At 62.8% G+C, this 45,517-nt stretch carries 39 protein-coding genes and 2 tRNA genes (1 of these 41 running past the window's edge); 8 read left to right on the top strand and 33 right to left on the bottom strand.

Translation table 11 applies throughout. The annotated features are described in order from the left end of the window. Window positions 1-509: 509 nt before the first annotated feature. The 14 genes from recD to P3C50_RS22555 form a co-directional block, all read right to left on the bottom strand. A complete protein-coding gene (gene recD / locus P3C50_RS22620) occupies window positions 510-2,540 on the bottom strand; it encodes an exodeoxyribonuclease V subunit alpha (RefSeq protein WP_275547680.1) in 2,031 nt (676 codons plus the stop codon). Further along, window positions 2,537-6,166 carry an exodeoxyribonuclease V subunit beta gene (gene recB, locus P3C50_RS22615; RefSeq protein WP_275547679.1) on the bottom strand — a complete coding sequence of 1,210 codons (3,630 nt, stop codon included), beginning with the start codon at window positions 6,164-6,166 and terminating at the stop codon, window positions 2,537-2,539. Before recB ends, recD begins: the two co-directional genes overlap by 4 nt. Next, window positions 6,163-9,576 carry an exodeoxyribonuclease V subunit gamma gene (gene recC, locus P3C50_RS22610; protein ID WP_275547678.1) on the bottom strand — a complete coding sequence of 1,138 codons (3,414 nt, stop codon included), beginning with the start codon at window positions 9,574-9,576 and terminating at the stop codon, window positions 6,163-6,165. The genes recB and recC overlap by 4 nt, the downstream gene beginning before the upstream one ends. A 157-nt stretch (window positions 9,577-9,733) precedes the next feature. Continuing rightward, on the bottom strand, window positions 9,734-10,057 hold the full coding sequence (locus tag P3C50_RS22605) for a helix-hairpin-helix domain-containing protein (protein WP_275547677.1): 324 nt from the start codon (window positions 10,055-10,057) through the stop codon (window positions 9,734-9,736). A gap of 387 nt (window positions 10,058-10,444) precedes the next feature. Further along, window positions 10,445-10,521: transfer RNA gene (locus P3C50_RS22600), tRNA-Pro, on the bottom strand. Window positions 10,522-10,596: 75 nt separating this feature from the next. Beyond that, window positions 10,597-10,953, bottom strand: coding sequence for a MerR family transcriptional regulator (locus P3C50_RS22595; protein WP_013716019.1), 357 nt, complete (start codon window positions 10,951-10,953; stop codon window positions 10,597-10,599). Beyond that, window positions 10,934-11,236: an integration host factor subunit alpha gene (gene ihfA, locus P3C50_RS22590; RefSeq protein ID WP_003243414.1), complete on the bottom strand. Its 303-nt coding sequence runs from the start codon at window positions 11,234-11,236 to the stop codon at window positions 10,934-10,936. Before ihfA ends, P3C50_RS22595 begins: the two co-directional genes overlap by 20 nt. Before the next feature lie 3 nt (window positions 11,237-11,239). Then, window positions 11,240-13,618 carry a phenylalanine--tRNA ligase subunit beta gene (pheT, locus tag P3C50_RS22585; RefSeq protein WP_275547676.1) on the bottom strand — a complete coding sequence of 793 codons (2,379 nt, stop codon included), beginning with the start codon at window positions 13,616-13,618 and terminating at the stop codon, window positions 11,240-11,242. A gap of 44 nt (window positions 13,619-13,662) precedes the next feature. After that, window positions 13,663-14,679 (bottom strand): phenylalanine--tRNA ligase subunit alpha, encoded by a 1,017-nt coding sequence (pheS, locus tag P3C50_RS22580; RefSeq protein WP_197858937.1) that lies wholly within the window; start codon window positions 14,677-14,679, stop codon window positions 13,663-13,665. A 96-nt stretch (window positions 14,680-14,775) separates the two neighbouring features. Next, a complete protein-coding gene (gene rplT, locus P3C50_RS22575) occupies window positions 14,776-15,132 on the bottom strand; it encodes a 50S ribosomal protein L20 (protein ID WP_003243409.1) in 357 nt (118 codons plus the stop codon). Window positions 15,133-15,161: 29 nt separating this feature from the next. Next, window positions 15,162-15,356, bottom strand: a complete 195-nt coding sequence (rpmI, locus tag P3C50_RS22570; protein WP_003461222.1) for a 50S ribosomal protein L35 — start codon at window positions 15,354-15,356, stop codon at window positions 15,162-15,164. 60 nt (window positions 15,357-15,416) lie between these two features. Next, complete coding sequence (infC, locus tag P3C50_RS22565) at window positions 15,417-15,950, bottom strand: translation initiation factor IF-3 (protein WP_197858938.1); 534 nt, start codon at window positions 15,948-15,950, stop codon at window positions 15,417-15,419. A gap of 17 nt (window positions 15,951-15,967) precedes the next feature. Continuing rightward, on the bottom strand, window positions 15,968-17,890 hold the full coding sequence (gene thrS / locus P3C50_RS22560) for a threonine--tRNA ligase (RefSeq protein WP_275547675.1): 1,923 nt from the start codon (window positions 17,888-17,890) through the stop codon (window positions 15,968-15,970). A 265-nt stretch (window positions 17,891-18,155) separates the two neighbouring features. Beyond that, window positions 18,156-18,232 (bottom strand) — tRNA-Val (locus P3C50_RS22555). 184 nt (window positions 18,233-18,416) lie between these two features. On the opposite strand from P3C50_RS22555, the gene P3C50_RS22550 reads away from it, so the two are divergent. Next, window positions 18,417-19,700, top strand: a complete 1,284-nt coding sequence (locus tag P3C50_RS22550; protein ID WP_275547674.1) for an NAD(P)/FAD-dependent oxidoreductase — start codon at window positions 18,417-18,419, stop codon at window positions 19,698-19,700. A gap of 112 nt (window positions 19,701-19,812) precedes the next feature. On the opposite strand, the gene P3C50_RS22545 is transcribed toward P3C50_RS22550, so the two are convergent. The 10 genes from P3C50_RS22545 to pqqA form a co-directional block, all read right to left on the bottom strand. Then, the gene (locus P3C50_RS22545; protein WP_275547673.1) at window positions 19,813-20,694 is read right to left on the bottom strand and encodes a PA2778 family cysteine peptidase; all 882 of its coding nucleotides are present in this window, start codon (window positions 20,692-20,694) and stop codon (window positions 19,813-19,815) included. Window positions 20,695-20,750: 56 nt separating this feature from the next. Continuing rightward, window positions 20,751-21,158, bottom strand: coding sequence for a PA2779 family protein (locus P3C50_RS22540; protein WP_021490532.1), 408 nt, complete (start codon window positions 21,156-21,158; stop codon window positions 20,751-20,753). Window positions 21,159-21,237: 79 nt separating this feature from the next. Beyond that, window positions 21,238-22,962: a NahK/ErcS family hybrid sensor histidine kinase/response regulator gene (locus P3C50_RS22535; RefSeq protein WP_275547672.1), complete on the bottom strand. Its 1,725-nt coding sequence runs from the start codon at window positions 22,960-22,962 to the stop codon at window positions 21,238-21,240. Next, window positions 22,946-24,109 (bottom strand): alcohol dehydrogenase-like regulatory protein ErcA, encoded by a 1,164-nt coding sequence (gene ercA, locus P3C50_RS22530; protein WP_275547671.1) that lies wholly within the window; start codon window positions 24,107-24,109, stop codon window positions 22,946-22,948. Before ercA ends, P3C50_RS22535 begins: the two co-directional genes overlap by 17 nt. Before the next feature lie 77 nt (window positions 24,110-24,186). Continuing rightward, complete coding sequence (locus P3C50_RS22525; protein ID WP_275547670.1) at window positions 24,187-26,127, bottom strand: alpha/beta hydrolase family protein; 1,941 nt, start codon at window positions 26,125-26,127, stop codon at window positions 24,187-24,189. Further along, window positions 26,115-27,269 (bottom strand): pyrroloquinoline quinone biosynthesis protein PqqE, encoded by a 1,155-nt coding sequence (gene pqqE, locus P3C50_RS22520; RefSeq protein WP_275547669.1) that lies wholly within the window; start codon window positions 27,267-27,269, stop codon window positions 26,115-26,117. The genes P3C50_RS22525 and pqqE overlap by 13 nt, the downstream gene beginning before the upstream one ends. Continuing rightward, complete coding sequence (gene pqqD, locus P3C50_RS22515) at window positions 27,241-27,519, bottom strand: pyrroloquinoline quinone biosynthesis peptide chaperone PqqD (RefSeq protein WP_197858946.1); 279 nt, start codon at window positions 27,517-27,519, stop codon at window positions 27,241-27,243. Before pqqD ends, pqqE begins: the two co-directional genes overlap by 29 nt. 23 nt (window positions 27,520-27,542) lie before the next feature. Beyond that, entirely contained in the window at window positions 27,543-28,295 is a 753-nt protein-coding gene (gene pqqC / locus P3C50_RS22510) for a pyrroloquinoline-quinone synthase PqqC (protein WP_275547668.1), read from the bottom strand. Between the two features lie 23 nt (window positions 28,296-28,318). Then, window positions 28,319-29,233: a pyrroloquinoline quinone biosynthesis protein PqqB gene (pqqB, locus tag P3C50_RS22505; protein ID WP_275547667.1), complete on the bottom strand. Its 915-nt coding sequence runs from the start codon at window positions 29,231-29,233 to the stop codon at window positions 28,319-28,321. A gap of 48 nt (window positions 29,234-29,281) precedes the next feature. Beyond that, window positions 29,282-29,353, bottom strand: a complete 72-nt coding sequence (pqqA, locus tag P3C50_RS22500; protein WP_003243383.1) for a pyrroloquinoline quinone precursor peptide PqqA — start codon at window positions 29,351-29,353, stop codon at window positions 29,282-29,284. 72 nt (window positions 29,354-29,425) lie between these two features. Here pqqA and P3C50_RS22495 point away from each other — a divergent pair, with 72 nt between their 5' ends. Then, window positions 29,426-29,749 carry a hypothetical protein gene (locus tag P3C50_RS22495; protein ID WP_275547666.1) on the top strand — a complete coding sequence of 108 codons (324 nt, stop codon included), beginning with the start codon at window positions 29,426-29,428 and terminating at the stop codon, window positions 29,747-29,749. A gap of 115 nt (window positions 29,750-29,864) precedes the next feature. Here P3C50_RS22495 and P3C50_RS22490 read toward each other — a convergent pair whose 3' ends face one another. Both P3C50_RS22490 and P3C50_RS22485 read right to left on the bottom strand, forming a co-directional pair. Then, window positions 29,865-31,385 (bottom strand): aldehyde dehydrogenase family protein, encoded by a 1,521-nt coding sequence (locus P3C50_RS22490; protein WP_275547665.1) that lies wholly within the window; start codon window positions 31,383-31,385, stop codon window positions 29,865-29,867. Window positions 31,386-31,713: 328 nt separating this feature from the next. Continuing rightward, window positions 31,714-33,489 (bottom strand): methanol/ethanol family PQQ-dependent dehydrogenase, encoded by a 1,776-nt coding sequence (locus P3C50_RS22485; protein ID WP_275547664.1) that lies wholly within the window; start codon window positions 33,487-33,489, stop codon window positions 31,714-31,716. Between the two features lie 217 nt (window positions 33,490-33,706). On the opposite strand from P3C50_RS22485, the gene P3C50_RS22480 reads away from it, so the two are divergent. Beyond that, complete coding sequence (locus P3C50_RS22480) at window positions 33,707-34,093, top strand: hypothetical protein (protein ID WP_275547663.1); 387 nt, start codon at window positions 33,707-33,709, stop codon at window positions 34,091-34,093. Between the two features lie 250 nt (window positions 34,094-34,343). Here P3C50_RS22480 and P3C50_RS22475 read toward each other — a convergent pair whose 3' ends face one another. From P3C50_RS22475 to pedF, 4 genes are all read right to left on the bottom strand, one after another. Continuing rightward, complete coding sequence (locus P3C50_RS22475; protein ID WP_275547662.1) at window positions 34,344-35,273, bottom strand: quinoprotein relay system zinc metallohydrolase 1; 930 nt, start codon at window positions 35,271-35,273, stop codon at window positions 34,344-34,346. Between the two features lie 124 nt (window positions 35,274-35,397). Then, entirely contained in the window at window positions 35,398-36,147 is a 750-nt protein-coding gene (locus P3C50_RS22470) for a quinoprotein dehydrogenase-associated SoxYZ-like carrier (protein ID WP_275547661.1), read from the bottom strand. Between the two features lie 21 nt (window positions 36,148-36,168). Further along, a complete protein-coding gene (locus tag P3C50_RS22465; protein ID WP_275547660.1) occupies window positions 36,169-37,041 on the bottom strand; it encodes a substrate-binding periplasmic protein in 873 nt (290 codons plus the stop codon). Window positions 37,042-37,189: 148 nt separating this feature from the next. Continuing rightward, window positions 37,190-37,609, bottom strand: coding sequence for a cytochrome c-550 PedF (pedF, locus tag P3C50_RS22460; RefSeq protein ID WP_017363267.1), 420 nt, complete (start codon window positions 37,607-37,609; stop codon window positions 37,190-37,192). A gap of 341 nt (window positions 37,610-37,950) precedes the next feature. Here pedF and exaA point away from each other — a divergent pair, with 341 nt between their 5' ends. The 4 genes from exaA to P3C50_RS22440 all read left to right on the top strand — a co-directional run bounded on the left by exaA (window position 37,951) and on the right by P3C50_RS22440 (window position 42,495). Next, a complete protein-coding gene (gene exaA, locus P3C50_RS22455; RefSeq protein ID WP_275547683.1) occupies window positions 37,951-39,762 on the top strand; it encodes a quinoprotein ethanol dehydrogenase in 1,812 nt (603 codons plus the stop codon). A gap of 102 nt (window positions 39,763-39,864) precedes the next feature. Beyond that, entirely contained in the window at window positions 39,865-40,524 is a 660-nt protein-coding gene (locus P3C50_RS22450) for a pentapeptide repeat-containing protein (RefSeq protein ID WP_275547659.1), read from the top strand. Between the two features lie 244 nt (window positions 40,525-40,768). Further along, window positions 40,769-41,197, top strand: coding sequence for a DUF2231 domain-containing protein (locus P3C50_RS22445; protein WP_275547658.1), 429 nt, complete (start codon window positions 40,769-40,771; stop codon window positions 41,195-41,197). Continuing rightward, window positions 41,194-42,495, top strand: a complete 1,302-nt coding sequence (locus P3C50_RS22440) for a PQQ-dependent sugar dehydrogenase (RefSeq protein WP_275547657.1) — start codon at window positions 41,194-41,196, stop codon at window positions 42,493-42,495. The genes P3C50_RS22445 and P3C50_RS22440 overlap by 4 nt, the downstream gene beginning before the upstream one ends. Before the next feature lie 153 nt (window positions 42,496-42,648). Here P3C50_RS22440 and P3C50_RS22435 read toward each other — a convergent pair whose 3' ends face one another. The 3 genes from P3C50_RS22435 to P3C50_RS22425 are packed head-to-tail and all read right to left on the bottom strand — an operon-like array spanning window position 42,649 to window position 45,012. Further along, entirely contained in the window at window positions 42,649-43,299 is a 651-nt protein-coding gene (locus P3C50_RS22435) for a response regulator transcription factor (protein ID WP_275547656.1), read from the bottom strand. Further along, window positions 43,296-44,561, bottom strand: coding sequence for a histidine kinase (locus P3C50_RS22430; protein WP_275547655.1), 1,266 nt, complete (start codon window positions 44,559-44,561; stop codon window positions 43,296-43,298). The genes P3C50_RS22435 and P3C50_RS22430 overlap by 4 nt, the downstream gene beginning before the upstream one ends. 13 nt (window positions 44,562-44,574) lie before the next feature. Next, the gene (locus tag P3C50_RS22425) at window positions 44,575-45,012 is read right to left on the bottom strand and encodes a copper-binding protein (protein WP_275547654.1); all 438 of its coding nucleotides are present in this window, start codon (window positions 45,010-45,012) and stop codon (window positions 44,575-44,577) included. A 225-nt stretch (window positions 45,013-45,237) separates the two neighbouring features. Here P3C50_RS22425 and P3C50_RS22420 point away from each other — a divergent pair, with 225 nt between their 5' ends. Further along, window positions 45,238-45,517: the 5' end (the start) of an ABC transporter substrate-binding protein gene (locus P3C50_RS22420; RefSeq protein WP_275547653.1), read on the top strand. 902 nt of this gene lie beyond the right edge of the window; 280 of the gene's 1,182 nt are visible here — the first part of the coding sequence; it begins with the start codon at window positions 45,238-45,240; the stop codon falls past the right edge of the window.

Genomic DNA, 45,517 nt, shown 5'->3' with positions numbered 1-45,517 from the left:
TCGAATTAACGAGTGTTGCTTTGTGATGCTGATAATCAGTTGACTATCAGTCTTACCTCACAAGCACCCACACGAATTGCTTGATTCAGTTGTTAAAGAACAGTTGGTTAAGCTTTTCGTCTCAACCAAGGCCGCGCATTCTACAGCAGCCTTTCTTTCTGTCAAGCTGTTTTTCGAATTTATTTCCGGAGAAACTTCTTTCTACTCAACCACTTGCGCTTTCAATCAGAACTTCTTCTCTCCAGCGGGAGGCGCATTCTACAGCGTTCAAAACCGCTGTCAACACCTCTTTTCTACCGCTTTCGATCCATTCGACCGAACCACCAACAGAGCTCAACCACCACCCTGTCGACCGGCGCGCATTCTACACGCCAGATCCAGTTTTGCAAGCCCTTCATTCAACTTAACTTATTGATTAACAAGAAGTTTTTGAAGCGCTTCATCGCTGAAGTGGCGCGCATTCTACATCCAGCAGAATGCGCGTCAAGCTTTAATTGCAGTTTTATTACCTATAGCGCTTCGAGCGCCTGGCGCAGGCCGCTGCGCCGCTCCACACGCCGCTGCACGGCCTGCTCGAAGATGCCCGCACGGCTTTCGATAAGACTGAACCAATGGCGCGCCCGGGTAATGCCGGTGTAGATCAGCTCCTTGGTCAGCACTGGGTTGAGGCTGTCGGGCAGGATCAGCGCGCAATGGGCAAACTCCGAGCCCTGCGATTTGTGCACGGTCATGGCAAATACGGTTTCCACCGCACTCAGGCGGCTCGGCAGGATATGGCGCAAGGCGCCGCTGCCGTCATTGCGCGGGAAGACGACCCGCAATACCTGACGTGCGGGAGCACCAGCAATCTCCGGCGGCTCGGGCAAGCGTAGCGCAATGCCGATATCGCCATTCATCAGGCCCAGGCTGTAGTCATTGCGCGTCACCAGCACGGGGCGCCCCTCATACCAGCCCTGCGCCTGCTCGAGCAGCCCACGATGTGCCAGCGCCTGGGCGATACGCTCGTTGAGCGCTTCCACACCCCAGGCGCCCTTGCGTACGGCACAGAGCAACTGAAACTGATCGAACGCCGCCAGAACATTACCGGCCCAGTAATCCCAGGCCTGGGAATCCGCTTCGAGGGCTGGACGCTCCGCTTGCATCACCTGCAGATAATGCGCGTATCCCTGAGGACGCGGCTCGCTACCGCCCCGCCCATCGATCAGCAGTCGCTGCAGCGCACGATCCTGCTCACCCGACAAGCGCAACACATGCAGGTCGTCCGCTCCCGCGGCCAGGGTTGTACGAGCCGCCTGCGCATCGCCCTGGTTCACCGCGCGCGCAAGACGCCCGATACCCGAGCCACTGCCAAAGCGGCGTGAGTGACGCAGCATAACTATGTGCTGTGCCAGCGCTTTGTCACCTTCGATCAGTACAGGGTCCTCAAGCCGTTCCCCGGTCTGATTCTCCAACCAGGTGCGCGTCGCCTCGCTATAGCCGCCGCTCTCTGCCTCTCGGCACAGATCGCCCAATACCGCACCGGCCTCAACCGAGGCGAGCTGATCCTTGTCGCCCAGCAGAATCAGACGCGCATGCGATGGTAGTGCGTCGAGCAGGCTGGCCATCATTTCCAGGTCGATCATCGAGGCTTCGTCCACCACCAGCACATCCAGCGGTAAAGGGTTGGCAGCATCATGACGGAAATGACGACTACCAGGGCGACTGCCCAGCAAGCGATGCAGCGTCGTCACCAGCGTCGGGATCTGCTCACGCACTCGCTCATCCAGCGCCAGCGACTGCACCTGCGCGCCGATGGATTCAGTCAGCCGCGCGGCAGCCTTGCCGGTAGGTGCCGCCAGACTCAGACGCAGCGGCTCGCCAGTGGCCATGGCGGCCTCCTGCAACAGCGCCAGCAAGCGCACCACCGTAGTCGTTTTGCCGGTTCCCGGCCCGCCGGTGATCAGCGTGAAGCGCCCCTGAGCAGCCATCGCGCACGCCAGCTTCTGCCAGTCGGTCTGGCGCTGGCCGTCCACCACCAGCGCCTCGGAAAAGAGTGAAGCCAGGCGCGCGGCCAGATCGCTCGGTGCCGCAGCGCTCGCCTGCAGACGCCGGGCGATATTGCCGGCCACTTGGCGCTCATAGTTCCAGTAGCGCCTCATATATAGGCAGGCACCGCTGAGCACCAGCGGCGCACCCTCGCCCTCCAGCAACGAGCTGCCGGCACAGGCCGTCAGCCAGGACTCGAGACTAAGCCCTGCCAAAACCTGCGACGGCAGGATCATCGCTTCTTGCGCATCCTCTCCTTCCGGCGGCAGGGACAGGGTGAAATCGGGATTGGCCAGGGTGGCGGCCAAGTCGAGGCAGACGTGGCCCTGGCCAAGCTGGTGGCTGGCCAGTGCGGCGCCGAGCAGCAGCAAGGGCGAAGCCTGCGGATCCAGCTCGGCGAACAGCTGCGCCAGCGCACGATCCAGCTCGCGCAGCCAGCCGCGCTCGCTCCATCTAGATAGCAGGGCAAAGAGTTCGGCACAGTCGTGCAGCGCCGGCGCAAGGGTCGTACTCATGCTGCGCCCTCCTCGGCTTCACCCATGAACAGCGCGTCCAGGCGCTCGATCAGCTCGCGCGGCGGCCGCGCGAGATAAGCGCCCTGCTGCGGCGCGCGAAGGAACAGATAGAGCGCGCCCCCCACATGCCGGTCGTAATCGTAATCCGGCAGGCGCAGACGCAGCTGGCGATGCAGCGCCAGCACGTAGAGCACGTATTGCAGGTCATAACGGTGGCTGGCGATGGCGACCTCCATTGCCTCACGGGTATAGGCACTGTCGTCACTGCCGAGCCAGTTGGATTTGTAATCCGCCACGTAGTAACGCCCCTGATGTTCGAATACCAAATCGATGAAGCCCTTGAACATGCCGTTGAGGGTGTCGGCACGCAGCGGCTGCCTGGCGAGGCCCGGCAACTCGCACTGCTGCACCCAATGATCCAGCAGCCTGACGTCCACCCCGCGCGCTTCGAACCAGAACTCCAGTTCAGGCTGATACTGCGTCAATTGCGCCAGCACGAGGTTGTCCGCGCCATTCAAGGTGAGCGGCTGGGTCAGCAGCGCCAGTAGCCAGTCCTGCAACGGGTCGATCCAGCTTTCCAGGCCACGACGCTGGCAGCGCCTGGCCAACGCCTCACGCAACCTCGGCGGGTCCTGCGCCAGAGTGGCGAAACCTTCCTCGGCCGCCATTTCCAGCAGGCCATGCAGGAAGGTGCCGGGGTTCGGCCCGCGCGGGAAGCGATGCAGCCCCTGCGCGGATGCCGGTAACGGCGCCAGGGCCAGCAACGGGTCCTCGTCGTCGATGGCGTTCTGCATCGCCGGACTGTCGGGCGCGACGTCCTCATGGCGGCTGACCTGACTGGGCGCATCCTCATCCAGGCGCAGCGCACTGTAGGAGGCGATCCACCAGTGTTCGGCGGCGCGGCGTACCGGAGTACGCCAGCGCGGCTCGAACTGCGCATTTTCGATCATGCGATAGCACTGCTCGCTGGCCAGTGGAGTCGGCAGCACGGCGCTATCGAGCCCGGCATCGAAGGGAGCAAGCCAACCGGTAAGCTCGCTGCTAGCCGCCAGTGGCGAGCCACCTCCGAGCAAATAGCCCAGAGCCGATTCATGCAGACGCGACTTCTTGCCGTTACCGATCTTCAGATCCGCCACGCCTAGCCAGCAGGCATGACGGGCACGGGTCAGCGCCACATAGAGCAAGCGCAGGTCTTCACCCAGGCGTTCACGTTCGGCGCGCTCCAGGCTGTCTGCATCGGCCTTGAGCACCAGTCGGCGGCATTCGCCGTCGTGGATCTGCAGCGGCTTCTTGTCATCCACCGGGCGGAAGGCGCAGATGAACGGCAGGAACACCAAGGGATACTCCAAGCCCTTGGATTTGTGGATGGTCACCACACGCACCAGCGCCTCATCGCTCTCCAGGCGCAACACCTGCTCCTCGGCAGCCTGCCCCTCACCGGCCAGCAGCTCGCTCAAGTGACGAATCAGCGCCAGCTCGCCATCGAGTTCGGCGGCGGCCTGCTGCAGCAGCTCGGCCAGATGCAACAGATTGGTCAGTACTCGCTCGCCATCGTCACGCCCCATCAGACGCTGCGGCAGTTCGAAGTCCTGCAGCAACTGACGCAACATCGGCAGCACGCCCTGGCGCTGCCAGCGCTGGCGGTAGTCGCGGAACTGCATGACGCGGCGCTCCCAGGTGCGCTCGTCGAGGTTGAGTTGCTCCAGCTCGCTCAACTCCAGCCCCAGCGTCGCGCTGGCCAGCGCTGCGCGCAGCGGGCGATCCTGGTCCGGCTCGGCACAGGCACGCAGCCACAGCAGCAGGTCACGCGCCTCCTGGGCGGCGAACACCGAATCCTTGTCGGAGAGATACACGCTGCGCACGCCACGCGCGGCCAGCTCACCACGAATTGCCTGCGCCTCGTTGAAATCACGCACCAGTACCGCGATATCGCTGGGCCGCAGGGCACTGAGCACGCCCTCCTTGCTGAAGCCGGCCTGCCCGCGCTGCCCCAGATCGAGCAGACGCACAATTTCGCTCGCCGCACCGGCAGCCATGGCACCCAGATAAGCGCCCTTGGCAACCGGCTCGTCACTCGCCAGTTGCCACACGGTCAGAGCTGGTTGCACCTGCCCCTCGACGCTCCAGACTTCGCCTCGGCCCTGTGCACCCACCTCGATAAAAGGCAGATCTTCGCGTAGCAGAAACGCCCCTTCACTACCCTCGCGCTGCTCGGCCCTCAGAAAAACACCGTTGACGGCATCAACCATGGCCTGGCTGGAGCGGAAGTTCTTCTCCAGGTTGTAGTGCCGGCCCGACGTCGCCCGACGCGCGCGCAGGTAGGTATGAATGTCGGCGCCACGGAAGGAATAGATGGCCTGCTTGGGGTCGCCGATCATAAACAGGCCGCAGTCGTCGCGGTTGGCCTCGACCTCGTAAAGCGTATCGAAGATGCGGTACTGCAGCGGGTCGGTATCCTGGAATTCGTCGATCAGCGCCACCGGGAACTGGCGGCGAATCACCTCGGCCAGGCGCGGCCCATTGCTGCCCTGCAACGCAGCGTCCAGGCGCAGGAGCATGTCGTCGAAGCCCATCTCCGCGCGCTGACGTTTCTCCCGGTCGAAACGCTGGCGAACCCAGGCCGCCACGTGGCGTAAAGCCGCTTCAGCAGGGTCAGGCAACGCATCGAGTTGCGCCTTGAGTAGAGCCATGGCGTCCAGCGCGGGATGAGCAGGCACCTCGCCCTTCCAGGCTTCGGCCAGGCCATCGGGGGTCAGGCGGGTGAAACCGGTGCCCAGATCGAGGTGCGGCTCCTCGCTACCGGCCCATTCGCGCAATTTGGCCAGCCAGGGGTTATAGAAGCGCGCCTGGATTTTCTTGCCGTCGACCTGCTTGGCCGCCACTGCCGCATCCAGCAGCAGCTGCAGCTCGTCAGCCCAAGCCAGCCAGGGTGACTTGAGCTCGGCAAGCGCCTGCTGGCGCTGCCGCAACGCATTATCGAGCAGCTCACCCAACGACTGAGCCGCAATCTCGCCCTCCTCGCTCAGCAAGGGTCGCAACCTGCCGCCAAGCCCGGTGGGCGTGCCCCAGACGCCAGCCACCCATTGCAGCGAGGCGTCTTGCAGCGGATAGCAATGCTGCCGCCAGTAGTCCCGCACCACTTCGGCCAGCAGCTCGCTGTGATCGGTCTCCAGGGTCTGGTTGAACAGGCTGCCGCTGTCGAAGGCATGTTCGCGCAGCATGCGCTGGCACCAGCCGTGGATGGTCGATACGGCAGCCTCGTCCATCCACTGCGCGGCCAGTTCCAGGCGGCGGGCGCATTCGTCCCACTGCGTCTGAACGAAATCACCGCGCAGCTCACGCAGCAGGTCATCGCCCTGTGCATCGCCCCGGAATACGCTCGCGGCCTCGACCAGGCGTACGCGAATCCGGTCGCGCAATTCGCGGGTGGCCGCGTCGGTAAAGGTCACCACCAGAATCTGCGGCGGCAGCAGCGCCTCGCGAAACGCAGCCTCACCGCCATGCCCGAGGATCAGCCGCAGGTAGAGCGCGGAAATGGTGAAGGTCTTGCCCGTGCCGGCGCTGGCTTCGATCAGGCGGCTGCCGTGCAGGGGAAACGTCAGGGCCAGAGGACGCTGTCGGTTCATACTGCGTCCTCCTCGATCGCTTGCGGATGGCTGTCGAGCAGCGGCTGATAGAGCCGCTCGCTGCATGCCGGAAACTGGCCATCGGCGGTGAGCGCGGCATAGTCCGGGAACTGGCGCGCAAGACTGGCGCTGCCCTGGACTTCACCCGTGAGGTTGTAGCCGCCCTCGTAGATGCTGCGCGCTTTCCCCTCGTTGTTGTCCTGCAACCAGGCCAGCGAGGTTTTCAGCGCGACCGGTAGAGGCGCCTGCATGCCGGTGTTCCAGGCTTTCAGCCAAGTGGTCAGTACACTGGCTGCGTGCTCCACAGGCACGGGCTCGAACGACAGACTGCGATCCTCGCCAACCAGCAAGGTGGTCAGCGGCACGCCGCAGGCGGCGGCGATCACATGCAGCACGTAGGGACGCAGCAGGCGATGCCACTTCCAGCTCTTGTCCTTGAGCAATGCCCCCGGCAAAAGCTCCAGACGCGCCAGGCTGCCATCAGCCTTCTGCCGCAGCCCGGCGAGCCAGCCGTCGAGCTGCACACCGGCGGCGGTAAAAGTCAGACGCTGTGGCGATTCCATTAACGCCGGCCACAACAGACAGAGCCCCTGATAGCGGCGCAGCTGCGCGGGCAACGGCTCCAGCAGCGCGTTGCGGTGCTGCTCACCGAAACCGGCCAACGGCAGCACACCGCTGCGTTGCAGACGGTCGGCAGCTGAGCTCAGCGCATCTTCGCTATCCTCTTCGGCCGCGACGGCTGCTTTGAGCAAGGTCTCCTGCAACTGATAACGCTGCAGGCCATCGAGCGCGAACGGCTCGTTATCCAGTTGCGCCTGCTGCTCTTCATCGAGAAACACCTTCAGGCGGCGGGTGAAAAAACACTTCACCGGATCACGCAGGAACGACTGCAGCAGCTCGGGCGTGAGCTGCCGCCCCTCCTCCCAGGGCGACAAGGACGCAGCATGCTCACGCGCCGAGGCCTGACCATGCAGCGCGGCCCATTCGTGGGCATAGCTGAACAGCTGCGCCTCATCATTGAAGTAGCGGCGACTGAAAGGCTGCAGGGGATGATCGGTCGTCAGGCCGTGCAGAAGGTCACCGCCACCGGCCAGCGTCCAGGCACTGGCAAGATGGTCACGCAGCTGACCGACCAGCACGGACGGCGGTCGCTCGCTGTTGTCGCGAATGCTGCGCCCTACCCAGCTGACATAGAGCCGATCACGCGCCGCCAACAGCGCTTCCAGCAGCAAATACCGATCATCCTCGCGACGTGAACGATCACCGGGTCGGTAATCACCGGCCATCAGGTCGAAATCCAGCGGGGCCTGGCTGCGCGGGTAGTCACCATCGTTCATGCCCAGCAGGCAGACCTGGCGAAACGGGATCGCGCGCATCGGCATCAGCGTGCAGAAATTCACCGCTCCGGCGAGAAAACGCTGGCTCAGCCGCCCCTGATCGAGCCCGCCGAGCCAGGCTTCACGTACCACCGGCAGGGTCAGCGCTTCGTCCAGCGTCGCGGACTCGCAAAGCGCCAACCAGGCATCCAGCGCATCGAGCAACTGGGTCGCCAGCTGCTCTTCACGGTCGTTCTGCGCCAGGAAGAAGTCGTCGAGCAACGTGCGCAGACGCTCGCCCCATTGCGCAGGCGTAGCGGGCTCACGCAGTTGCTGCAAATGCTGTTCGAGGGTTGCCAGCAAGCGCGTTACCGGGCCGATCAGCGCGGCGTCGAGCCCGCCTATCTCATCATAGGGTTCGATACCGGCAAAGGCGTCGGCCGTGCCTACCGCATAGCCCAGAAGCATGCGCCGCAATCCGAAGCGCCAGGTGTTCTGCTCCAGGTTCTCGCCGAGGCCAAGCGATTGCCGCTGGGTCGCATTCAGCCCCCAGCGCACACCGGCGCCCTCGAGCCAGCGGCGCAACGTGGGCAACTGGTCCTCGGCGATGGCGAAACGTTGACGTAGCGCGGCGACATCCAGCAGATCGAGAATCTCGCTGACGCTGAAGCGGCTGTCCGGCAGGCGCAGCAAATGCTCCAGTGCGATGATCATCGGCTCCTTGCCGCGCAGGCCCTGGTCGGCCAGGGTGAAGGGGATAAAACGCGGATCGTCGCTGGCGAACTGGCCGAACACGGCCTGGATATGCGGTGCATAGGCGTTGACGTCCGGCACCATGACGATCACGTCGCGCGGGCGCAGCGTGGCGTCCTCGCTGAAGCTGGCCAGCAGTTGGTCGTGCAGCACCTCCACCTCGCGCTGGGCACTGTGGGCGATGTGAAAGCGCAGCGAATGATCCCTGACAGGATCGACAGCCGGCCAGGTGCTGCGCGTTTCCGCCAGCGGGCGCAGGTCGAGAATGTCGTTCTGCAACTGGCCGAGCAGGCTGTTCTCACTGGTCGGGCTGAACAGGTCGATACGCTCGAACTGCTCGCGGTAGCGCTGCGGCTCATCGTACTGATCCAGCAGGTTAATGTAATCGCGCCCCTGCTTGCCCCAGGCGGCCAGCAGCGGCTGCCCGTGCTGGTGCATGTCCTCCTGTTCGAACAGGCCGATCTGCGCGCCTGGCCTGCCCTTGCGTTGCTGGCGACGATACTCGTGGCGCAGCAAATCCTTGTCTTCGACGATATCGCCCCAGTGGTGCTGACAGGGGTTGTGCACGTAGAGCATGACCTGACTGAAGCGCGCCATGGCCGCCAGCGCCTCCAGCACCTGGGCCGGCAACGAAGAAATTCCGAAAACGGAAATGCGTCGCGGCAGCCCGGCGGGCGGCGCGTCCAGCTCGCCCAGGCGGGCCACGAAGCGCGGATGCACGCCGGCGCGACTCTCGGCCAGATGCTGCTCGCCAACGTCTGTCAGCAAAGCGCGCCACAGCGCGGGTTGCCAGAGGGAATCGCCCTCCAGTGGCCGCTCGCCGCCACGTGAGGTGCGCAGGCGGTCATGTCCACTGGCCCAGTCCGCCAGCCAGTCGGCGCGGTAGACCTGGTACTGATCGAACAGATCCGCCAGACGCTCGGCAAGCTGGTGGCGCTTGCGCAGATCCTGATCATCAGCAAGGAAGCGGCGCAAGGGCGCAAAGGCCTCCTCGGCCAGCAAGCCCGGCAACAGCCGCATCAGACGCCAGGTCAGCGGCGCCTTGTCCAAGGGCGATTGCTGCGGGATCGCGTCCTTGCCCAGCACGTTGCGGTATGCCTGCCAGAGAAAGCGCGCCGGCAGATCGACATCCAGCGCCGCGGCGATGCCACAGCCGTCACGCTCGGCCAGCGCCAGCTTGAGCCACTGGGCGATGCCGTTGCTCTGCACAAGCAGCACTTCATTCTCCAGCGGCCGCAGCGGATAGCGCCGCATCCACTGCACCGCCAGCGCACGCAGCTCTTCGAGGTGGTTACCGTGAATGACGATGAGGCCGGGGGACAGCTCCGGGCTGGCGGGCATCGACTGACTCCTGTCGAAAATCGAAGCGCAAGTTTGCCAGCATTTGGCGACAAGGTGCGTCAGTCAGTATGTATGTCAGCAACGACCTGAAGCATTCGGCCCGAAAACGAAAAGGCCGGTCAACGACCGGCCTCGGTGGTAAAGACAGCTGCAGGCATCATTCGACCATGAGTTTGTCGCGATTCTTGTCCAGAGTCGCCTCACCGATGCCTTTGACCTCGAGTAACTCGTCAACCGAAGCGAAATTACCATGAGCCTCGCGATAGGCCACGATAGCCTGCGCCTTGGTCGCCCCGATGCCAGCCAACTCACGCTGGAGAGTTTCGGCATCAGCGGTATTCAGATTGACGGCGACCGCCTGAGCAACCTGCACGGAGGCCGTAGCGGCTGGTTCGGTCTTCGAGGTTTCTACTGCCGAAGCGGCAAGGGAGAGGGAGGTAAGAACAGCGAACAGCACAGAGGAAAGGTAGATTTTCATCATCTTAACGTTCCTTGTAAGTGAGTAAGACGAGCACGTTAGGCTCGTTCTTCAACCTAGACGCTATTTCCTCGGTGTCAAATTCTCGGTGAATTAACGGGGTGAAAGCCTCAAAAGTCAGGCACTTGTTAGCCCGCCGATCAGGCGTACATACGAAGACAAGAGGACTTTACAGCCTTAAAGAACCGCAGCGCCGCCGATGAAAAGGGAAACAGATGATGAAAAAACCAACAGGATTTCGGCCACCGACTCGCGCGGTCCGGCCCTGACAATTTTGAGGAGAATGGCAGGATGAAAAAAAGTCCCGCAAAAGTCCCTACGCTTCTACGTGTGAAGCGCCCATAAAAAAATCCAGTCACCGCTAAGTGACTGGATTTTCTAGGGATTTTTTGGTCGGGACGGAGTGATTCGAACACTCGACCCCTTGCACCCCATGCAAGTGCGCTACCGGGCTGCGCTACGCCCCGACGATGCTTCCGAGTGACCGGAAACGGGAGGAACTATACATTAAGCTTTTGAAATAAGGCAACTTTTTCTTCGCCTTACTTCTTCAGTACGTGCAGCACATCTTCGAGCTCGGCGATCATCTGCTTGATCAGCTGACGATACTGGGTGGTGTCGTCCTTGGCCTCATCGCCGGAAAGACGCTGACGCGCCCCGCCGATGGTAAAGCCCTGGTCGTACAGCAACGCCCGAATCTGCCGGATCATCAGCACGTCCTGGCGCTGGTAGTAGCGGCGGTTGCCCCGCCGCTTGACCGGGTTGAGCTGCGGGAACTCCTGCTCCCAATATCGCAGCACGTGGGGTTTGACCGCGCAGAGCTCACTAACCTCACCAATGGTGAAGTAGCGTTTGCCGGGAATTGCCGGTAATTCGTCGTTATGACTTGGTTCCAGCATAGGCCTCGACCCTGGCTTTCAATTTTTGCCCTGGACGAAAAGTGACCACACGGCGAGCCGTGATTGGAATCTCTTCCCCTGTTTTCGGGTTACGGCCCGGTCGCTGGCGCTTGTCGCGCAAGTCGAAGTTACCGAACCCGGAAAGCTTGACCTGTTCGTTCAGCTCAAGAGCCTGGCGGATCTCTTCAAAAAACAGCTCCACCAGTTCCTTGGCTTCCCGTTTGTTCAGGCCGAGCTCTTCATACAGACGTTCCGCCATTTCAGCTTTCGTCAGAGCCCCCATACGCTACTTCCTTAACGTGGCGTTGAACCTTTGTTCGAGGCAGGTGAGGATATTTTGCGTAGTAGTACTCACCTCATCGTCATTAAGAGTGCGCGATGGATGTTGCCAGGTCAAGCCGACCGCAAGGCTTTTTCTAAGCGGATCAATGCCTTTACCGTGATAGACGTCAAATAGCTTGAGGTCCGTCAGCCATTCGCCCGCCGTTTCTCGGATAGCCGACAGCACGGCCTCGGCCGGTTGCTCGCGATCGACCAGCAACGCCAGATCGCGACGCACCTCGGGGAAGCGCGACAGCTCGCTGAATGCCGGCATGCGACCGGCGGCAACTTCCGCCAGCACCAGCTCAAACAGGAACACTGGCTGATCCAGCCCAAGGGTCTTGGCAAGCTCCGGGTGCAAAGCACCGATGAAGCCGATCAGGCGCCCTTCCCGCTCGATGCGAGCAGTCTGGCCTGGGTGCAGAGCAGGATGCTCGCCCGGCACGAAGCTGAAGGCATCAGCTGCGCCGGCATAACCCAGCAGCGCTTCTACATCGGTCTTCAGGTCGTAGAAGTCGACGCTCTCGCGACTGTTGGCCCAGCCTTCCGGCAGACGACTGCCACTGATCACGCCAGCGAGCATGGCTTCCTGCTGCAGGCCTTCCAGCTGACCGACAAAACGCAGACCGCTCTCGAACAGGCGCACGCGCGACTGCTGACGATTGAGGTTGTGCTGCAGCGCCTTGACCAGACCCGGCCACAGCGAGGAGCGCATGGCAGCCATGTCGGCCGAGATCGGGTTAGCCAGTTGCAGCGGCTCGACGCCCGGCGTGAACAGTTCGAACAGCTTGGGATCGATGAAGCTGTAGGTGATCGCTTCCTGATAGCCACGGGCAACCAGCAGGCGGCGCAACGCGGGTAACTCGGCCCGCGCCTCGGCCTTGGCCTGCGGCGCGAGACGCGCCTGCGGGTAGCGCACCGGCAGGCGGTTGTAACCGTACAAGCGGCCCAGCTCTTCGATCAGATCCACTTCCAAGCTGATGTCGAAACGGTGACTGGGCACACTGACCTGCCATTGACCGGCGCCCTGAGCGCTGACACTCAGACCCAGCGCAGTGAGCAGGCGCTCGACTTCAGCGCTGTCCATGTCCATGCCCAACATCTGGCTGATGCGTTCGGCACGCAGGGTGATCGGCGCCACGCTCGGCAGATCGGCCTCGCTGCTGACTTCGATGATCGGGCCGGCTTCGCCACCGACGATCTCCAGCAGCAGCGTAGTCGCACGCTCCATCGCCTGACGCGCCAATTGCGAATCCACACCACGCTCGAAGCGGTGCGAGGAATCGGTGTGCAGGCCATAGGAACGGGCCTTACCGGCGACAGCGATATTGTCGAAGAAGGCGCTTTCCAGGAACAGGTCGCGCGTCTTGTCGCTCACGCCGCTGTGCTCGCCGCCCATCACGCCCGCGATGGCCAGAGCACGACCATGGTCGGCGATGACCAGGGTGTCGGCGCGCAGGCTGACTTCCTGGCCGTCGAGCAGCACCAGCTTCTCACCCTCTTCAGCCATACGCACGCGGATGCCGCCATTGATCTCGGCAAGGTCGAAAGCATGCATCGGCTGACCGAGTTCGAGCATCACGTAGTTGGTGATGTCCACCGCTGCATCGATACTGCGGATATCGGAGCGACGCAGACGCTCGACCATCCACAGCGGAGTCGGGCGAGACAGGTCGACGTTGCGCACAACACGACCGAGATAACGCGGGCAAGCCTTGGGCGCCAGCACCTCGACCGGACGCACGTCGCCATGCATAGGCGCAGCGGCTTCGATGGCCACCGGCGAAACTGCGGCGCTGTACATGGCGCCGACTTCACGGGCCAGGCCGGCGAGCGACAGGCAGTCGCCGCGGTTAGGGGTCAGGCCAATCTCGATGCTGGCGTCGTCTAATTGCAGATAGGCGCGAATGTCACTGCCAACCGGCGCATCGGCCGCCAGTTCCATCAGGCCGCTGTTGTCTTCGCTGATCTGCAACTCGGAAGCCGAGCACAGCATGCCCTGAGACTCCACGCCGCGCAGCTTGGCCTTCTTGATCTTGAAGTCACCCGGCAACTCGGCGCCAATCATGGCGAACGGAATCTTGATGCCGGCACGGGCATTGGGCGCGCCGCAAACGACTTGGAAGGTCTCGGTGCCATTGCTCACCTGGCACACACGCAGCTTATCCGCGTCCGGGTGTTGCTCGGCACTTAGGATCTCACCGACCACAACGCCACTGAAGGCACCGGCAACCGGCTGCACGGCATCGACCTCAAGGCCGACCATGGACAGGCGCGCGACCAGATCGTCACGGGATACGTCGGGATTTACCCAACTGCGCAGCCACTGTTCACTGAATTTCATGTTGTCTGTTCTCCTTAAACGAATTCGATCACGAGGGTCGGCTGCTAGCGAAATTGCGCCAGGAACCGCAGGTCGTTATCGAAGAACAGGCGCAAGTCATTGACGCCATAACGCAGCATGGCCAGGCGCTCGACGCCCATACCGAAGGCGAAGCCGGAGTATTTCTCCGGGTCGATGCCACTCATGCGCAGCACATTCGGATGCACCATGCCGCAGCCCATCACTTCCAGCCAGCCGGTCTGCTTGCACACACGGCAACCCTTGCCGGAACACATCACGCACTGCATGTCGACTTCGGCCGACGGCTCGGTGAAGGGGAAGAAAGATGGACGGAAACGCACGCCCAGCGGCTTCTCGAAGAACACGCGAAGGAACTCTTCGATGGTGCCCTTGAGGTCAGCGAAGCTGATGTCCTCGTCGACCAGCAGGCCTTCGACCTGGTGGAACATCGGCGAGTGAGTAATATCGGAGTCGCAGCGATAGACGCGGCCGGGGCAGACAATGCGGATCGGCGGCTGCTGCGATTCCATGGTGCGCACCTGCACCGGCGAGGTATGGGTGCGCAGCAGCATGTTCGCGTTGAAATAGAAGGTATCGTGCATCGCCCGCGCCGGGTGGTGGCCGGGGATGTTGAGCGCTTCGAAGTTGTGGTAGTCGTCTTCGACTTCCGGCCCCTCGGCAACGCTGTAACCGATGTGGGTGAAGAACTGCTCGACACGTTCGAGCGTGCGGGTGACCGGGTGCAAGCCGCCGGAGGTCTGGCCGCGGCCCGGCAGGGTCACGTCGATCCGCTCGGATGCCAGCTTCTCGGCGAGCAAAGCCTGCTCAAGCACGGATTTGCGGGCATTCAGGGCGTCTTGCACTTGGTTCTTGGCGGTGTTGATCAGGGCACCGGCTTTCGGCCGCTCTTCAGCCGACAGCTTGCCCAGAGTCTGCATCAGGGCGGTCAGTTCGCCTTTCTTGCCAAGGTATTGAACCCGGAGCTGTTCCAGGGCATTGACATCTTCGCTTTGTTGCACGGCCTCGAGCGCTTGGGAGACCAATGCATCCAGATTTTCCATTTACAGACTCCAGATACGAAATAGGGGAAGAGCTGTTAAGGCTCTTCCCCTATCTTTGACGTTGCCACCGGGCGAACCCGGTGATTGTCGGGGGACTTAAGCCAGAACGGCCTTAGCTTTCTCGACAATCGCAGCAAACGCCGCTTTTTCGTTCACTGCCAGATCAGCCAGAACCTTGCGGTCGATTTCGATCGACGCTTTCTTCAGGCCAGCGATCAGACGGCTGTAGGACAGACCGTTGACGCGAGCACCAGCGTTGATACGAGCGATCCACAGTGCACGGAACTGACGCTTGCGCTGACGACGGTCACGGTAGGCGTATTGGCCTGCCTTGATCACCGCCTGCTTGGCGACGCGGAACACGCGCGAACGCGCACCGTAGTAGCCCTTGGCGAGCTTCAGGATTTTTTTGTGACGAGCACGAGCGATAACGCCACGCTTAACACGAGCCATGAGTAATTACCTCTAAGTATCTTGACCGATTAACGAACGCGCAGCATGCGCTCGACTTTAGCTTTGTCCGACGGGCCGATCAGCGAGCTGCCACGCAGCTGGCGCTTACGCTTGGTGGACATTTTGGTCAGGATGTGGCTCTTGAAAGCGTGCTTGTGCTTGAAGCCTGTAGCAGTCTTCAGGAAGCGCTTTGCAGCACCGCTCTTGGTTTTCATTTTTGGCATGTTTAGTACTCCGCATTCATTAACAACTGATAACCATCAGGCCTGCCAGTGCCCGGGAGGTTATTTACGCTTCTTGGGAGCGATGACCATCATCAGCTGGCGTCCTTCCAGCTTAGGATGCTGTTCGACGGTGCCGAGCTCGATCAGGTCTTGTTCGACCCGCTTGAGCAGCTCCATCCCCAGCTCCTGGTGGGCCATCTCACGACCGCGGAATCGAAGCGATACCTTGGCCTTGTCCCCATCTTCAAGGAAACGTACCAGGTTGCGTAGTTTTACCTGGTAATCCCCTTCTTCCGTCCCTGGACGAAACTTGATCTCTTTGATCTGCTGCTGATGCTGGTTCTTCTTGGCAATAGCAGCCTGCTTTTTCTTTTCGAACAGGTGCTTGCCGTAGTCCATGATGCGGCAAACCGGTGGCACCGCATCAGCGGAGATTTCCACCAGATCCAGCTTGGCATCCTCGGCAGCGCTCAGCGCTTCTTCGATGGAAACCACACCAATCTGCTGGCCGTCCGCGCCAATCAGACGAACTTCACGCGCAGTGATGTTCTCGTTGATCGGCGCCTTGGGGGCGGCCCGCTTGTCCTGTCTCATATCACGCTTAATAGTTCTTACTCCAAATCTTGGCGACCACGCCGGGAAACCGCTTGCTGCAACTGCGCGGCGAACTGCTCGATAGGCATTGACCCCAGGTCGACGCCTTCGCGGGTGCGCACAGCAACGGATCGTGTCTCGACTTCCCGATCTCCGATAACCAAGAGATAGGGAACCTTGAGCAAGGTATGCTCACGGATTTTAAAGCCGATCTTTTCGTTTCTCAAGTCAACCTTGGCACGAAAACCGCTTTGATTGAGAGTTTTCTCTGCTTCACGGGCAAAATCGGCCTGTTTATCAGTGATATTCATGATCACGGCCTGGGTCGGCGCGAGCCAGGCCGGGAAAGAGCCGGCGTAGTGCTCGATCAACATACCGATGAAGCGCTCGAACGAACCGAGGATCGCACGATGCAACATGACCGGGCGCTTACGGTTGTTGTCTTCAGCGATATAGCTGGCATCCAGGCGCTCCGGGAGGTTCGGATCGTACTGCAGCGTGCCGCACTGCCAGTTACGACCCAGACAGTCACGCAGCGTGAACTCGATCTTCGGACCGTAGAAAGCGCCCTCACCCGGCTGGTATTCCCACTCCAGGCCAGATTCGTTGAGCGCATCGGCCAGCGCACCTTCGGCGCGATCCCACAACTCTTCGGAACCCACGCGCTTGGCCGGGCGAGTCGACAGCTTCATGGCGATATCGGTGAAGCCGAAGTCCTTGTAGACATCCAGCGTCAGCTTGATGAAGTCGGCCGCTTCCTTCTTCACCTGTTCTTCGGTACAGAAGATGTGCGCATCATCCTGCACGAAGCCGCGCACGCGCATGATGCCGTGCAGCGCACCGGACGGCTCGTTACGGTGACAGGCACCGAACTCGGCCAGACGCAGCGGCAGGTCGCGGTAGGACTTAAGCCCCTGATTGAACACCTGCACGTGGCACGGGCAGTTCATCGGCTTGACCGCGTAGTCGCGATTTTCCGAGGCCGTGGTGAACATGTTCTCGGCGTAGTTGGACCAGTGACCGGAACGCTCCCAGAGAATACGATCGACCACCTGCGGCGTCTTGATCTCCTGGTAACCATTCTCGCGCTGCACCTGGCGCATGTACTGCTCAAGCACCTGGTAGACGGTCCAGCCATTGGCATGCCAGAACACCATGCCCGGCGCTTCTTCCTGCAGATGGAACAGATCCAGCTGCTTGCCGATACGACGGTGATCGCGCTTCTCGGCCTCTTCGATGCGCTGGATATAGGCAGCCAGCTGCTTCTTGTCCGCCCAAGCGGTGCCATAGACGCGCTGCAGCTGCTCGTTCTTCGAGTCGCCGCGCCAGTAGGCACCGGAAATCCGGGTCAGCTTGAAGGCCTTGAGGAAGCGCGTGTTCGGCACATGCGGGCCACGGCACATGTCGACGTATTCTTCATGGAAGTAAAGGCCCATGGCCTTTTCGTCCGGCATGTCGTCGATCAGACGCAGCTTGTATTCCTCGCCGCGCGACTTGAACAGCTCGATGACCTCGGCACGCGGCGTCATTTTCTTGATGACGTCGTAGTCCTTGTCGATCAGCTCAGCCATGCGCCTCTCGATGGCCGCCATATCTTCCGGAGTAAAGGGACGGTCGATTGCGATGTCATAATAGAAGCCTTCATCGATGACCGGACCGATCACCATCTTGGCATTCGGGTATAGCTGCTTGACCGCATGCCCAACCAGGTGAGCACAGGAGTGGCGGATGATCTCCAGCCCCTCTTCGTCCTTCGGCGTGATGATCTGCAGGGTGGCATCGGTATCGATCACGTCGCAGGCATCGACCTGCCTGCCGTTTACCTTGCCAGCCAGGGTGGCCTTGGCCAGGCCCGCACCAATGGATTGAGCGACCTCCAGCACGGATACCGGATGATCGAACGAACGTTGACTGCCGTCGGGAAGAGTAATGATGGGCATGGCGCCTCCTCTCCTAGTGGTGACCCCTACCAAAGGTCACGTGGGTTGGGATGAGCCAGGAAGCGATTCAGCGGTATACCCACCTAACGATGGCAGGAGCCCGAAGGCCAACCAGACCGAACCAGAGTCACTGGAAGTAAAGAGCGGGGATACTTTCAGAAAGCCTGAGCCCTGACAAGCTGCCGCTTGAAACAAACTCGCAAAGCCTGCTCGAAAAATTCGAGCAATAAAAAAGGGGTCGCTTAGCGACCCCTTTTTATCGATTTGGTAGGCACAATTGGACTCGAACCAACGACCCCCACCATGTCAAGGTGGTGCTCTAACCAACTGAGCTATGTGCCTTCGATGGGTGCGCATTCTACGCAGATCTTTTTGGCCGTCAACAGTTTTTTTCGCTAACTCACTGAAATAGGCCAATTTTTTTATCAAAGCAGGAACGTTGAATATTTTGCACGGGCACTAGCCGGGCATTTTCAACTCAGGTAGCATCGATTCATTCGTAAAAAATAAAGAACAGAGGTTCAAGATGGCGCACACGGCCTATCCACAATCCTATTACGCCGCCTCAGCCAACGCCGTTCCGCAACGCCCTGCCCTGCAAGGCGAGGTGGAAACCGATGTGTGCATCATCGGTGCGGGCTATACAGGCCTGTCCACTGCACTGTTCCTGCTGGAGAACGGCTTCAAGGTCAGCATCGTCGAGGCGGCCAAGGTCGGCTTTGGCGCGTCGGGGCGCAACGGCGGGCAGATCGTCAATAGCTACAGCCGCGACATCGACGTGATCGAGCGCACGGTCGGCCCCAAGCAGGCGCAACTGCTCGGACAGATGGCCTTCGAAGGCGGTCGCATCATCCGTGAACGCATCGCCAAGTACGACATCCAGTGCGACCTGAAGGATGGCGGCGTGTTCGCCGCGCTGACAGCCAAGCAGATGGGCCACCTGGAGTCCCAGAAGAAACTGTGGGAACGCTACGGCCACACCCAGCTGGAATTGATGGACGCCAAACGTATCCGCGAGGTGGTGGCTACCGAAAACTACGTTGGCGGCATGCTGGATATGAGCGGTGGCCATATCCATCCGCTGAACCTGGCTCTGGGTGAAGCCGCTGCAGTGGAATCGCTGGGCGGCGTGATCTATGAGCAATCCCCAGCTACCCGCATCGAGCGTGGCGCCAATCCGGTGGTACATACGCCGCAAGGCCGCATCAAGGCCAAGTTCGTGGTGGTCGCTGGCAATGCCTATCTCGGTAATCTGGTGCCGGAGCTGGCGTCAAAGTCGATGCCGTGCGGCACCCAGGTGATAACCACCGAGCCGCTGTCCGACGAAGTCGCTGCCAGCCTGTTGCCGCAGGATTACTGCGTCGAGGACTGCAACTACCTGCTCGACTACTACCGTCTCACTGGCGACAAGCGTCTGATCTACGGTGGCGGCGTGGTCTACGGTGCGCGAGATCCGGCCAATATCGAAGCAATCATTCGCCCGAAGATGCTCAAGACCTTCCCGCAACTGAAGAACGTGAAGATCGATTTCGCCTGGACCGGCAACTTCCTGCTGACCCTGTCGCGCCTGCCTCAGGTCGGCCGTATCGGCGACAACATCTACTACTCGCAGGGTTGCAGCGGCCACGGCGTGACCTACACGCACCTGGCCGGCAAGGTGCTGGCCGAGGCGCTGCGCGGCCAGGCCGAGCGCTTCGACGCCTTCGCCGGGCTGCCGCACTACCCCTTCCCGGGTGGCCGTATGTTCCAGGTGCCGCTCAGCGCCATCGGCGCCTGGTACTACACGCTGCGTGACAAGCTGGGCGTCTGAACTTCACGCATGCGTAGGAGCGAATTTATTCGCGATGGAGTTTGGCTTCTTGCCTGCCCCTGATCGCGAATAAATTCGCTTTTACAGGATGTGCATTGGCCCGCCGTTGGTTTCAGGGGCAGGCCGGCAAGGCTTGGCACTGTCCGCCAGGAGCACTGGTTTTGGGTGATGCGGCGAATCGCGAATCCTCCGGCGCCAGACGTTGCGCACAGGCCTGAGCCTGCTGCGCCTCGCGCGCGCAACCCTGCTCACCCAGCACCTGGGACAGGTTGAACCAACCCGCGGCAAAATCCGGCTCACGCTTGAGACTCTCACGCAGCGCATGCTCGGCACCCTTGCGGTCGCCATCGGCGTAGCGACTGTTGCTCAGGGCGAACCAGGGCAACGCCTGCTCCGGCCAGGCCTCGGCGGCGCGGCGATAGGCACGCCGTGCCGGCTGGGCATTGCCGGTTTGCTCGAGGTCGTTGGCAGCCTTCATCCAGGCGTGCATATCGGCCTGCGCCGGCAGGCGCTCCGGTGGCAGAGTCACTACCGCCCAACGACCACCGCGCGCCCAGGTTCTGTCGAAGCTGGCGAAGCTGTCTTGGAGACGGCGCGTGGTGGCCGACCGCAGGATCAGCGTGCGCTCACGACGGTCATAGCCGACCACCACCGCGAAATGCCATTGCGGGTAGAAGTCGAACGCCAGGTTCTGTAGCACCAGCACCGGGTTACCCGCCGCCACTTCGGCAAGCACCGCGTCCAGACGCGGTTGCAACGGATACACCAGCATTTCGTGACTGCGCGCGGCGGCAACCATCTCGACCTGCAGACTGCCTTCACGGCTGGGGATGTAGACCTTGTCCTTGAGCGCACCCGGCGTCGTCAGCACACCGCGCTGGTTGAGCATGGTGGCCAGAGCTGCCGGCCCGCACTGGTAGGCGTCCTGGGGAAAGAAGGGAACATCGGTGAGTTCTACCCGCTCAGGCAGGCGCTCGGCCTCCGGTGATAACACCGGAGACCGCGCGCAGGCTGTGAGTAGAACGATCGAAGCGATGCAGCAGAGGCGAATCAGCGATTTATGCATTTGACGAAATTGAAGATGTTGGTGGCGCACAGCATATCAGTGATGATGAAGATCACCAGAAACAACACGATGATGCCGACCACACCCGCACCGGCAGGCGCCTGATCCAGCTGCTGGTTGAACTGCGCCAGCTCGGCCGGGGTCAGGCTAGCGATACGCGACTCGACCTGATCACGGTCGACGCCCATCGACACCAGTTTCTCCTTCACCTGCTCGTCATCGAGCATGGCCATCAACTGCTCCTGATCCACCTTGTGCTGCTGCTCGGCGATCACCTCGTGAGTGCCGACCATCGCCGCGTTGGCAGCGGGAATCTGCACCACCAGCAACAGGTGAAACAGCGCAGTGATAGCTGCCAGACGGCGCATAACGGGGTTCATGGAAATTGTCATTGTGGTTATCTCCTGAGGGACGAGGTAGCCAATAGACACCATCGAAATCATTCAGGTTCACTCGGCCAGATGCACTCGTTCAGGTTTCCGTCAGCAGCTGGCTGAGTACCGCACGCAACTTGCCCGGCTTGACCGGCTTGTTCAGCAAAGGCGCACCCAGTGCCTGCAACTCCCGACGGCAGTCATCACTGCGATCGGCACTGATGATCAGCGCCGGAATCGGCCTGGAAAACTCATCACGTAGCTGCCGAATCACCTGGCAACCGAGCACACCGTGATCGAGGTGATAATCCGCCAGGATCACCTCTGGCGCCCTGCCCTGCAGACGCTCCAGGGCCTCGTTCAGATCGACCGCCGTGACCACCTCGCATCCCCACTGCCGAAGCAGCGCCTGCATGCTGTGCAGGATGTCCACTTCGTTGTCGATCACCAGCAGGCGCCGCCCGGGCAGGGGGTTGCCGAGGACCGGCTGCGCCACGGATGGCGCCTGGCGCCGCGGAGCCTCCCGCGCCAGCGGCACGCGGATGCTGAACACCGAGCCGCGCCCCGGCTGCGAGTGTACCTGCACAGGATAACCAAGCATGCGCGCGATGCGCTCGACGATCGCCAGGCCTAGACCGACGCCCTTGCGCTCGGCCGCACGGCCGACCTCCAGCTGGCTGAACTCGAGGAAGATCTTGTCCAGCTGATCAGCCGCTATGCCGCGCCCGCTGTCCCACACCTGCAACTCGACGAACGAGCCGCGCCGACGCGCCCCGAGCAGCACACCGCCACGTTCGGTATACCGGCAGGCATTGCTGAGGAAGTTACGCAAAATGCGCGTCAGCAAGCGGAAATCGGTGTGCACCGCATAACTGGCAATTCGCGCGCGCAGACGCAAGCCACTGGCCGAGGCCACGCTTTCGAACTCGGACGCCAGCGGCGCGAGCAGTTCTTCAAGGCGATAAACGTCGAGATCCGGCTTGATAGCCGCCTGATCCAGCTTGGAAATATCCAGCAGATCAGCGAGCAGATCCTCGGCGCCTTCCAGGGCCAGGTGGCTGCGCTCTACCAGGTTCTGTTCGGCAATTGGCAGCTCACGCTCGCGTAGCGTGGAAATCAGCAGGCGCGCAGCATTGAGCGGCTGCAACAGGTCGTGACTGGCCGCAGCCAAGTACTTGTCCTTGCTGCGATTGGCCGCTTCGGCGGCGTCGCGCGCCTCGCGCAGGGCCAGCTCGATACGTTCGCGCTCCTCAATCTGCCGCTGCAGGTTGCGGTTGGATTCGAGCAGTTCGAAGGTACGCGCAGCGACACGTTGCTCCAGTTCGTCGTTGAGTGACTGCAGGCGCTGCTGCGCCTGCTTGCGCTCGGTGATATCGGCAACGAACCCTTCGAAAACCCCATCGCCCTCGGGTTTGAGCAACAGGTTCATCAGCACGTCGATGGTACTGCCATCGCGACGACGCAAACGCGTTTCGTAGCCCAGCAGGGCCTGGCCCTGGCTCAAACGCTCGCGAATCAGGGCCAGCTCATCGAAACCGCCAACGAACAGGTGCCGGGCCAAATCGCCCGGCGCCCAGAGCACCTGCTGCGGATCGTCATAGCCCAGCATGTGCGCCATCGCCGGATTGGCCGCGAGCACGCCGTCCTGCAGGCTGGCCTGGATAATGCCGTGCACCGCGTGCTCGAACAGCCATTTATAGCGATTGCGCTCGGTTTCCAGTTCTTCCAGGCGCGCCAGCAGCTCGGGATAGTGACTCTTGCGCGCCGACTGGCTACCGAGACCGAGCAGCCCGGCCAGCGCTTCGTCAGAGCGCCTCGCCATACACCACCTCGACGTCGCGCTGGGTCGATTCGCGCGGGTTGGTGAGGATGCACGGGTCGTCCATCGCATGGCTGGACAGGAACGGAATGTCCGAGGTGCTGACGCCGTGCAGGCCAAGCGTCTCGCGGAAGCCCATGGCGTGCTTGAAGGCAATCAGGTGCTCGACCAGGCGCTGGCGAATCTGTGCGTGGTTGAGCCCACGGCAGTCTATGCCGAGGGTTTCGGCGATGACCTTGAAACGCTCCGGCGCCGCGCTGTAGTTGAACGCCACCACGTGCTCGATCAATACCGCGTTGCACAGACCGTGTGGCAAATCGAGAAAGCCCCCCAGGCTGTGACTCATGGCATGCACTGCGCCGAGGATCGCATTGGAGAAGGCCAGGCCGGCCTGCATGCTGCCGAGCATGATCTTCTCGCGCAGAGCGATATCGCCCGGATTGGCGATCATCTGCACCAGGTTGCCGTTGATCAGGCGCATGGCTTCCAGCGCATGTGGGTCGGTCAGCGGGCCGTGGCCGGTGGAAACGAATGCCTCGATGGCGTGCACCATGGCGTCGATGCCGGTACAGGCGCTGAGGAATGGGTCCATGCTCAGCGTGGTTTCCGGATCGATCAGCGACACGTCCGGCACCACCGCCTTGCTGACGATGGAGAACTTCATTCGCTCCTGCTGGTTGGAGATGATCACGAACTGCGACACGTCGGCCGAGGTGCCGGCGGTGGTCGGGATCAGGATCAGCGGCGGACTGGGCACGCGAATGGTGTCCACACCTTCGAATTCGAGAATGCTGCGACCATGGGCAACGACGATGCCGATACCCTTGGCGCAGTCCATCGGGCTGCCGCCACCGACCGCGACGATGACGTTGCAGCCCTCGCTGCGATACAGCTCGGCGCCCTCCATCACCTCTTCCACGCGCGGGTTGGGCGACACCCTGGTGTACAGGCAGTAGGTGATGCCCTGAGCCTGCAGGCTGGCCTCGACATCGCCGGCCCAGCCAGCAGCGACCACACCGGGATCGGAGACGATCAGCACCTTGCGCGCGCCGAAGGTCTTGGCGTAATTGCCGACGTTATGCCGGGAGCCGGCGCCGAAGATGATCTCGGGGGAAACGAACTTACGCAGCTGATTCAATTCGTGGCTCATACAACGGCCTGAAATTTCTTGTTATGGAATGGCGATCAGCCTACTGCATTGCTCGGTTTATGCAATGCGACCTGCGTTCAGCTCAACTGCCAATAGAAGGCGTGTTCGGCGCGCAGCGCCTCGGCCAGATTGGCGGCCTGACGGAAACCATGGCGTTCTTCGGCGAACAGGTGATACTCGACCGGTAAACCGCGCTGACGCAGCGCCTCGACCATGGCCTCGGTCTGGCTCGGCACCACCACCGCATCCAGCGCGCCCTGGAAGAAAATCATCGGAACGTCGATCCTGTTGGCCTGCAACAGCGGCGTGCGGCTGCGATAACGCTCGGCATCGCGCTCCGGATCGCCGATCAGCCAGTCGAGATAATCCGCCTCGAACTTGTGCGTCAGCCGGCGCAGCGCCAGCGGGTCGCTGACGCCGTAGAGACTGGCGCCGCCACGCAGTTGCGGCAGCTCGGCCAGTGCACGCAGCGCGCTAAAGCCGCCAGCACTACCACCGCGCACGAACACACGTTGCGCATCGATACGGCCATCACCGGCCAGTGCGTTGATGGCGGCGCGAATGTCCTCGACTTCCAGCTCCCCCCACCCGCCCGCCAGACGCAGGCGATAGGCACGACCATAACCGCTGCTGCCACGGTAGTTGAGGTCGAGCACGGCGAAGCCGCGCAGCGTCCAGAAGGCGATACGCGGGTCGAACACCGGGTAGCTGGCCGAGGTCGGCCCACCGTGCAGGAAAATCACCAGCGGCGGGCGTTCCCCGGTTGATGCAGGCGAGTAGAAAAAGCCGTGACTGCGTTCGCCCTCACCTACCCCACAGCTGAATGGTTGGGGGCGTGATAGCTGCTCTTCAGCCAATGGCTGCTCGCCACCGGCCAGTAACCGCACTGCGCCATCGCTCCGGCGAATGGCAAGCACAGCGGGCAGGCGATCCGGGGCGCCAGCGATGCAGTAGAAGTGCTCGGCATCGGCGGCCAGGGAGCGAAAACGGGTGAAATCTTCGGCCAACCGCCGCTCTGCGTAGCGCGCATCAGATACAAAGGACTCGGTGCGTGCGGTCTGGCCGGCCCCGTCACACGAGAGCAAAACGCCTGTGCCTTGCTCGAAACGGGTCAGCACAAACTCGCCGTTCTCCAGCGGCAGATAGGTTCGGCCGCCCAACTGCCAGGGCGCCGGTGCGTGATCGAAGGGCGCAACCTGCCACTTCGTGTCGGCATCGATGCATACGGGCTGCCACCAGCCGGCCTGATCGCTCAGCACCCATAGCCGCCCCTGTGCATCGAAACGCGGTTGCTGCAGGGACCGATCCTCCGCCTCGCCCATCAACACGCAGGTACGCTCACCGGACTCGCGGCGACACAGGCGGGTAGCGACCCAGGGTTGATGAGGACGATCCCATTCGACCCAGGCAAGGCGCTGACCGCTCGTGTCGGCCACAGGCGTCGCGTAGAAATCGGCGCCCTCAACCAACACCTCATGCTTGCCATTAAGGCCGATACGCACCAGGCGATGCACCACTGCGCTGCCGTCTTGGCTTTCCTCCACCGCCAGCAATGCCTGCCAGGCGGGGACGAAGGACAAATCGCCGTAGCGGCAATTGACGCGGTCCGTGAGCGCCTGCGGCTCAATATTCGTAGAAGCGGCTGGGCGGCATTCCGCTTCAGCCGCGATTTCCCTTGAATCAGCAAGATTCGCGGCTGAAGCCGCTCCTACGGCCCCAGCCAGCGGCAGGTAGTAGATCTGCTGATCACGCTCATTGACGAAAGCTGCGCCCTGCTCCGTGGCGCAGCAGGCGCCGCCGCCGTACTCGTAGACCCGGCTGCGCACGGAAAACCCTGGCGGGGTCAGCTCGCGCACCACGCCGTCGCGACAGAAGAACAGCCCGCACCGCGCCAGCCCGGGATCGAATGCCACCCACAGCACGCCGCCATGGGCAGCGTGCAGCTCGGCAAAATCGGCACTGGCGGCCGCAGCCTGTTCAGCGCTCCAGATCGAGTCGGGATCGGTCACGCCTTGCATATGATCCGCGAGGCCTTGTCGTTGCGGTACTGCAGCTCGCCCAGCCCCAACGGCGCCTCGTCGGCCTGGCGGCGCGCGGCGAGAATCACCTCATGGTGCGCCGACTTGCTGCACACCGGGTCGGCGTTGCTGGCATCGCCGGTGAGCATAAAGGCCTGGCAGCGACAGCCGCCGAAATCCTTGTGCTTCTCGTCACACGAACGACACGGCTCGGGCATCCAGTCGTCGCCGCGGAAGCGGTTGAAGCCGAAGGAATGCCGCCAGATATGCTCGACGCTGTGCTCGCGCACGTTCGGGAACTGCACCGGCAGCTGCCGCGCGCTGTGACAGGGCAGCGCGGTGCCATCCGGGGTGATGTCGAGAAACAGGTTGCCCCAGCCGTTCATGCAGGCCTTGGGGCGCTCCTCGTAGTAATCCGGGGTGACGAAGATCAGCTTGCACGGGTTATTTTCGGCCACCAGTTTGTCGCGCCACTGATTGGTGATGCGCTCGGCGCGCTCCAGCTGCGCACGGGTTGGCAGCAATCCCGCGCGGTTGAGCTCGGCCCAACCGTAGAACTGGCAGGTGGCGAGTTCGACGAAGTCAGCCTCCAGCTCCAGGCACAGCTCGATGATGCGCTCGATATTGTCGATGTTGTGCCGGTGGGTGACGAAGTTGAGCACCATCGGGTAGCCGTGGGCCTTGACCGCGCGGGCCATCGCCAGTTTCTGCGCGAAGGCCTTCTTCGAGCCGGCCAGCAGGTTGTTCACCTCCTCGTCGGCGGCCTGAAAGCTGATCTGGATATGGTCCAGCCCGGCATCGGCGAACTCGGCGATGCGTGCTTCGGTCAGGCCGATGCCGGAGGTGATCAGGTTGGTGTAATAGCCCAGGCCGCGCGCCGCTGCGATCAGCTCGGCCAGATCCTGACGCACCAGCGGCTCGCCACCGGAGAAGCCCAGCTGCGCCGCGCCGAGCTCACGGGCCTGGCGAAACACCTCGATCCACTCGGCGGTGCTGAGTTCATCGCCCTGCTTGGCGAAATCCAGCGGATTGGAGCAGTACGGGCACTGCAGCGGGCAACGATAAGTCAGCTCGGCCAGGAGCCAAAGCGGCGGCCCTGGTTCATGACCTGCTTTAGCGAAGCTCGATCCAGAACTGTGCATGGGCCACCTCGATAAAGGCCAGGATGTCTTCGTCGATGCCGGGCACATCGGGGAAGCGCTGGTGCAGGTTGTCGATGATCTCGGCCACCGAACGCTTGCCATCGACCTGCTGGAGAATCTCACCGGCACTGTCGTTGAGCTTGATCATGCCCTCCGGATAGAGCAGCACATGACAGCCCTGCGCCGGTTCGAACTGCAGGCGAAAGCCCCGGCGAATCATCGGCACGTGATCCGAAGTCAGGGTGGTCATGCCGGGCGCTCCATTCAATCCGCTCACAGGTCGATTCCCCTATGCCAGACACGCTCGGCCGTCACCGTGTGATACGGCGGGCGCTCCAGCTCGTAGGCCATGCTCATGGCGTCGAGCATGCTCCACAGCACATCCAGTTTGAATTGCAGGATGTTCAGCATGCGTTCCTGCGCCTCACGGGTGCGGTAGTGCTCCAGGGTGATGCGCAGGCCATGCTCGACATCGCGCCGCGCCTGGCTCAGGCGATTGCGGAAGTAGTCGTAACCGGCAGCATCGATCCAGGGATAGTGCTGCGGCCAGGCGTCCAGGCGCGACTGATGGATGGTCGGCGCGAACAGCTCGGTCAGCGAGCTGCTGGCCGCCTCCTGCCAACTGGCGCGGCGAGCGAAGTTGACGTAAGCATCAACAGCAAAGCGCACGCCGGGCAGCACCAGCTCCTGCGACAGCACCTGATCGCGGTCGAGGCCGACGGACTCGGCCAGGCGCAGCCAGGCCTCGATACCGCCCTCCTCTCCGGGTGCACCGTCGTGATCGAGGATGCGCTGGATCCACTCGCGCCGCGTTTCGCGATCCGGACAGTTGGCGAGGATCGCCGCATCCTTGAGCGGAATATTGACCTGATAGTAGAAGCGGTTGGCCACCCAGCCCTGAATCTGCTCACGGGTGGCGCGCCCTTCGTACATGGCGCGGTGGAACGGATGATGGATGTGGTACAGCGCGCCCTTGGCGCGCAGCGCCTGCTCGAACTCGGCAGGTGTCATGGCAGCTTGGCTCATCAGAACTCCCCGGTGCGCACAGCCTACAAAACGATGCTCATGCCATCGAACGCGACCTCGATGCCGTGGGCGTCCAGTTCGGCGCGTTCGGGCGAATCCAGGTCGAGAATCGGGTTGGTGTTGTTGATATGGATAAGAATCTTGCGTGCGGTCGGCAGGCCGTCGAGCAACTCGATCATCCCGCCGGGACCGCTCTGGCACAGATGTCCCATCTCGCTGCCGAGCTTGTCGCCCACCTCACACACGCGCATCTCGTCGTCGCGCCACAGCGTGCCGTCCACCAGCAGGCAGTCGGCGCGGCGCATCCAGCCCAGCAGTTGCTCGTCCACCTGGCCCAGGCCGGGAGCGTAGAACAGGCTGCGGCCGCTACGCGTATCCTCGATGAACAGGCCGATATTGTCCCCCGGGTGCGGATTGCCCCGATGCGGCGAATAAGGCGGCGCGCTACTGCGCAGGGCGATGGCGGTGATGCTCAGCGCCGGGCAGGCGGGAATGGCGAAGGGCTTGGCGTCCAGCTCGATCAGCCGGTGCTGCAGGCCGCCGTTCCAGTGGCTGAGCATATTGAACAGCGGAAATCCGGTGGTCAGGTCCTGATGGACCATCTCGGTACACCAGACCTGATGCGGGCAGCCTTCACGCAGGGTCAACAGGCCTGTGCAATGGTCGATCTGGCTGTCGAGCAGAACGATGCTGGCAATCGCCGTGTCGCGCAGTTTGCGCGCAGGCTGCAGCGCGGGAAAGGCTTCGATCTGCGCACGAATGTCCGGCGAGGCGTTGCACAGGATCCACTGCTCGCCGTCATCGGAGATGGCGATGGATGATTGCGTACGCGGCTGCGCCCGCAGGGTACCGGCCCGCACGCCATGGCAATTGCGGCAGTTGCAGTTCCACTGGGGAAAGCCGCCGCCGGCGGCGGAGCCGAGAATCTGGATATGCATGGAGGTCACCAGCGGGGGATGCCCCGGACGAACCGGGGCCAGGAGCGATCAGCGGTTGGCGAAGTACATGGTCACTTCGAAGCCAATGCGCAGGTCGGTGTAGGCGGGTTTAGTCCACATGGTGCGGTCCTCTTGTTATGGCGCCGGGGCATTCCGGCACCCTCATTAAGCCCCCGCCAGGCAAGAGGCCAAATGGTACTTTGGGATGAATCGGCACTGGCATTGGTAGGTGACGCTATCAGTAGGCACGACTCGCACCCGAAGGTTCCTGTCATCGCCGCGCTTGAAACATGCGTCAATAAAAACGCAAGGCTGAATACAGGTGGGCGGAAATCAGCGCATTTGTTCTCGATCTCGGTGGGCGCGGTGCCAGTCTCAATCGCCGATAAATCCGCTCCTACCGGCCAGGCGCGCGCCTTTTCTGTAGGAGCGGATTTATCCGCGATCACGCTCAAGCAAAGGCAGAGTCAAACCCCATCGCCAATAAAAAACGCGGCCGAAGCCGCGTCGCGATAAGGATCTGCTGCCGTTCAGGCCCATGGCTGCCTGCAGATCCACCCGGGTAGGGTTCTTCGCCTGGCAAGAGGTGGCGCGCCGGAGCGAGCGCGCCACCGTTGGGATGCATCAGAACTCAGAAGAAACCGAGCGGATTGATGTCATAGCTCACCAGCAGGTTCTTGGTCTGCTGGTAGTGGTCGAGCATCATCTTGTGGGTTTCACGGCCGACACCGGACTTCTTGTAACCACCGAAGGCGGCATGCGCCGGGTACAGGTGGTAGCAGTTGGTCCATACGCGACCGGCCTTGATTGCGCGGCCCATGCGGTAGGCGACGTTCATGTCGCGGCTCCACACGCCGGCGCCGAGGCCGAACTCGGTATCGTTGGCGATGGCCAGGGCCTCGGCCTCGTCCTTGAAGGTGGTCACACCGATCACCGGGCCGAAGATTTCCTCCTGGAACACGCGCATCTTGTTGGTGCCCTTGAGCAGGGTCGGCTGGATGTAGTAACCGCTGGCCAGATCCCCGTCCAGGCGCTCGGCCGCGCCGCCGGTGAGCACCTGCGCGCCTTCCTGCTGGGCGATCTCCAGGTAGCTGAGGATCTTGTCGAACTGCTGCTGCGAGGCCTGGGCGCCGACCATGGTCTCGGTGTCCAGCGGGTTGCCGCGCTTGATCTGCTTGATCTTCTTCATCACTTCGACCATGAAGGCGTCGTAGATCGACTCCTGTACCAGCGCACGTGACGGGCAGGTACACACTTCGCCTTGGTTGAAGAAGCCCAGTACCAGGCCTTCGGCGGCCTTCTCGATGAAGGCCGGCTCGGCGTTCATGATGTCGGCGAAGAAGATGTTCGGCGATTTGCCGCCCAGTTCGACGGTAGACGGAATAATGTTCTCGGCCGCGCATTTCATGATGTGCGAACCGACCGGGGTGGAGCCGGTGAAGGCGATCTTGGCGATGCGCTTGCTGGTGGCCAGCGCTTCACCTGCCTCGCGACCGAAGCCCTGAACGATGTTGAGTACGCCTGGCGGCAGCAGGTCGCCGATGATTTCCACCAGCAGGGTGATCGACAGCGGGGTCTGCTCGGCAGGCTTGAGCACGATGGCGTTGCCGGCGGCCAGGGCCGGAGCGAGTTTCCAGGCGGCCATCAGCAGCGGGAAGTTCCACGGGATGATCTGCCCGACCACGCCCAGCGGTTCGTGGAAGTGATAGGCCACGGTGCCGTCGTTGATCTCGGCGGTGCTGCCTTCCTGGGCACGAATGCAACCGGCGAAGTAGCGGAAGTGGTCGGCAGCCAGCGGCACATCGGCATTCAGCGTTTCACGCACGGCCTTGCCGTTGTCCCAGGTTTCGGCCACGGCCAGCAGCTCGAGGTTGGCTTCGATACGGTCGGCGATCTTCAGCAGGATGTGCGAACGCTCCTGCACGCTGGTGCGGCCCCAGGCATCGGCGGCGGCATGTGCGGCGTCCAGCGCCTTGTCGACATCGGCGGCGTTGGAGCGAGGAAATTCACCGATCACCGAGCCATCGACCGGGCTGGTGTTGCTGAAGTACTGGCCGCTGAGCGGGGCGACAAACTCACCGCCGATGTAGTTGCCGTAGCGTGGTTTGAGGGTGACGACGGCGCCTGCGGTACCCGGTTTCGCGTAAATCATGATGCTGACCTCTCTTGTTGTCGGAGCCCGCTGCCAATCGGGGAAGCGAGTCATGGTTCGATCTTAGGAAGCCTCTGAAAACCTCGGTATGCGCCCATGGCACAGATCGCCTAGTCATTTGGTAGTAGAGCGGCAAGCGGTCTGGGCCGGGCCTTTGGCAGCGAGGTACGGGCCATGAAAGCTAAAGGCTAGACCCGTTCGCCTGGTCTTGCGTTCCAGACCACGAAAAACTCGTCCGTGGCATTTCGAAGCAGCCAGTAGCCCGCTGACAGCCCCAGAAACGACGATGGCCGGACAGTGTCCGGCCATCGTCTGGCGCTTCGACCAATCAGTGCTTGGCCACCAGTTCCTTCGGCAGCTTGAAGGTCCACAGCATACCGCCCTGATTCAGGTGCTTGACGCGCTTGGCCACCTCGCCGCCCCACAGCGGCACCGCACCACCCCAGCCGGACAGCACCGAGACGTACTGTTCGCCGTCCATCTCCCAGGTCACGGGCGAGCCGATCACGCCCGAGCCGGTCTGGAATTCCCAGACCTTCTCGCCGGTCTTGGCATTGAACGCCTGCAGGTAGCCTTCCGGGTTGCCGGTGAACACCAGGTTGCCCTTGGTGGTCAGCACTCCGCCCCAGAGCGGCGCGTAGTTCTTGTGGCGCCAGACTTCCTTGCCGGTCTTCGGATCGATGGCGCGCAATACGCCGATGTAGTCCTCGTTCAGCGGCTTGATGGTGAAACCGGCGCCCAGGTAGGCCGCGCCTTTCTTGTAGGCGATGTCCTCGTTCCATATGTCCATGCCCCACTCGTTGGACGGCACATAGAACAGGCCGGTGTCCTGGCTGTAGGCCATGGGCATCCAGTTCTTCGCGCCGAGGAAGGCCGGCGCGGCGAACACGCTCTTGCCCTTCTCTGCCGCACTCGGCGAACCTGGGCGGTTGCTGTCATCAAAGATCGGCCGGCCATTCTTGTCCAGGCCCTTGGCCCAGGTGATCTTGTCGACGAAGGGGAAGCCGCGGATGAACTTGCCGTTGGTACGGTCGAGCACGTAGAAGAAGCCGTTACGGTCGGCAGTGGCCGCCGCCTTGATGGTCTTGCCGTCTTCCTGGTAGTCGAAGGAGACCAGCTCGTTGACGCCGTCGAAGTCCCAACCGTCGTGCGGCGTGGTCTGGAAGTGCCACTTGATGCTGCCGTCATCCGGGTTCAGGGCCAGGCGCGAGGAGGAATAGAGGTTGTCGCCAGGACGCAGGTGCGAGTTCCACGGCGCCGGGTTGCCGGTGCCGAAGAACAGCAGATTGGTGTCGGCGTCGTAGTAGCCGCCTAGCCAGGGCGCGGCGCCGCCGGTCTTCCACAGGTCGCCCGGCCAGGTCTTGCCGGCCTCGCCGCCGCTGATACCATTCTCGACGGCCTTGCCGTCCTTGTAGACGTAGCCCATGTGGCCTTCGACGGTCGGACGGCTCCACAGCAGCTCGCCGTTCTTCGGATCGTAGGCTTCGATCTTGCCGACCACGCCGAACTCGCCACCGGAAACGCCGGTGATCAGTTTGCCATTGACCACCAGCGGCGCGGCGGTGATGGAGTAACCCGCCTTGTGATCGGCGACGTTCTTGCGCCATACCACCTTGCCGGTATCCTTGTTCAGCGCCACCAGCTTGGCGTCGAGGGTGCCGAAGATCACCAGGTCGTCGTACAGGGCGACACCCCGGTTGATCACGTCGCAGCAGGGGCGGATATCGTCCGGCAGGCGCGCTTCGTACTGCCAAAGCTCACGCCCGGTGCGCGCATCGACGGCGAATACCCGCGAATAGGAGGCAGTGACGTACATCACGCCGTCCTTGATCAGCGGCTGCGCCTGCTGACCGCGCTGCTTCTCCCCGCCGAAGGACATGGTCCAGACCGGGCGCAGCTCCTTGACGTTCTGCTCGTTGAGGATGTTCAGCGGGCTGTAGCGCTGGCCCTGCAAGCCGAGGCCGTTGGTGACGATCTCGTCGGTGGTGGTGGCGTCCTTGAGAATCTCGGCGTCGGTGACCGCCAGCGCGGCGGCGGACGGCAACAGCATGGCGGCACAGAGTGCGGTGAGGAGGAAAGGCTGGCGAAGACCGGCGTGTTTCATTGCGGCTACCTCTGCGGGTTCATTGTTATTGCCGGGAATTTTTCCCGGTCTGCCGCAAATTCTTGGCTCGCACAGGCCACCCAACAATTGCACACCCAGCCGATTTTCCTCGTTCCTTGGTAGCAATACCTGCCCCACAGCCTGCGATCATTACGATTGCGGCGGCCACGCCTTTGCCGGACACTTGGCCGCCCGCACATTCTGACCGGAGACACCCGTGCCCCAACCTCGCCAGGAAATTCTCAACCATCCCGATGCACTGGACTGCACTGTCTATCGTCCCGACGAGCAGGACCGGGATGCCGAAGAGCAGGATCTGGGCGACGGCAAGGTACTGATCACCGGCGCCTTCGAGCCGCCGCAGGACTGGGATGCGCACCAGCGTGAGGATTACTACGGCGAAGAAGACCCAACCCACTTCGTCACCGCCCATATCGAATGCCTGGCCAAGCCGGCAACTCGGGATTTCTTCATGCCCGAGAGCGGTGACTACGTGGCCGTGCAGTCCAGCCTGGGCGAAGTGGTGATGTATTACGTCTATGACCACGAAGAGACCGAGCACGGCCGTCATTACGTGCTGATTCGTGACGACGAAGAGCTCTAGGTCCAGACGTATTGTGGGAGGCGCTTCAGCGGCGACGCCCTTATACGTAAGTCGCGGCTAAAGCCCCTCCCACAAGAGCAGCCTGTAGCCCGGATTAAATCCGGGGATAGCGCGCATATTTCTCCCGGATTTCATCCGGGCTACGAAGCCGGCATAAGAGTGGGAGGCGCTTCAGCGACGATATCTTCCTGCACAGGTACCGGCTGAGCCCCTCCCACAGCGCAATTCCCTCCCACAGCACCGCACGCCGCTAATCCTGACGATCCACCCGCGCCATGGCGTTGCGCTCGTAGCGCGGGTACAGGTGGCTGACGCTGCGGATCAGCTCATAGCGCGACAGATTCACCTGGGCGAAGCGCTCGGGAATGGGCGCGCGGATCAGCTCGTTCATATCCGCGCCCTGCTCCGCTCCCTGACGCAGCAAGCCATCGAGCCAGCCCAGGTAATAACGCATCTGCACGAACGGCGCCGCATCGCTGGTCACCGGGCCATGGCCGGGCACGATCTGCTTCCACGGCAAGGCCTCAAGTCGATCCAGATCGGCCTGCCACACATCCAGCCCGGGGCTGTTCGGCGTGGTCAGCGCGCGCTGGTAGAACAGGATATCGCCGGCGAACAAGACGCCCGTACGCTCGTCGAGAATAGCCAGGTCGGCGCCGGTGTGGCCGCGCAGCGCCAGCAGTTGCAGGCGCCGGCCGCCGATTTCCAGCGTGCCTTCCTGCAGCTGTTCGGTGGGCAATACCACCTCGGTGCCGCGCATCCAGTCGCCGACCAGGCGGTACATGTTCTCTGCCATGGCGTCGCCCTGTTCGGCCAGCAATCGGGTGGTCTCGGGTAACGCAGCGATGGGGAGGCCGGCGAAGGCCTGGTTGCCCAGCACATGATCGGGGTGATGGTGAGTCAGCAGTACGCGCACCACCTGTTTGCCGGTGGCCTTCTCGATGCTCTGGCGCAGCGCCTCGCCGTAGCTCCGCGACGGCCCGGTGTCGATCACCACCACACCGGCCGCGGTTTCGATGAAGCCGAGGTTGACGATATTGCCGCCATTTTCCGCCGCGAAATTGTCGGTGCTGCCTTCCAGCAGCCAGACGCCGTCAGAGATCTGCCGGGGTTGCAGCTGGTAATCGAGTGCTTGGGCAAACCCGGTCCCGAGAGCCAGCAGAAACAATATCCAGCGCATACCTTTCTCCTCGAAAATGTGCCTGAGCCGCGAGCTTCGCCCCGGGGCGGGGCTCCTACAGAATGGGCGAGCATTTGTTGCTTCTTGTTGTAGGAGCCGCGCCCCGCGGCGAATGGAACCGTCGTCAGAACGCGGCCTGGAATTCGTTGCCGTTGTTGTCGCGCAGCCAGACTTCGGCCTGCTGATCGCCACGCAGGTCGAAGGTCAGCGTCGGGTTCTCGCTGACCGCCGGGAACAACTCGATGCGCCCCAACACCTGGCCATCGGCATCGCGCAGCTCGGCCTGCTCGATGTAGAACTCGGGGATGCTACCGACCAGGCCGTTGTCCATCGGGTGCGATACCTGCAGGCGCAGGCGGCTGTCCTCACCGCGTACGAAGCGCTTGCCCAGCACCTGGCCCAGGCGCTCCTCCCAGCCAGCCTCGGCGCGCACCACGCTGGGCGCAGTACAGCCGCCACCCGCTGCTTCGACGCGGGCCGAGCCGATATGCCAGACGCCATCGTCGGTGAGCACCGCCGCGCGAATCGGCGTGGCCTGCTCGACACGGATGCGAATGGCCAGACTCGGCTCCAGATGCTCGCCGGGAGCGAAGTCGAGAATACGCGGGATCGGGTTGAGCTCGGCCCAGGCCAGAATGCGCTTGACCTTGCCGCGGTAGGCGCTGGCGTCGATCTGGATCGGCACCTGGCGCGCATCCTCGGCGAATGGCGGCACCTCGAGGCGAACCTTGTCGTCGAAGAAGAAGGCCTCACCGTTGAGCAGGCGCTGGTGATAGTAGTCCCACATCACCGAGGTGACCGGATCGGGCGCAGCGGCCCGCGCTTCCCAGGCCCAGGCAAACAGGGCCAGCAACATCAGGCTACGCCAATCCATCGCCCACCTCCGGCTCGACTCTTATTGGTATTGTTCTGGCTTCTCGTAGCGCAGCCCGTAGCGCGCGTACAGGCGCTCGAGTGAGCCGTCGAGGATCATGTTTTCCAGCTGTTCTTCCAGGGCATAGGCCAGTTGCCGGTTGGTTTCGTGCACCGCCATGCCGATTTCCCAGATCTGCCGGCCCATGTCCGGGTAGGCGTTCTCGGCCAGCGCCAGTTGCGGGTCATCGGCCTCGTGCACCAGCCAGTCCACCTCGCCACGCAGCGCCATCACCGCATCCACTTCACCACCCTGCATGGCCGCAAAGGCCAGCTTCGGCGTCGGGTAATGACGGGTTTCCTGGCTGAGCATGCCGCCCTGTACCGAACTCAGGTAGAACGAGGGCACGCTCTCGACTTCCACCCCCACCGGGTGCTGGCGCAGCGCAACGATGCTCGGCACTTCGGGCAGACGCCGACGATCGAAAGCCAGTTGCCAGCGCTCACGCTGATAGGGGCCGAACATCACCACGCGTTCGTTGACCAGCTCCCCCAGCTCATTGCGCATCTGCGCGTAGTCGCGGTCGTAGGGCACACGCAACATCACATCGGCCAGTTGACCTTGCGCGGTCACCCGGCCACGCCAGATGTAGTCGCGCAGGTCGTCGTCGAGCTTCTCGCCTGGCGGCGCCCACATCACTTCCAGCTTCAGCCCGAGTCCCTCTGCCAACGCCTTGGCCAGCTCGTAGTCGACGCCACGCGGCTGACCGTCCTGCTCGTAGCTGTAGGGCGGGAAGTTCTGGTACAGCGCCACACGCAGGGTGCCCGACTCGGTGATGCGGTCGAAGTCGCGCACCTGTGCCTGGGCAATGCCCAGGCCTAGCAGCAGGCCACACAGGAGGACCAGCCGGCGCATGACGCGAGCGCTTATGAAGAAATCGTCGCGAGCGATGGCAGGTCGCGCTGAGCCTGCGCGCAGCAAGCGGAATGTATTGGCATACATGAGCATTGCGAGCACCGCCGAAACGCGAGATGCCGAGCGCAGCAGATTTATCATCAAGCGCTTACTCCTCGACGTGCACGCTCTCCAGATAGGTACGCACCGCCCACAGGGCTTCCTGGCTCAGGTAGTCGGCCATCTTCGGCATGTACACACGCCCGTCGCGCACCGCACCGTTGATCACCCGCTCCTTGAACCATTCGTCACCGCTGGCACCCAGCTCCAGTAGGCGCAGGTCCGGAGCGATACCGCCGGACTTGGCTTCCAGGCCATGGCAGGCGGCGCAGTTCTGGTTGTAGGCCGAGGAGCCGATCTCGATGGCGCGCGGGTTGTCACGATAGGGGTTCTCTTCCAGCCATTCCTCACCCAGCGGCTCCAGGCCGTCGGTGTTCACTGCCTGCGGTACCACATCGCCGTGCGCCCAGAGGTTGGTCGACGCGGCGAGCAGCAGCAACGCCAGGGTGGATTGGATCTTCTTGTTCATGGCTAGGACCTCATCTAATGCACGCAAGACAGCCCGTTCAGAGCTTGTGCCGACCATCTTAGAAAGGCCGCGCAACGCGCCGAATGCTGCTTTGGTGGTCGCGTTCTAGTCCCTTGGTAGTAGGGCTTGGGTCGGGGTGTTGGCGATGCCTTGGCAGCAAGTCCAAGTCATGCCCCGACCGGGAAATCCTCCCGGTGAAGGCGGGAGTTTTTCCGTAGGCGCAAAGGTGGCCGGGTACCACCATCGACTTGCCACTGCGGCGATCACTTTCTTCAACGGGAAGCACAACCATGACAACAAGAAACCTACCCAGCACCCCGCGCCCGCTGGCGCTCGCCCTGATGCTGGCCGGCGGCCTGGCGCTGAGCCAGAGCGCGTTCGCCAAGCCGGTCACCTGGGAAGACATTGCCAACGACCACGCCACCACCAGCAACGTGCTGCAGTACGGCATGGGCACCAACGCCCAGCGCTGGAGCCCGCTGGCCCAGGTGAACGCCGACAACGTGTTCAAGCTGACCCCGGCCTGGAGCTATTCCTTCGGTGACGAGAAGCAGCGCGGCCAGGAATCCCAGGCCATCATCCACGACGGCGTGGTCTACGTGACCGGCTCCTACTCGCGCGTCTTCGCCCTAGACGCCAAGACCGGCAAGCGCCTGTGGACCTACAGCCACCGCCTGCCCGACGACATCCGCCCGTGCTGCGACGTGGTCAACCGCGGCGCCGCCATCTATGGCGACAAGATCTACTTCGGCACCCTCGACGCCCGCGTCGTGGCGCTGAACAAGGACACCGGCAAGGTGGTCTGGAACAAGAAATTCGGCGATCACTCCGCTGGCTACACCATGACCGGCGCGCCGACCATCGTGAAGGACGGCAAGAGCAGCAAGGTGCTGCTGATCCATGGCAGCTCCGGTGACGAGTTCGGCGTGGTCGGCCGCCTGTTCGCCCGCGACCCGGACACCGGCGAAGAAGTCTGGATGCGCCCCTTCGTCGAAGGCCACATGGGCCGCCTGAACGGCAAGGACAGCAACCCGACCGGCGACATCAAGGCGCCGAGCTGGCCGGACGATCCCAACCACCCGACCGGCAAGAAGGAAGCCTGGAGCCAGGGCGGCGGTGCCCCGTGGCAGAGCGCCAGTTTCGATGCCGAAACCAACACCATCATCATCGGCGCCGGCAACCCGGCCCCATGGAACGGCTGGGCACGCACCGCAGACGGCGGCAATCCCAAGGATTACGACAGCCTGTACACCTCCGGCCAGGTTGGCGTCGACCCGACCACCGGCGAAGTGAAGTGGTTCTACCAGCACACCCCGAACGATGCCTGGGACTTCTCCGGCAACAACGAGCTGGTGCTGTTCGACTACAAGGACAAGGACGGCAAGGTCACCAAGGCCACCGCCCATGCCGACCGCAATGGCTTCTTCTACGTGGTCGACCGCGCCAACGGCAAGCTGAAGAACGCCTTCCCCTTCGTCGACAAGATCACCTGGGCCAGCCACATCGATCTGGAAACCGGTCGCCCGGTCGAGAACGAAGGCCAGCGCCCGCCGAAGCCCAAGGCCGGCGAAACCAAGGGGCAAGTGGTCGAAGTCTCCCCGCCCTTCCTCGGTGGCAAGAACTGGAACCCGATGGCCTACAGTCAGGACACCGGCCTGTTCTACGTACCAGCCAACCACTGGAAGGAGGACTACTGGGCCGAAGAGGCGCACTACAAGAAGGGATCCGCCTACCTGGGCATGGGTTTCCGCATCAAGCGCCTGTTCGACGACCACGTCGGCATCCTGCGCGCCATGAACCCCACCACCGGCAAGGTCGCCTGGGAACACAAGGAGCGTCTGCCGCTATGGGCCGGCGTACTGGCCACCAAGGGCAACCTGGTGTTCACCGGCACCGGCGACGGCTACTTCAAGGCCTTCGACGCCAAGAACGGCAAGGAGCTGTGGAAGTTCCAGGTCGGTACCGGAATCATCTCCCCGCCCATCACCTGGGAACAGGACGGTGAGCAGTACATCGGCGTGACTGCTGGCTACGGCGGCGCCGTACCGCTGTGGGGTGGCGACATGGCCGAGTTGACCAAGCCGGTCGCCCAAGGTGGTTCCTTCTGGGTGTTCAAGCTGCCGAGCTGGGACAAGGCCAGCGCCCAACGCTAAGGGCCCAGCGCATGGCGCACCTAGGGTGCGCCATGCGCCTTTGCCTGTGGGAGGGGCTTTAGCCGCGACTGCCTCACCCATCATCCCATCCGAGGACTCGCCATGAACTACCTGCCCCTGCTTATCCCGGTCCTGCTGCTGGTAATCGGCAGCCACGCCATCGGCGCCGAAACCCAGAACGACGGCGTGCCGCAGATCAACGGCTGCCGCATCGAACCCGACAGCAAATGCCCCAACGCCAACCTGCGTGGCGCTGACCTGCGCAATCTCGACATGCGCCGCATGGACCTGTCCGGTGCCGACCTGTCTGGCGCCGACCTGCGCCACGTCAACCTCGACCTGGCCAACCTGGAGAAAGCCAAGCTGCGCGGCGCCAACCTCACCCGCGCCAGCCTGCAGCAGAGCAACCTGCGCCTGGCTGACCTGTCCGGCGCCAGCCTGGTGGCCATCGGCGGCTGGGCAATGTTCGCCCAGGCTGCACAATTCGAAGGCGCCGACATGCGCGCCGCCAACCTGGAATTCGCCCGCCTCTCTGGCGCCAAGCTGCACAACGTCCAGCTGCAGGCCGCTAACTTGGAAATGACCTGGCTGAGCAAGGCCGACCTCAAGGGTGCACATCTGGAAAATGCCAACCTGCAGGAGGTGAAGCTCGGCGGCTCCAACCTGGAGAATGCCAACCTCACCGGCGCGCGCACCCGCTTCGGCAACTTCCAGGACGCCAACATGCCCGGCTGCGTGCAATGCCCCAAGGGCTGGGACTGAGCTTCACCACCGCAGCAACACCTCGTCTCTGTAGGAGCGGCTTCAGCCGCGATGCTCACTATCGGCTCGCGGATAAATCCGCTCCTATAGATCATCCAGGCGCCGGGCTAGACGCATTACTGTCTGGGCCGCTGTCAAAAACAACTGAACCATGCCGGCACAAGGCAATCCCTTTTTAGGAACAGTCGGATCGAGGCCACTGCGAGTGAGCCGCCATCAGTCATCGACCCAAGAGGGATCTGCCGTGACCACCACCACTGCAACTCCGTACGCTTACGCCAACATTCTCAGCCCCTTACACGCCACCCTGCTGTGCGGCCAGGTGCCGCTTTTTCTCGGCGCCCTGATTGCCGACATCGCCTACTACCGCAGCTATCAGATCCAATGGAGCAATTTCGCCTCCTGGCTGATCGCCGGCGCCCTGGTCTTTACCGGCCTGGCGATGCTGTTCGCCCTGGTCGGGCTGTTCCGCAGGCGTAACCCGCGCCCCCTCACCTACTTCCTGCTGCTACTGGTCACCTGGGTGCTGGGTTTCATCAACGCACTTGAACACGCCAAGGATGCCTGGGCACTCATGCCCCAGGGCCTGGCCCTGTCGGTGATCGTCACCCTGCTGGCCATTGCCGCCACCTGGGTCGGCATGGCCCAGCCACGCACAGGAGATGCCCGATGAAAACTGCCATCGCACTGACTGCCCTGCCCCTCGCCCTACTGCTGGCCGCCTGCGGCGAGGAGCCCGGCAGCAACCAGCAGTTCTACGGCGCCCAGCCGGACCTGCCCGAACCCGAACGCGGCCTCCTGCCGAGCATGACCATCGCCGAGCCGACGCCCTGGGGCGATCAACGACCGACTGTGCCCGAAGGCTACAGCGTCAGCGCCATCGCCACTGACCTGAAGATCCCCCGGCAAACCCTGGTGCTACCCAACGGCGACATCCTCGTTGCCGAAGGCCGTGGCGGCAACGCAGCCAAGCTCAAGCCCAAGGACGTGATCGCCGGCGTGATCAAGGCCCGCGGCAACACCTCAGTGGAAAGCGGCAACCGCCTGACCCTGCTGCGCGACGCCGATGGTGATGGCAGCTACGAGCTGCAGACGGTGTTTGCCGAAGACCTCAACGCGCCCTACGGCCTGGCGCTGCACGAAGGCAACCTGTACGTGGCCAACCAGGACGAGCTGGTGCGCTTCGACTACGAAGAAGGCCAGACCAAGGCCAGCGGCCCGCCGAGCAAGGTCGCCGACCTGCCATCGGAGATCAACCACCACTGGACCAAGGCGCTGACCATCAGTGAGGACGGCCGCTACCTGTACGTAGGCATCGGCTCCAATAGCAACATCACCGAGCGCGGCATGGAGGCCGAAGTTGACCGCGCCCTGGTCTGGCAGGTGGATGCCGAAACCGGCGCCTACAAACCCTACGCCACCGGCCTGCGCAACCCCACCGCGCTGGCCATCCAACCTGGCACCGGCACCTTGTGGGCGGTGGTCAACGAGCGTGACGAACTGGGCGAGGACCTGGTGCCCGACTACCTCACCTCGGTGCAGGAAGGCGGCTTCTACGGCTGGCCCTACAGCTACTTCGGTCAGCACGTCGACCCACGGGTGAAACCACAGGATGAGGACAAGGTCGCCAGCGCCATCGTCCCGGACTACGCCCTCGGCGCCCACGTCGCGGCGTTGGGTCTGGACTTCTCCAGCGAGGTGATGGGCGAGCAGTATGCAGACGGCGTATTCGTCGGCGAGCACGGTAGCTGGAACCGCAAGAACCCGGTGGGCTACAAGGTGATCTTCGTGCCCTTCGAAAACGGCCGCCCTTCAGGCGACCCCATCGACTTCGTCACCGGCTTTCGCACCGAAGACGGCAAGACCCGAGGCCGCCCGGTGGGCGTGACGGTTGATCCGAGCGGCGCACTGATCGTGGCGGATGATCTGGCCAATACGATTTGGCGGGTGGTGCGCGAAGGTAGCGAGTGAGGCTAAGCAAGCGATCGCACCTATCACCTATGGCTCCCACGCTCCGCGTGGGAGCCATAGGCGAATTCAGGTGCGTCCCCGCCAGTGGAGGCGGAGCGTCAAGAGCTGCATACCACGCGATAAAAGCAGCTCAGTGAGCCAACCATTGCGGCCTCAGGCGCTCTCCAAACCCACCCGCACCACCCCACTATCAATCGCCAAATGCACCAACTCCGCCTGCGAGGTGATCTGCAGCTTGTTCTTCACCAGGGTCTGGTAGTTGGACAGGGTCTTGGCGCTGATGCATAGCTTCTCAGCGATTTGCCTCGGTGGCAGGCCGCGGGCGAGCATGACGAAGATTTCGAACTCGCGCTGGGTCAGTTCACGCAAACGCGGGTCGAGGCCATTTGCGCTGGCGGGATTGCAGGCCAGCTGGGTGGCCAGTTGCTGCTCGATATAGGCGTGGCCGGCGGCGGTGCGTTTGACCGCCTCCACCAGCACTTTCGGTGAGGAGTTCTTGGTCAGGTAGCCGATGGCGCCGGCGTCCAGCGCCTGGCGCACCAGAGGCAGTTCGTCGTGCATGCTGAAGAACAGCACGCGCAGTTGTGGCAGGCGCTGGCGCAGGCGGCGGGTGGTTTCCAGGCCGCTGATGCCGGGCAGGCCGATATCCATGATCACCAGGTTGGGAATCTCTTCCTGCACCCGCTGCAACGCTTGCTCACCATCACAGGCCTCGCGCAGTTGCACCTCCGGCAACAGCGCACGCAGCAGGCTCGCGTAGCCCTGGCGCACCACTGCGTGGTCATCTACCAGCAGAATCTTCATGACGTTGCCTCCAGGGGAATGTTCAGGCACAGCGCCCAACCCGCTTGCGGGCGGCTGTGCAGACGCAGTTCGCCGCCCAGGCTGCGGCTGCGTTCGCGCATCGAGCGCAGGCCGATGCCGGGGCGCAGCGGCAGCGCGGTGCCCTGGCCGTTATCGCGTACCAACAAGCGCAGGCCCTGGCCACGGCGTTGCACGCGAATACGTACCTCACTGGCATCGGCATGGCGGGCGACATTGGTCAGCGCCTCCTGCACCAGGCGATAGAGATGGGCCTTGCTCGCCAGCGGCAGGCTTGGCAGTTGTTCGCTCAGTTGCAGGCGGCAGCGTATGCCTTGCGCCTGCTGCCAGTCAGCGGCCAGTTGCTGCAGCGCCGGGCCGAGCTCCAGACGCTCCAGCACCATCGGGTAGAGGTCGCGGATCAGGCTGCGAAAGCCCTGCTGCAGGCGCTCGCAGTTGTCGTCGAGCAGGCGCGCGGTGTCCTGCACCTGCTGCGGGCGATCGGCGATTACCTTGAGCAGGCAGGCCTGGGCGCGAATGCCGCTGAGGTATTGGCCGAGGTCGTCATGCAGGGTCTGACCCAGGCGCGTGCGCTCGCGCTCCTGAAGTTCCAGCAGGGACTGGGTCAGCTCGGCGTTGTCCGCCTGCACCTGTTGCAGGGTGATGGCCATCTCGTTGAAATTCCCAGCCAGGCGCTTGGCCTCGGCCAGACCGTGGTCGCGCAGACGGATATCGAAGTGACCGGCACCGACTTCGCGCAAGCCGGCGAGCAGTTCGTCCAGCACACGTCGAGCCCGGCGCACGGCAAAGTGAATGGCCAGCAGGCTGAGGATCAGGGCAAAGGCGCTGAGCAGCAGCAGTTGCAGCAGCGAGTCCTGGATTTCTTCGATCTCGTCATAGGGATCGAGGGCGATACGCAACTCGCGGCCATCCTCCAGCGGCCAGGCATCGGCCACCAGTGAGGCCGGGCCCAGCAGGCGTTCGGCAATCCAGTGCTCGATGACGTTTTCGGTCTGCTGCTCGGGCTCTTCGCCCGGTCGCAGCCAACTCACGCGGATATGTCGCAGGTTCTCGGTCAGTTCCGGGCGCAGGCTGCCGGGATTGCTGTGCGCCACTTCGCCGAGGTATTCCACCACCGCTTCGGCGGCCTGTAGCTCGCGCTGCACATCGTGGCTGGCCTGGCGCAACAGCAGCGCCAGCCCGGCCAAGGTCACCAGCCCGAACAGCAGGCTGACGCCGAGATTGATACGGCCCAGGGCAGTCATCTACTTGGCCGCGCTACTTGACTACGAAGTACCCGAGCATGCCCTTGCCTTCCAGGCCCTTGGCGTAGAAGCGGTATTTACCCGGTTTGACCGGCAGAAAGAAAATCTCCGCTTCGCCGGCATCTTCGAATTCCAGTTCGGTGAGGGTGACTGCCTTGATCTCCACGCCGCCGGCCTCGACCTTGCGCAAGTAGATGGAAGTGGCGAACTCCGGCGCCTGGAAGGCGTATTCCTTCTGGCCGCTGGCGATGATCTTGAGCTGGTAGGCCTGGCTGGTTTCCAGCTGGTACTCGGTCTGCGACATGAAGTAGTCGCTGTCATCGTTACCCAGCACCAAGTCGGGCAGTGCCACCGGGCGGCGGGTCATATCTCCGGCGGCGTGAAGTTGATCGACGCCGAGCAGGCTGATGATCAGCAGCAAGGGCAGCAGCAGGGCCTTGAGAATACGCATGGCGTTCACCCGTTCTTGTTATTGGACGTTGCCTGCCATGCTAGAAAGTAACGGCCTGCGCCGGGTTACTACCTTCGTACTGACGGGCTGGTACTTTGGGCAGGTTTGTCGCGCCAATTGGCGTGACGGACTACGACCTTCGTACGTGCCCAGCGCTACCTTGGGCATATTTCCCGAGCCGTAAGCGCTTCCTATGCTGGCGACACCCTTTGCAGGAGTCGCCCCATGCACCGGATCAGTTGCCGCCTGTTGTTCTGCCTCGCCGCCGCGTTCGGTGTGGCAGCCGGCGCCAGCGCGAACGAGCTGCAGGTGCGCATCGGCTTCCTGGCGCATCTGCCGCCGCGCGGGCCGCTGCTGTCCAACGTCATTCCCGAGCCGAGCGACGCCGGCCGCCGTGGCGCCGAGCTGGCGATCATCGACAGCAACAGCACCGGGCGCTTCCTCAAGCAGAGATTCGAACTGCAAAGCGCCGAGAGCGAGGATGCAACAGAGCTGCTTGCCGCCG

The organism is Pseudomonas sp. Marseille-Q0931 (genome assembly GCF_940789645.1).
Classification (GTDB): domain Bacteria; phylum Pseudomonadota; class Gammaproteobacteria; order Pseudomonadales; family Pseudomonadaceae; genus Aquipseudomonas.
This window is presented reverse-complemented; position numbering and strand designations above follow the sequence as displayed.

What these genes read in the sequence shown, in the direction of transcription:
- recD (WP_275547680.1), bottom strand. Translation starts at nt 2,540, where the DNA reads ATGAGTACGACCCTTGCGCCGGCGCTGCACGACTGTGCCGAACTCTTT.
- recB (WP_275547679.1), bottom strand. Translation starts at nt 6,166, where the DNA reads ATGAACCGACAGCGTCCTCTGGCCCTGACGTTTCCCCTGCACGGCAGC.
- recC (WP_275547678.1), bottom strand. Translation starts at nt 9,576, where the DNA reads ATGCCCGCCAGCCCGGAGCTGTCCCCCGGCCTCATCGTCATTCACGGT.
- P3C50_RS22605 (WP_275547677.1), bottom strand. Translation starts at nt 10,057, where the DNA reads ATGATGAAAATCTACCTTTCCTCTGTGCTGTTCGCTGTTCTTACCTCC.
- P3C50_RS22595 (WP_013716019.1), bottom strand. Translation starts at nt 10,953, where the DNA reads ATGCTGGAACCAAGTCATAACGACGAATTACCGGCAATTCCCGGCAAA.
- ihfA (WP_003243414.1), bottom strand. Translation starts at nt 11,236, where the DNA reads ATGGGGGCTCTGACGAAAGCTGAAATGGCGGAACGTCTGTATGAAGAG.
- pheT (WP_275547676.1), bottom strand. Translation starts at nt 13,618, where the DNA reads ATGAAATTCAGTGAACAGTGGCTGCGCAGTTGGGTAAATCCCGACGTA.
- pheS (WP_197858937.1), bottom strand. Translation starts at nt 14,679, where the DNA reads ATGGAAAATCTGGATGCATTGGTCTCCCAAGCGCTCGAGGCCGTGCAA.
- rplT (WP_003243409.1), bottom strand. Translation starts at nt 15,132, where the DNA reads ATGGCTCGTGTTAAGCGTGGCGTTATCGCTCGTGCTCGTCACAAAAAA.
- rpmI (WP_003461222.1), bottom strand. Translation starts at nt 15,356, where the DNA reads ATGCCAAAAATGAAAACCAAGAGCGGTGCTGCAAAGCGCTTCCTGAAG.
- infC (WP_197858938.1), bottom strand. Translation starts at nt 15,950, where the DNA reads ATGAGACAGGACAAGCGGGCCGCCCCCAAGGCGCCGATCAACGAGAAC.
- thrS (WP_275547675.1), bottom strand. Translation starts at nt 17,890, where the DNA reads ATGCCCATCATTACTCTTCCCGACGGCAGTCAACGTTCGTTCGATCAT.
- P3C50_RS22550 (WP_275547674.1), top strand. Translation starts at nt 18,417, where the DNA reads ATGGCGCACACGGCCTATCCACAATCCTATTACGCCGCCTCAGCCAAC.
- P3C50_RS22540 (WP_021490532.1), bottom strand. Translation starts at nt 21,158, where the DNA reads ATGACAATTTCCATGAACCCCGTTATGCGCCGTCTGGCAGCTATCACT.
- P3C50_RS22535 (WP_275547672.1), bottom strand. Translation starts at nt 22,962, where the DNA reads ATGGCGAGGCGCTCTGACGAAGCGCTGGCCGGGCTGCTCGGTCTCGGT.
- ercA (WP_275547671.1), bottom strand. Translation starts at nt 24,109, where the DNA reads ATGAGCCACGAATTGAATCAGCTGCGTAAGTTCGTTTCCCCCGAGATC.
- P3C50_RS22525 (WP_275547670.1), bottom strand. Translation starts at nt 26,127, where the DNA reads ATGCAAGGCGTGACCGATCCCGACTCGATCTGGAGCGCTGAACAGGCT.
- pqqE (WP_275547669.1), bottom strand. Translation starts at nt 27,269, where the DNA reads ATGCACAGTTCTGGATCGAGCTTCGCTAAAGCAGGTCATGAACCAGGG.
- pqqD (WP_197858946.1), bottom strand. Translation starts at nt 27,519, where the DNA reads ATGACCACCCTGACTTCGGATCACGTGCCGATGATTCGCCGGGGCTTT.
- pqqC (WP_275547668.1), bottom strand. Translation starts at nt 28,295, where the DNA reads ATGAGCCAAGCTGCCATGACACCTGCCGAGTTCGAGCAGGCGCTGCGC.
- pqqB (WP_275547667.1), bottom strand. Translation starts at nt 29,233, where the DNA reads ATGCATATCCAGATTCTCGGCTCCGCCGCCGGCGGCGGCTTTCCCCAG.
- P3C50_RS22495 (WP_275547666.1), top strand. Translation starts at nt 29,426, where the DNA reads ATGGTACTTTGGGATGAATCGGCACTGGCATTGGTAGGTGACGCTATC.
- P3C50_RS22490 (WP_275547665.1), bottom strand. Translation starts at nt 31,385, where the DNA reads ATGATTTACGCGAAACCGGGTACCGCAGGCGCCGTCGTCACCCTCAAA.
- P3C50_RS22485 (WP_275547664.1), bottom strand. Translation starts at nt 33,489, where the DNA reads ATGAAACACGCCGGTCTTCGCCAGCCTTTCCTCCTCACCGCACTCTGT.
- P3C50_RS22475 (WP_275547662.1), bottom strand. Translation starts at nt 35,273, where the DNA reads ATGCGCTGGATATTGTTTCTGCTGGCTCTCGGGACCGGGTTTGCCCAA.
- P3C50_RS22470 (WP_275547661.1), bottom strand. Translation starts at nt 36,147, where the DNA reads ATGGATTGGCGTAGCCTGATGTTGCTGGCCCTGTTTGCCTGGGCCTGG.
- P3C50_RS22465 (WP_275547660.1), bottom strand. Translation starts at nt 37,041, where the DNA reads ATGCGCCGGCTGGTCCTCCTGTGTGGCCTGCTGCTAGGCCTGGGCATT.
- pedF (WP_017363267.1), bottom strand. Translation starts at nt 37,609, where the DNA reads ATGAACAAGAAGATCCAATCCACCCTGGCGTTGCTGCTGCTCGCCGCG.
- exaA (WP_275547683.1), top strand. Translation starts at nt 37,951, where the DNA reads ATGCTGGCCGGCGGCCTGGCGCTGAGCCAGAGCGCGTTCGCCAAGCCG.
- P3C50_RS22450 (WP_275547659.1), top strand. Translation starts at nt 39,865, where the DNA reads ATGAACTACCTGCCCCTGCTTATCCCGGTCCTGCTGCTGGTAATCGGC.
- P3C50_RS22440 (WP_275547657.1), top strand. Translation starts at nt 41,194, where the DNA reads ATGAAAACTGCCATCGCACTGACTGCCCTGCCCCTCGCCCTACTGCTG.
- P3C50_RS22435 (WP_275547656.1), bottom strand. Translation starts at nt 43,299, where the DNA reads ATGAAGATTCTGCTGGTAGATGACCACGCAGTGGTGCGCCAGGGCTAC.
- P3C50_RS22430 (WP_275547655.1), bottom strand. Translation starts at nt 44,561, where the DNA reads ATGACTGCCCTGGGCCGTATCAATCTCGGCGTCAGCCTGCTGTTCGGG.
- P3C50_RS22425 (WP_275547654.1), bottom strand. Translation starts at nt 45,012, where the DNA reads ATGCGTATTCTCAAGGCCCTGCTGCTGCCCTTGCTGCTGATCATCAGC.